Origin of the sequence: Vibrio sp. T3Y01 (assembly GCF_013114525.1) — a bacterium.
GTDB classification, from domain to species: domain Bacteria; phylum Pseudomonadota; class Gammaproteobacteria; order Enterobacterales; family Vibrionaceae; genus Vibrio; species Vibrio chagasii_B.
This window is the reverse complement of sequence record NZ_VTXJ01000016.1, coordinates 57672-115342: the sequence shown is the minus strand read 5'-3', so window position 1 is coordinate 115342 and position 57671 is coordinate 57672. Positions and strand designations below refer to the sequence as shown.

The following is a 57671-nucleotide window of genomic DNA, read 5'->3' as shown; positions in this document are numbered from 1 at the left end:
TTAAACTCCTTCTTGGGTTACTCTCCCCGACGACTGGAACCATTTACCTAGATGGTATCGATATCCAAAAGCTAGATAAAACAACCTCTCGTTCACACCTAGGAAGTGTAATGCAAAATGATCCTCTACTTTCAGGAACACTGAGTGAAAATATCACCATGTTTGATAGCCCATATGCATATGATGAGGAAAGATTAAAAGAGAGTTGCCGCCACGCTAACATTTTAGCCGAGATTCAACGACTACCTTAGGCTTTTATTCTTTAGTTAGAAAAATGGGAAGTAGCTTTTCCGGCGGGCAATTACAACGTCTTTTCCTCGCTTGAGCGCTTTATAATCAGCCCAAAGTTCTCTGCTTAGATGAATCTACGAGCCACCTTGATGCTAATATTAACCAACACGTGCAACAACTAAATATCACTCGCATCATCATTGCACACCGAGCAGAAACCATAGTTTCAGCTACGCGAACCATTCATTTAGAGAAGCCCCAATAGGTGTAAATTTTGACAATAACACCACGACACGACCACCGCTGCGCCAATAAATTACACGTGATAATGCAACTTAAGCAGATAGAACAACAGTAGCCACAAAGCTTATTAAACCAAAGGACGGGGCGCAGCATTGGCCGTACCAAATTAAACAGGGCTATTCGCCTATCAAATCAGAGCTGAAAAATACAATAATCTTAGTTCCTTTAATTCCATTATTTATAGATATTTGACAGTTTTATTATTAGATAAGGTTGAAAAAGTAATAGGAGGTAAAGGCCCTCTCCGGGCAGTTCCTCACGGGTGTGGTGGTGAATTTGGTTATCGAGGATACAAAGGCAGCTTGTCTGGCTGCCTTACAGCACGCACGTGCCGTGTGCGGTTCTATCTATTCAGACCTACACAAAATCGCATGTCTACTAGATAAATAGTGGGGGACCTTCTCCCCGTTTACATTATTTAGAAAGCCATATAACATGCCTGAAGGAGGTTTGTCCGAATTCCAGATGCTAAAGTAGTCCAGAGGTAAGCCTCCAGAAATTAATAAGTTATTGTTTTTATGGTGGACTATAAGCTCTTCCAGCTCTTCAAAGGTTGACATTTTCCAACCATCTTTATTATTAAAACTCATTTTGACGAGGTCATTACAATACCTTTCAGCTTGGCCGTATGGATTATTTTCGTTCTCGTAATTTTCCAAAGTTATTCCTTTACCATCTCTTCTAAACAGTGCATAAGGGTAACTATCATTATGAATTATCGCATAAGTTCGCCCTTCGTTTTCTTCGATATTAGAAGCGGTGTACCCTAACCTGTCCATAAATTTTTTTCGTGGAACAAATAGGTACTCTTTGCCGTCATATGTATGAGACATCACACAAGTCCCATCCAAGGACTCTACTTGGGCTAACGTCAGCGCTTTATCACATACACCTTCCATAACATTGACGATTAACTCAGCTTTTATGTCTTCAAACTCGGCTTCTATCCTTGTGTTATTATAAGAAGCACCTGATGGATCCCAAACACCGGCTTGTACCTGGTTATCCTCTGTGAATGTAATGTTTGATACATTATCTAGTATTCTCAGCTCGGCTTGTTCAGTAAGGTCTTCTTCCCCATTTTCATAGAAACCAATTATCCGCAATTTCATCTTACTATTTGCGGGAACAGATAATTGCCCTTCGGGGGGAAGTATTTTTATTTCGACTAAATTACCTAAGGCATTGGGTTCTATTGGAGTTGGCTTCGGCTCTGAGGGTGAGGTTGATACATCTTCTTTGGACACACTAAACACAGTATCGCCCGATATAGCATCTTCCTTGTCGCTACAGCCTGCTAGCACAATCCCTATTAAAACAATGAGCATGTATTGTCCGTACATTTATTTAATCTCCTTTTCAGAAAAATTACGCTCACTTCTTCCGAACATTAAATTAACGTTCGGAATCAGAAATACGTGAATCCGTAAGATTAAACTTATTTAATTTTCAAATAATATTATTAATAATAATTAATCGATAGTTTATAAATTTATGCTCGTTTGTTATTTCACTACCCAATCCTTCAATCTAGTACCTTAATAAAAAGTTGTGCGACTGCACCCTAACTCTTTACTGAGCGTATGCTTATTCATCCCTTGCTCTGCAAGCTCTTGAATGCGTTGTTGAAACCTGCTTATTAGGAAATCGTCCGAGGTGTGCGAGCTCGCTCCCTACCCTCGTTACAGCGCTGTAAGATGCGTTTTCTTTCCATCTCTGCGAACACCGAAATGGTGGTATAGATAACCTGGCCCACATCACTGTTGATGTCCAAGTCTCCTAGATCAATGAAAAACCAAACCTGCGTTCTTTTGCGCTAGCTGATGCAATTTGCAATGCATCGATAGTATTACGAGCAATACGGTCGACTTTAGTAACGTGAATGACGTCCCTTCCCTCACAAAGTCCAACAACAGACTAAGCTGTTCTCTATAGGAGGATTTACCACTCGCCTGTTCTTGGTAAATTTTTCACAGCCTATGGCTTTAAGCTGTTCAAGTTGAACGTTTGGTCTTGAGTACTAACACAGGCATAACTGATTTTCATAAAACGAACCTTAAAGTGAACATTAAGATACCTTTATGTACATTGTTTCATATTACCTCCAATCGCAGAATCATACAAATTGGTTAAATCGTTCGATTCGTTTATAATGAACGAAAAGGAGAATGTTATGCAATCACTTACAGCTAATACAGCTAAAACCAAATTTGGCGATTTGTTGATGAAAGTTCAACGTGAACCCATACAAATCAATAAGAACGGCTCACCAGTTGCGGTGATGATGTCTTGTGAAGAATATGAGCAACTTGAAGCTCTGAAATTGATGGTTGTTAAATCACGCTTCGAACAAGCAGAAGCCGACGCTCTATCAGATAACCTAGTTGACGGTAACGACTTCATGAATGCATTTGACCAAGGTAAATTTGATTAATGATGCACTATAAGCTTTCTTCTGCAGCGCAATCTGATCTCATTGAGATTCGTCGCTATACATTAGAGCGAAGGGGGCAAATACAATGGACTACTTACTTTTCAGAACTAAAGCAATCTATGGAATTACTGGCGAACAACAAGTTGCTCAGCATAGAAGTTTTTGAACTGGGCCAAAACTACTTCCGGTTTCCTTTAAAGCACCATGTAATTTATTACATCCAGAAACAAGAGCACATAGTTATTGCAGCCGTTCTGAGTAAACACATATCTCCAGCTAAGCACTTTTCACAAATCTCTTAACCCTCAAGCTAATTTAAGGGTTAACTTGCGTTGCTTAATATAGTCACGCAGCGTACTCGGCTCTTCATCGAACAATTTTTCTGTGGGACTAATCCCCAAGCCCATCTTTAAGTACTTCCTTCGCTCTCATCGAGATAAACTCACGCTCTATTTCTGCCGTAAGTCCTAGCACCGTAGCGGTTATGCAAGATTGCATTAAACCATCCAGTGGTAAGTTATGTTTAGCTATATAAACATTGATCTTCTTTTCCATACGCACTTCAAGTACCTCAAGCACTTGTAACATCGAACGAGCAATTCGAATGACTTCAATAAACACGATGTAATCTCCGTTCGTCATACCCTCGACTAACTTACGTTACCGCCATTTTTTCTTTCCTGTTGCCACATCTAGGCTGTTTGAGGAGACTCTTAAATACGCGTAGTTCGCCATGCTTTCTCCTTAAGTAAAAGCGTTCCAAACTGAACAAGCTGAGCGAAAAAATTGAACGAGTAACAGAAAGTGCGAACAGTGTCAGATAAGAAAACAGCACCGGATGTCGGTGCTGTTCAAAGTGTGATAGGTTACTTACAAGACGTCTCTAAGGTTTTTTCGCTCTTCAATTTCTTTTTGCTCTGGAATAGTTCCGGGCAGTGTGATTTTTTTTGGGTTTTGCTTAATGCTTTGCGCTGAGCGAGCAGGCTTAGACGCCTTAGATTTTAAACTGAATACCTGTGGATTAATAGTGAGGCTTTGTCTCACTTCAACCGCAAACTCTTGATTTTCATTTTCAGGTAAATAATTGCTCTTAAGATATTTAATCGACAAAGATTCTTTGTTTCTCTTTAACGTAAACAAGCACTTTGTTAGTCGCATTACCGATGTTAAACCTGCGCCTGATGCCATGGTAATTTCTTGGTTACCGCGGATCTCATCTTTATTTACATGATGGACAAGCAACAAACTGGCACCTGATTCACTGGCAAGGCTCTGAAAAACATTTTTGATTAAGCGATCGTGTTTTACCTCTTCACAACGGCCTATTGATTCCGTCACCGTATCCACTATCACTAAGTCGAATTCCGAGAAGGTTTGCTTGAGTTGTGCTAAATACTGCTTATGTTCTGCCTGTTCTTGTGCAGAGCTATCTGGCGGGATCACTATCGGTTCAATATCGGTTAGAAAGTGGAGATTATTTTTTAGCTCTGACTTAATAGTGGCAGTGCAATTAGTCAGCTTTTCTTTCATGCGAGATTGAATCACGCCAACTCCGTCTTCAGAACTCAATACCAAAGTTTTTGCGGGTTTTCCGGCCGCGCTCATCCCGAGTAAAGACATTGAAGAAGCGTGTTCCATTGCAATACACAATGCTAGATGAGACTTACCGACATTAGGCGCAGCAATCAACATGCCTACATGTCCTTTAAGTAAACCTTTCAGGCTGAAGCTTAGGTTTTGACTTGCAGATGAAGACATCAAGCTATCAAGAGATTGAGTGTTCATGATCCACCCTCCCCTATATAAAATATCTGTATACCATTACCTACATCGCGAAATTGAAGGCTAAAGTCTTTTTCGATTTGTACGGCATTAGCCAACAAATCTTTTCTGAGATCACTACGGAAGCTATGGCTGACTTTTGAAGCAATAGATTGAATGTAGCTATCGAGTGCCCACTCAAACTTCTTGTTGTGTAAGAATTCAGCTTTATGCGTAGTAATGTATTTTAAGAATGAACGAACCGACGGTTTACTGTAGTTGGTCATTTTGTGTTGTTCTAATCGATAGTAGTAACCATGGTCGCGTATTGCTTGCAGTAAACGCATATCTGGCACTAAGAACACGTGGTTAGTGAGGTTCTTACTGTTCTTACGACCTGTTTTGAATTTACTTCGATCACAATAAAATCGGTAATCTTGAACAAACTCTAACGGCTTTTTGCTGACTACATTCTGCTCTTCATCAAGTTCATTTATCACCAAGTGAGCCGTTGCTAACTGAGTAATACGACGCTCTATTTGATCATAGTTCGCGCGAGTGGTCGCCATACCCATTCGGGTTGCTAACTCATACATACCCATTGACAGAACAGTCGCATCTCGATCAATAAATGAATCGAAACCATCTTGTTGAGTATCAGAGATATCACCGTCCGTTATGGTTTGGTATACCTGAGACCAGGTTAAACGTGAGCCAGCATCATAAGAATTGTCGTCCAATTGAATAGTTTGGGCATAGGCCAGCATGGTTTCTAAGATATCTCGATGTGGTTGAAGTAGGTAATCAACATGCAGATCAACTCTGAAGTTTTTTCCATAACTGTTAATATTCACGCTTTCTAATGGATAGTTAGGATCAGTCCCCCCGCTTTGTGCAATCTCAATGAGTTTGGATTGCATTGTGGATGTTAAGCGTGAAGCTGGATGAAAGATGGTAGCTCTCGAAAATAAAATGGATGAGATAAACCGATTTTTACGGTCTTCTTCATTAATAACCGTCAAACTAGAGCTAGATGTTGAAGTCATGATCATTACCTAATAACGCGATAGTATTATTCTAACAGATAACCTTACTTACCTCACCAACTTCGGTAGATGTCTATATGATTTCGGTAAATATCTATAGTACATCACATAAATTATGTATAAATATCGGTAAATAACCACTTACTTCGGTAAATGTTTACTTGAGTGTTAAGGATCAAACTAACTATTGGATTAATAATCAAGCCTATGTTTTGATCGTTTTTTAGACAACTTTGCCTAATAACCATAAATTAAATTTAAATTATGATCTTCCCTATCTTCTAGATCGGTTAATGTTAACAGTGAAATTCTTTAATTCGGTAAATGTTTATATTTTTGATCGTTTAATATCAATATTTCTTCGGTAAATATTGATATTACTTCGGTGAATATCTATATGATTTCGGCAAATGTTCATATTTTTAGGCGGGTACTAAGAAACTAGAACCTTTAGGATCTAGTTTTATAACAATACCAACTTCACTTAGGTTCAGCCGGTGACTTAACGAGCAACGTCAAATCTCTAGGGAGCTTTGACGTTGCTCATTAAGTAAGTGTTAACACTCTAACAATCTTATTTGATCCATTAATTTTTTGTTATGTATTTGCATCTTAGGGGATTACTACTCTGATCGTTGTAGGTATTCACCAGTGATATAAAATAAATGGGGGGAACTAAGTTTTTAGCTTGGTAAAAATAGTAAGTAACAGTGTCACAGTGTCTAGATGGAAACACGTTATGTGGATCATTGATTGTTAATGATCCAAGATGCTTTCCATTAAATTGTGATCGTAAAGAAACCAGTTTGCTGTCAGACAATTACTGGAGTGTACAATTTAGGTAGGGAGATGAAATACATTGCAAAATGGTCCCAAGACAATAAAGTACATTCAGAACATTATAAGCCTTGGAGGAGGCTCAATTTGATAAAAGTGGATTTCTTGGCTGATTATCTTCTTGATACTCAAGCTTTACTTCGATGATACGCATAAACTGACTAGAAAGCACAGATAGTACGTAAATGTTTACTATCTTTCAAAGTGTGGTTAATGGCGTCAAGCAAGGACTACTTCTTCTATCTTTTTGGCCTATTATCACGTCTTTTTCACAGCTAATTAACTTAGTAAGCGATGTAAGTTAGACACAGCAAAACCTTGATTTGGTTTATGGTTGTGGGTGCTTGGTGATTTACAGATGTTAGGAATGGGAAGAAGGTCAACGCGTGTTGATTAATGTTTTCCTTATATGGATTAGTTTATTTGGGTTCAGTGCTGCTTACGCCAATGATTGGGGGATGAGGATCCCTTGAGAAGAAGCTGAGTTGCTTCCGTCAGAAATCAAGTCTTACGACCCCCCCTACTTTAAAAGTTAAAAGGTTAAGATCCCCACTATAATGTCTCAACCCATACCCTCCCGCCGGCACCAAAAGTGGATCCGGATTTAATTTTTAATACTGTACTTAAGTGCTACCCAGAGAAGAGTAAGCTTGGTGCTGGCATGAATTCAATATCGATGAATATGACCCAGAAGGATGGCTTGAAGCCACAAAGCATTACATTGGGGTTATTGGCAAGATGCCGTTTTACTCGACAACTGAACAATCTCGCGAGCGGAATGGGAGTATCAACGTCGTATCGCCACAGTTACCTCAGTAGCAAGCAAGCTATCGATCGATAGAAACTAATGGGGCTTTATCTCTTTTTGGTGGTGATGTATGAAGCTACATATACCGATTGGATTGTGTATATCGGAGCATTCTGATAATCCATTTAGGTTTAAACCGATCACTGATTCCCGCTGTTTTTCAAGCAAGTTGTCGTTTTTTTACAATTCAGTAACACTAATGGTTACGCTGCACTTTTTAGGGTCAAGTACACCTCATAGATATAACTCCAGTCTCTTGTTTGCCGATTCTGCCTGGATGAGCCAATTGAGTCTGGCCGTAGATTTATATACGCTGACGGAGAGTCTCGTTATCCTCGCTGCATTGTCTCTGTTGAGGTGTTATATACTTTATGCTCATTATTTACCAATCTACAAAGTTATCCATCCAACATTGAGCTTCTTCAATGGAAGATAACCCATCAAGTGGCCAAGAAGGGCAATACTTTATTGGTTTAAACAACGACTCTAAGTATGGGTTGTCATTGCTTACTCAAGGCCTAGAGTAAGGTAAGATCTACTACTCCAAGGGCATACATCTTTGCAAGTATAGTGTAGCTTCTCATAGGAGCACCGTTGTCAGAGTGTAGTGCTCCTATGAACGCACCTTTCTCGCCATATTGTCCTTTGGAGTAACTCTGCTTCCTATTCCCCCAATTCCAGACCTGATTTGGTTTGCAGGCTTTTTGTATCTTTGGTGCGAGTTCGTTTGCTTAGCTGATTGGTTTTAGTACTCGATAAAATTTTGACTTGGAAGAAATATAAATACCTTTGTCAGCCAACATTGGAACTATGATATTTGTTGGTAAATCTGCATACTTTGGAGCATTGCAGGTATCTAAGATCTGCTGTCTTTCTGTTTCTGATTGCTTGTTGTGAGGCTCATTTTTATGAAGGTGTTGTCGCTTGTCGTCTGAGATTTCTCCTGTATTCTGTGTCCAGCGCTGAAACGTTCGTATGGACAATCCAATGGGTAGTGCAAGCTGTTGTCTTTGTTGTCCCCTTACGTACAGCTTCGTCAACAATAGTGACAATTTTAAGCCGCTCTGGAATAGGAATCAGTCTTCCTCGCTGGTTTCCCTGAGGGCATTGAACTTTTCCCGCAGAATCAGGTAATAAAGCCGTTTCAGTGCGTGATTTCTCTTTACGTGCTAATTCTTTTGTCTAGATTTTTTATTTTTCGGCGATATTCACGTAGTTGCTTATTTTCATTGTGTGATAATGAGGAGGCCGATGTTGTACTCTGTGCCTTGATTGATAGTGTTCGCCAAGCTTTAACGTCATCGACAAATAACCCTTTAGCTTACAGTATTCAGCCAACTCTCGTTCAGACATTGTTGCAGTATCAATTACGATGAAAAATAGCTGCTCTGTTGAATAATCAGTTGTGTTATTTTCTAATGACGATTCTGTTGATAATAGACCGCTTTCAACAAGTTCATTTATCCACTTAGATACCATGGAAGGACTCACTTCTAATTCTTTAGTAATTAGGAATGAGTCCAATTATACGGTGGTAACAACCAAGTTTGACCTTTACCTTCAAAAACTCGCTTTCCTCTCCGCTCTACTTCCGATACTTATTCACAATTAAATGGCTCAATCACACATTAATTGTTGGCGCTATTTGCGCTGTAATTTCATCGCCTCATTGTGTTGAAGGTGTAACTGCCCCCAATTGGTTTGAATACGTGCTTAAGCTTGGTAATAGACACATCAAGCATCGAGGCTCTACGCATGTATTTACTCATGGTTACTCGCTGCCCTCGCCTTTATTTCGGTTTAGGATTCCTACGGGATCGGGATGGCATTTGCTTGGGGCGGCGCTAGCCATATCTTGATTGATGTGATGACAGTGTCTGGGGTCCCTTTCTAGCCTTACAGCGACAGAAGTTTTTATTTGTTTGGAGGAATATTTCGGACAGGCTACCCAATTGAATATGCTATTTCGGCCGGAGGGGTGATGGTGTGTACTACCCTCTCCCACCTTACTTGTGGGACTGGTTTTCACCTTTTCTTTTTTGATTGGGATGCATGTATCAATAAGGTGTGATTGAGGCGCTTGAATGGAAAGCTAATCGTTTTAGACTAATTTAAATACGGGGAAAAGTTGTCAATGCTCAGCCTGAGCATTGACAACTTTTCCCCGTATTTTGAAAGATAATATTAGTGGGTTGATTTGTGTTTTTTCCAATAATCAAAACTATTGAGTAGTGCTAGTTCAATACCTTGTCCGTGATATTGACACGATACATAGAACCGTTCGATATAAGCATAGAAAGATGGAGCTCGTTGTTGGATTACTGGCTTTTTTTTAGGATAATGAACACTGATTATTAGGTAGCCTACTATTTGTTTCTTTTTTGTTTCAGCGACAAAAAAATAAATGTTTTTATTCTCGATCTTTTCTTTCATCAAGGATTCGGTGAAAAGTAAGTCAATAATTCTTAGATTACTTAAGTTGTAATCATTCAAGCTGTATTCGTTTTGCTCTCTGTTGTAATGCCTAATTTTACTGTGGCTGCCTGCCAGCTGTTCATGACATAGAGCATTGATAGAGGATATGTCGTTGATAGTTGCTTTTCTTATTCGCACCTTAATCTCCTTTTCCTTCGTTACTTCTTGTGAAGCAAAACAGTAAAATGCTAAGCAAACACCTTCTATGCTTATAGTAATTAAGGATAATTTATTGGCTGATAGAAGGTGTCGCATAAACGTAGTATTCATAAGCGCGTTGTTTTAAGGCTTGGATTAATGTACTGGGTAGGTTTCTTTCTTTTACCCAAGATTCAAACACTTCTATTGATTGAAAGGTGATAGAAGAAACAAGGCTAGATTGTTGAACTAAGTGATTAAGCCAGTAAAGTGTCTGCAAATCTTCTAATGGTGCTCTAGGTAGTTGTAGTCGTCCTTGCCTAACCTTTCCCTTGAGATAAGGTTTAGCTGAAACCTCAAAAGTGTTTTTTTTTGTGTTGGATTCTGAAAAAGGGTCTGGGTCTATCAGTATTGTGCTATATCGGACATAGAGTAGGTACTCTTGCTCCATCTCACTAAGTTCATTGAAAGAATCTATTTTATTCCTTGGAATTGTAACCTCATGTATAGGGAAGTTTTCATCATTGAGCAACTGAAGCAAGTTGATTGGTTCCGCTGAGTAATGCTCTAGTAGTCGAGAAATTGATTTCCAATGATGTAGTAATTCTTTGATCAACCCCATGGTGATAGGGCCTTCGGGATAGAGCTTGTACATATATTTAATGTCTTCTTCGTTTGAAATAATATGATCTAAAGAAAACGTATTGATTAAAAAAGCAGGATGTACATAAGTTGCGATGTTTCTGCCTTCTACACTAAATGGGTTATCAAATAGGATGACTTGAACTTCAACTTTTTCTAAGGCGTTTCTTAAAGCATTAAACAATACCTCATTGGGTTCGGAGAGATAAATATACACCCTTTTTTTCACAGTTTTAGTCGTGACAGTAAGGGGGTGCTGTGTTGTTGGATTATATGAAAAATGAGACGTTGCAAAGTAGCTAGAAAAAAGAATGATATTTGGAGATGCCCCTTTCTTTTTTAACATCCCTTTTAGAATAAGACACCCACCGATCATGGATGACATAAGGATGATTTGCTTTAGATTTTTTAAGCAGAGTTCAGAAAAAGAAGCCAGCACATCACAATAAGCGTGAGCGGGAGTCGCTAGGACTAACGTATCCCAGGAAGAGGGAAGGGGAGATAAGTCTGTATAAAGCTCATCAAATTTAATAAGACCAACTAGTGGTGCTAATTGTGGATTACTTACTTCACAGTTAGCAACGTTTTCGTGCTGTCGCATTAGTCTTTTTCTATTCTCCCATTGATGAGAACTTTTGCTTATGAGAGCTATTTTTTTGCTAAAAGGAGAAAGAATCTGACTGGTTTGAATGCCGGCGGGTCCTGCGCCTACAACTAATGTATTGCCTAGAATCATAATAAAATCGCTATCTCTATTTTACCAGAAAGGTATCTTTATTTTCTTTATCAATACCATGATTTTCTATAGTAAAACTATAGAGAATATATCTTTTATTTAATTATTATTATTAATAAAAATTAATGACTTAGCTTTACTCTCCTTCTTGCCAATTGCGCGTGAATTTGAATATTTTCTTTCTTGGGAAAGCGCAATTTTTTGGCCTCTCCAGTTCCATTTTTTACTTAATATACCTTGTTTATTAATAGTTAATTTACGCTGAAATTAATATCCAAACCCATTTTTTGGGTTAATTTTAATGAGGTTGGATTGAGAAAAGCTAGAAGCGCCTTAATCCGTAATTAATCAGGGTGGAATGTACTGACTACAGAGTTTTAGTTATGCCTTCCCCAAGCACTCATTTAATAATAAAAATGTCTGGAGAAATACCTATGTCAGTAAGTAGCAATAATCAAGAACATCCGATGGATTCACACTATTTGCCGGAGCCTTATCGAATCAGGGTTATTGAACCAGTTAAAAGAACAACGGAGCGAGAACGAGAGCAGGCGCTGATGAAAGCAGGGTACAACCCTTTTTTATTAGAGAGTGACGATGTGTTTATCGATTTGCTGACTGATAGTGGTACAGGTGCAGTGACGCAAGCCATGCAGTCTGCAATGTTGAGAGGTGATGAGTCGTACAGTGGCAGTCGAAGCTACAGGACACTTAGTCAAGCGGTAAAAAATATTTTTGGTTATAATTTTACCATCCCCACACACCAAGGGCGGGGAGCTGAACAGCTATATGTCCCCGCTTTGATCAATAAATGTGAGCGAGATAAGGGGCTAGAACGAAACAAAATGGCTGCATTTTCAAATTACTTTTTTGATACCACACAAGGGCACACCCAACACAATAACTGTCGAGTGATCAATGTGCCTTTACCTGAAGCTTTTAATACTAAAATTAAAGCAGACTTTAAAGGTAACTTTGATTTGAAAGCGCTCGCAGCTGGAATCGAAGAGGTTGGAGCTAAAAACGTGCCTTATATTGTGAGCACGATTACTTGCAATTCTGCAGGTGGCCAGCCAGTCTCTATTGGAAATCTTAAGGCTGTTTATGAATTAGCGAAATCTTATGATATCCCTGTTGTTATGGATTGCGCCCGCTTTGCTGAGAATGCTTATTTTATTAAGCAGCGTGAAGTAGGCTATTCAGAGTGGAGTATTCAAGAGATCACTAGAGAAGTGTTTAAATATGCCGATATTTTTGCTATGTCAGCAAAAAAAGATGCAATGGTTCCTATTGGGGGGCTACTCGCTTTCAAAGACGATAGCTTCTTAGATGTGCAGTTGGAATGCAAAACGTTATGTGTGTTATTGGAGGGCTTTCCAACATATGGAGGCCTCGAAGGTGGGGCGATGGAACGTTTGGCTGTTGGGCTTTATGATGGAATGGAAGAAGACTGGTTAGCGTCACGCTTGCAGCAAGTCGAATATTTAGTTAATGGCTTAGAAGCGTTAGGGGTTCGTTGCCAGCAAGCGGGTGGGCATGCTGCCTTTGTTGATGCTGGTGCATTATTACCTAATATTTTACCAGAACAGTTTCCGGGACATGCTTTGTCTTGTGAGCTTTATAAGGTGGCAGGAATTCGAGGTGCAGAAATCGGTTCTTTATTACTAGGGTGTGATCCTGAAACAGGAAAGCAGCTTCCTTGCCCAGCTGAATTGTTTCGTTTAGCTATTCCCAGAGCAACCTATACACAGGCCCACCTTGATTACATTATTGCCGCTTTTAAAGAAGTAAAGAAACGTGCTTCATCGATTGCAGGTTTAAAGTTTACTTATGAGCCTAAGGTATTGAGACACTTTAACGCTACATTTGAACCTGCACTTTAAGTCGTGCCCCTTTGCATACAGCAAAGGGGCTGTTTCTCTTTTTCTGAAAAATTAAAGAGTAATGAGGGTTATGGGTTAGTGTGATAGCTTTCTAGGGGCTGATAAACTAAGTTGTTTTGAGAGGCTAAGATGATGAATTTAAGTTCATCTTTTTTAGCTAGGCAGATTTGGCTCGATTGCTTATTGACGTTGACGTTGACGATGTCAAATGTGTGCCAAAAGTAGAAATAGCTGATTATTAGTACAGAGAGGGTAGTAGAAGATAAGACCACAAGAGCCCATTGATAGAGTCTTAGGTAGTTATTGGATGTTCTTTTGAAATGGTTAGAATGAAGTGATTTTATCGGTTTGGGTGGGTCTAGAGAAGTTTCAAACTCAGGGATATGGAGCTTGTAACCTTTTCTTGGAACATTAACGATCTTTATACTATCAAGTTCTAATACTTTTCTGAGGTTGGTAATAGCGACTGGCAAAGAGTTAGGGCCGATGATATCCGGGTTACCCCATGCAGCAATGACTAACTCTTCTTTAGTCGAGATAGATTCTTCTTTTTGGATCAGAGTTTCTAATATGCAGCTTTCAGGCAGGGTGATTGAAAATGATTTTTGATTACTGAGAATGAGTTGAGCCCCCGATTCGTCTCTTTGCAATACGCAATTACCTATAGGTAGTTTTACGTTGTCCAATTGTGCTCTTAACATAGCATTTCTCCATATTCTTAGGGGGGGTTATTAGGTTATATCTAGACTTAATATAATGGTTCATATTTTGAATTGAAGTGTGAGTTTTTTAAAAAATGAAATTGTGCCACCAATTTCATATTAAGCTAAAGGTGAGATCTTTACCTCTTTTTTCTTCTAAGTAGATTTGCATCCAACGCCAGTCTTTATCCTTACAGGCTTTAAAGGTGCAATGAACATTTTTGCCCTCAACGATATCATTGTCGCAGAAGTCGATAAATGATTGGAAAGAACGGCATATAAGTGTCTCCATACCCCAAAACTCCTTTTGAGAATGTATTCATATCGTACCCTTTCAATTTATAGTTATACATTCTGAATTTTTAATAAAAAATGATTATTAATAAACGTGTTTAACCATTAGTTTTTACTGATTTATATTATTTATAGATAAACCAGTATAATAACATTAACTTATACGTTATTAGCTGGGTGAGTATATGAAATTATAAATTCTTTATTTATATAGGATAGAATCCTTCAAAAGAGCAGTCCTTATGAGGTCATGGTTTTTTTAGTGTAGTAGGAAATAAAAGGAGGGTGAGAATACTAGAAAATAATCAGTTGTTGATGTTTGTTACGGTGGTTTTTCTTTACGCCTTCCAGCTATGCTTTATAGTGTCGCTCAGACGGTTTTGCTACGGTTTTTAGTCACTTCCCTCGTAAAATCTTTTGGGATAGCGTGTTTGTCGATGTTCTCAACCCGAAAGTAGCATTATTTTGCTTTTCTTCCCCAGTTTGTAGCGCAAGAATCGGAAATATAGATTGTTTTAGGGTGGGATTAACTCAAGGTCTTTGAGTTCATTTATTAGCCATAAATTAATGGTTTTTTTGTCAGGTTTTAACCACCATTTAAACGTTGGCTCACCTCGAGTCAAGCACTCTGCACTTAGCCAATTTTTTTGGATATAGAGGATGAAGTCATGCTAAGTCTAATAATGAAGTTCCCCAAACCTATTTTGTTATTAATGGCTTAGTCGTGTTACTTGTAGTCATCCTATTTTTTTGTAGGATTCTAGTGATTATAGAGAAGGAGAAAGGCTCCGAGGAAATAGAGCCTTTTTTGAGAGGGTTACTGATGTTTACCTAGTATTGATTGGATAGCTTCATCAAGTTCAGCTTGAACATCCTTGGATAATCGCCCAAATTCATACGAGAAGTTACGGCCTTTCACTCTTTTACGTGCGAACATACCTTTGCTGTCGAATTCAGCTAACAAAGTCACGGTAGCTTTGTCTGATTGTTGTTTGGTTTCAACAATCTTTAACTCAGTTTTAATGCAAGTAATCAGCTCGTCTTTGGCGTCTTCTTGGCTCTGCTCAGGCTGAGCATTGACAGCTTTACTGGTTATTTTTTTTATGAAATTACTCAAAGCTTTATTATCATTGGTAAAGGCTTTCATCACTTTAGCTAGCAGTGAATAATCAGTATGAGACAAGTCGTTAACGACAGGGAATAGTGCAATCAATTTACTGTCAATACTGGCTGCTTTTAGCGCTCGACCTACTGCTTGGCGGCTTATATTTAAGATTTTTGCCGTATCCTCTTGAGTGAGTTCGCCGTTCTTCATGAGAGTTTGACACTGTAATCCAATTTCGCGCTGGTTGTGCTCTTTTGCGGTTTGCAACTGTTTTGCTAGTGCTTTGGCATCGGCAGTAGACAGTTCGTCTTGGGTGACGAGAATTCGAAATGTTTTTACGCGGCCTTCTTGAAATAAGAACCAAGCACGGCGGCGAGAGCCATCAAGCACATCGATACGACCATCTATTTCGCGACCAACAGCAGGGTAAAACTGTTGAAACTCTAACGAGTTTAAATCTTCCAATGACTCTTTGGTTAGCAAAGATTGGTCACGGCCATTAACATCAAAAGTCACAAAAGAGTTCTGCTTAACCTGATCGTGTGACAATGTCACTTCGTTAAAGGTCGCTGTTGAACCAGAAGCTAGTTGCCAAACCATTTTTTGGCCAACGGACTCTAATCCGAATGTCGCTCTAAGGTAATCTTCAGCGTTTTGTCCACTTTTTTCTAGCTCAGTGCTGAGTTGATTTGTGAGTGTGTCTAAATTAGCTTTGGCCGCGGACTGTTGTGCTTGCGCTGAACCAGGAGCATTGCCTAGAGGGCTACCGCCACGTTTTTTCGCCATTATTTGTTCTCCTGTTCACGCCAAACGTTGAGAAGATCGCGCAAGATCTGGCTTGTCACTTCATAGCTGTTTTGTTGCGCGCTTTGGAAGGTTGCTTTGCTTTTCGGGTATTCACTTTTGGACAGGTCAAACACGGTCGAGAGTAGGGAAGATGACTGGCGGACAGCTTCGCTGTGCTTAAACTCTTTAGAGTACAAGTAAGGAGAGAACTGATCGTACAGGTTATTCATTAATTCGGTCGTGGTTGAGCTATCACGATGGTTAGTAAGTAGTATTTTCATGAAGTCGTAGCCTTCATGGTTTGCGTTCTCTAACAGCGCCCACACTTGTGGAATGTAACTGAAGTAAGAGCAGGTAGCATCAATGTCATTCTCTGTAATCGACAAAGGGAACACTACATTCGTTGCGGCAAAATACGCGTTAAAGGTCGCATAGCCGAGCGAAGGTGGGGTATCGATAATGATGATATCGAACTCGTCTTTAACGTTATCTATGATGTCTTTTAGTAGTGAATAAGGTGAAGCTAAGGTTTGGCCGAACACTTGCTCATGAAACCAACCTTCCATCGCCCGATCACTTTGTGCTGCAGGTAAAATGCGTAAGTTTGGGATAGTCGTTTCAAGAAAGGCTTCAGAGATAACTTGTTCAACGGTTTCACCTTCATCAAGATCGAAGGTTTTCATCATCAGATCACCAACAGACAAGTTACCTTCTTGCTCGGCTTCGGGGGCGTAATACATTGAAAGTGTGGCTTGGCCATCCATATCTATTAAACCAATACGGTACTCTTGGTGAAACTCGGTCGCTAAACCTGATGCGATAGTTGCGGCAGAAACGGTTTTGCCAACCCCGCCTTTTTGGTTCTGGATAACCATCACTTGCGTTTTTTGCTGCTCACTGCGTATAAACTTATCGTCTTTACGTAGATTATTTGGCAGTAGGTTACGTACCTTGTACATTTCCGCGATATCGATCGACCATTGGGAGTCTTCATGACGACGAGGATCTATCTCAGCGGCAGTAACGTACCGATCAAGCGTTTTTGCATCAATGCCAAGGTAGGTTGATGCCTCTGCTCGGGTGAAGTTACGCAACTCTTTGCGGTGATTAGCCAGTAAACGTTGATTGCGACGTTGAATATAAGCGTCTGCACCGGTTTTAAGCGCTTGAAACGTGGTTGTAGTGTGTTGGTTTTCCATTTCTGCCTCCATATAGGAATGAGAAATAGTATATACCTCATTTTTTGATGTTGGTATCTAAAATTGAGGGATTTTTTATTTTAACAAATATTATGACAAATCAATAAAGCAGAACACTTAAATTATTTATTAATTACAAGTATTCATTTTCCAAATCCGTATTAATAATCAACTGAATAACAATAAAGTTGAGCTGAGTCGTACAACCCCATGACAACAACAGGAAGTTATTGATATGAGAGAAAAAGTCCCATTTACGGAGAAAGCCAAGCGTTTTTGGTTAACGCTTGTCGGTGCTGGCGTTTTTATCACACCAACGTGGACGAGTGCTGCTGAAGAGAAGGCTCTAAAGGGTGCGGTGGATTACTATGTGTTTGGTTTAACGTCGAGTGAAAACTTGTCGGATCAGGAGAGCAGCGCAGCGGCTGGCATAGCACGCATTACATTAAATTGGCTTGCATATCAAAAAGAGAGTGATACTGGAGCTTTGCAGCTGAGGGTCGATCATAAGCACGGTTATACAGATAGTACGCCCTCTGAGTTTGTCATGGATAATGTCGGAGGGTTTGGTTTAATCCAACCCGCTTTTAGTGATATAGGTTTAAGGTTAACGAATCTTTATTGGACACAAACCTTTAATAAACAATCTACCGATATGATGGTTGGTTTTTTAGATACGACTGATTATGTTGATACTTATCAGTTGGGTAACCCTTACTATGGTTTTTCTAACTTACAGTTTAGTACCGGTTCCGGTTCCATCCCAATCCCAGATGAATCAACATTCGGCGGCGTTCTACGCCATATGATGTCGGAAAATTATTATTTTTATGCAAGTTTCTCTGATGCAAAAGCTGATTCGACTAAGCCTTTCGATGGTGTTGAACAGTTCATTAATGATAATCAATACTTTAAGTCCCTAGAAATAGGTTGGGTGGAGTCGAAAGACGATTTTTATTTGAAGAATTCACACCTAACCGTTTGGCACAGCGATGGGCGAAAAGAGCAAGCTAGCGAAAACTATGGCGCAAATTGGTCGTCCATATATAAAACGGGCTCATGGATACCATTTTTCAGAGCCGGTGTCGCGCAAGGACCTGAGGCTCTATACAAATCTTCTGTCGTGTTGGGCTCCGGATATAGTGGGGTAGGGCCTGGTCTGCTTGGTGTTGCTGTTGGTTGGGCTAAACCGAATAGCCCTAGGGTAGTGGACGAATCTTATAACTCAGAAATTTATTACCGAATCAATTGGGGGCCGATTTCCCTAACCCCTAATGTGCAATATCTTTATTCTTTACCGAATAACTCAAAAGCTGATGACAGCTGGGTTGTTGGTTTAAGAGGTAATATTCACTTCAGTTTTTAATGTAAGCCAAGCCGTTCTTACCTAAATCACAACGGGAGAGCGGCTCTTTACGATGAGGCTTCAAATCTGTACCTAGAAATTAAATTAATTACCAATAATTAATTTATAAAAGACACGGGATTTATATATTTTTATTTGAATATTAATAAATTGGCGGACCTATGATTACCAAGGGTAGAAGAAAAGGTTCCTTCTCTCGAGACAAGATTCAGCTGGATTACAATGTGCTCGAAGGAGCGCGCCAAAGAATATTGTACCTTCTCGATAACTTTAGCCACTTTTATGTCTCGTTTTCCGGTGGGAAAGATTCTGGTGTTCTTTTGAATTTAACTATCCAAGAATCAAAAAAACGTGGTCGATTACCTGTTGATGTACTCATTGTCGATTTCGAAGCCCAATACCATGAAACTCATGCTTTTATTGAGCGTATGGTACTTCGTGGTGAAGTAAATCCATACTGGGTTTGTTTACCGCTGAGCTTAAGAAATTCAATTTCACAATTTCAGCCTAAATGGCTTTGTTGGGATCCTGATAAGGAAGCGCAATGGGTCAGAGAGATACCACAACATGAAGGCGTGATTTCCGATCTGGAGTATTTCCCGTTTTTTAAAAAAGGTATGGAGTTTGAGGATTTCGTCTTTAAATTTGCTCGTTGGTACCAACAAAAGAAAGACTCGCCAATTGCTGTGCTCATTGGTATACGAGCGGATGAGTCTTTACATCGTTTTAAAACCATTAAAAATCGCGCCAAAAAGAAATTAGATGATAAATATTGGACGACTCAAATGCAGAGCGATGTCTACATGGCTTACCCTCTTTATGATTGGAGAACTCCAGATATTTGGATCGCTAACTCGCGCTTCAATTGGGATTACAACTGTATTTACGACTTAATGCATAAGGCTGGCGTTCCTCTTTCACAGCAACGGCTTTGCCAACCTTTTGGGGATGAGCAAAGAAAAGGGCTTTGGTTATATCAAATTTTGGAGCCTCATACCTGGCAAAAATTAGTAGCCAGAGTTGAAGGCTGTAACTTTGGCGCTCGGTATTCAAAAAATCAGGGCCGTATCCTTGGTTATTATCGCTTTGAATTACCACCGGGGCTTAGCTACCGGCAATACAGTAAATACCTTCTAAAAACTATGCCGCCACATGTTGAACAACACTATCGTGATCGAATTTTTAAATTCTTACAATGGTGGCGTAAAAACGGTCCTCAAAAAGGAGTGACCTGCATCCCCGATTACGCAGAGAGTAAATTGGAATCTAGGAAGCAAGTTCCTAGTTGGAGAAGAATTTGTAAAGTACTGATTAAAAATGATTATTGGTGCCGAGGACTCTCTTTTGGGTACAACAAGTCCTTAGCAAAGCAATACCATGCCCTCTATGGAGAAGAGAGTAATACTAATGAAAAGTGAGCCTATTCTAGCTTATCAGCATCGTCCCAAGAAGCCTTTGAAATCTATCAATCACTCGAACAAACAAGTAATTGATAAGGTAGCAATTTACAATAAAGCCGCCAAAGTACTCATCGAGCTTATTCCTGATTTACCGCCGGCTTGTCATGTTGAAATGCTTCCACTTGATGAAATAGAAGCTAACCAATACAACCCGAATAAAATGGCGCCTCCAGAAAGTAACCTCCTAAAAACGTCGATGGAGAAAAATGGCGTAACTATGCCTATTTTGGTCAATCGTTTAAAGAATGCAGCGAAAAAATACGTCGTTATCGATGGCTTCCATCGTTATCAATTACTGTTAAATAACCCAGAGTTACAAGCCTTAAAAGGTTATATCCCCGCAGTGGTACTTAATTTACCTGAAGAAAAGTGTATGTCGGCATCTGTTCGTCATAACCTTGCGCGAGGCTCCCATCAAGTAGAGCTCACTGCAGACCTTATCATTCAGCTTAAAGAAATGGGTTGGACGAATAACAAAATTTGTTACGAACTAGGGATGGACCAAGATGAGGTTTTACGATTGCAGCAGGTCACAGGCCTTGCAGCAGCCTTTAAAGATCAGGATTTCTCCCGCTCATGGGAATAATCCTTTAGTAAGATGAAAACCAAGACGAAATTTATTCTGTTTAAGTCTGATTATGTGCCTAATTTAGTCTGTAATTATTATTTTTTTCTAAGATTTAAGCGCTAGAGTCCAGATTCTAGCGCTTTTTTATAGTCATCCCTCAGAAGAAGAAATTAGATAGAACGGATGGGGTGGTGATCATACATAAAAGCAATGTCGGACTAATGAAAGGTAACCACTTATGGATAGTACAAAACAGGTTATGGACAGTGCAAAACCAGCAATAACAACCAAGCCGCCCTCACTTATTGGAGGTGCTTGCATCGTCGCATGTATTTGCGTTGGTGCTGGTATGCTTGGGCTCCCAGCTGCTGGGGCTGGAGTTTGGACCATCGGGGCTTTAATGGCTTTGGTTTTCACCATGATTATCATGACAACCAGTGGTTGTTTATTGCTCGAAGTTTTAAAAGATTACCCTTACCGGTCATCTTTCTCTTCCATAACGAAAGATTTGTTAGGTAAAGAGGTTAATTTCTTTAATAACCTAATGATTTACTTTGTTGGGGGGATCTTGCTGTATGCCTATATCACCTCTTCAGGGCTAATTTTGAATGAATATTTTGGTATTGCCCCCCAACTAGCCTCCATCCTTTTCGTTTTTATCTTTTCCGGGCTAGTTTGGCATTCAACAAAAATGGTCGACCGTATTTCGATTGTGCTAATGCTTTTTATGATCTTTAGCTTTAGCTTTGGCACCGTAGGCCTTTGGTTTAATGTTAATCTCAGTACTTTGCTTGATACTGCTCATTTGAAATTTGAGTATGCGCAATACGTTTGGGTCTTTTTCCCCATTGCCTTGACTGCGTTTGGGTACCACCATTGCGTCTCAACATTAAGAGATTACTACCGTGAGGAAAGGCTCGCACAAAAAGCCATCATGGGTGGAACGTTCATCGCTCTTTTTACTTACACCGTTTGGTTAATGAGTATTTATGGGAACTTACCAAGAGTAAGTTTCGGACCTATCATTGCCGAAGGTGGCAATATAGATACCTTACTCATTAGCTTAAAAGCAGTATTAGCAGAAGAGACGTTATCAAATGTCATTAGCGCTTTTTCCGCGGCCGCTATTTTGTCGAGTTTTATAGGAGTTGGCTTGGGGGTATTCGATTTTTTAGCTGATTTATTCCAATTTGATGCCACTTCGAAAGGCAGAACCAAAACTTGGGCGGTCACATTTATTCCGCCGTTGATTTTCTCTCTTCTCTTTCCTTTCGGTTTTCTTGCTGCAATTGGTTATGCGGCATCGGCCGCTGCAATTTGGGCATGTATAGTACCGGCCTTGTTAGCAAGGAAATCGAGGCTGCAAGTAACCTCTCACAATTTTGAGGAGAATGAAGAAGGTCATAAAAAATCAAAGCCTTACCAAGTACCGGGAGGAGAGTTGGTGTTGGTTGGTGTATTTATTTACGGTGTGGGCATCATTGTGATCAATATATTAGTTATGTTCGAAGCACTGCCCGTTTTTGAGGGAGTTTAACCTTAATTACTTAAGTGGCACACCGTGTCACTTAAGTACCCGCATTAAAACTGGTTTTGTTGCGTCATTCATTGAAACTAAATTCAGAACCTACGATCTGCTCAGCTACATTCACTCTCTCTCGTAGCCTTATTCCTAAAATTCTTCAAAAAACAACTAATTGGGATCAATATAACTAATCACTCATTAACCGTGGTTCTCTGACCTTTTAGATTGATGAAGATGCAGTATGGCTGGGCGCAAAGCAAGTTGTAACATATATCCGAACGCTTTCTAGGTCATCTGTGCGACCTGCGCCATGATGTATTCCGCTCCTTAGTGTCTATTCAAAGCCACGGTTTCAATGAACTTGTTACGTAATAAGATTGTCGTAAGGGTAGTTCATCGTTTTTCATCAGCTATTGTACTCAGTTGCGTATTCAATAAGTACCTTTTCAATTACATAGGCTTGAAAGGCGATTAACGTCGTATTCACAATCAGTGACTAAAACATGCCGAAAACTGCTGACCATTCTGAAATTTTTTCACCAGAACTAATTTCACTAACAATCGAAGCAGTTAAGATCGGGTCAAAGCTGGGGATATTCTTAATCGCCTTGTCACTCGGACTCTGTTGGCTCAGGTGTAGTGATGCACTGAATTTTGCCGCTAATGTTGATAAAGTCACAGTATAAGGTTTGCAGTAAGTTTCTCATTACGTGGGATAACTCAGTTAAATCAACCACCACGAAGGTTTATCTATTTGGGCTTGTTTTATATACAAGGAGCCATTAATTATTAAAGTGAGCTATTGTTTCTTCAAAGAAAGGTATATACATGCGAATACAATAGTGATGCTGCCTAATGCCGTCATCCAGCCTGGAATCTCATGCCAAAAAATAACCCCCCAAAGTAAGTTGAAGACCAGACCGATATAGCGGGTGACTGCAACCACTCCAGCATTTTCATGACTGAATGCTTTTGTTAAAAAAACTTGCCCAATCAGTGATACAACACCAATGGCAATCAGATAAATCCAGGTAAGGCCCTGTGGTATCACAAACTCATCTTTCATTAAGTAACCTGATACCAGCATAGCAGTGAAAAGAAAGTAGAAAACAATCTCGTAAATATGGTGGGTCTTGCTTAGGTGGCGAATAGTAATAGAGGCTGCCGCTGCGAAAAAAGCACTTGCTATCCCTGCTAGTGCGTAGAGGTTAAACGTGTCAAAGTTAAAAGGATTAACAATTAAAGCGACTCCGACTAAAACGAGAGGCAAAAGGAGCGCCGCTTTTCTAGGCAGCTTTTCGCCTAGAATCAGGCTGGAAAGCAATATAACGAAGAACGGGGACAGGTAAGCCAAAATGATGGCATCCGTTAGAGGCATGTGGGCAATGGTGTATACAAAAGCCAGCAGATAAAACGCCCCAAACAGACCTCGGAGCAGAAGCAATGGAATACCCGTGGTAGAAAACCTGATATTTGTTTGCCACATTAACCACGAAATCAGAACCGTTCCTATGGCGCTTCGAAAGAAGACAATTTCAGAGCTAGGAATCGTTAAGCTGGCCGCTTTAATAAGTGCGTTCATAACACTAAAAATAAAAGCAGAAAATATAGCTAACGTTACACCGTTACTCATGAGTCTCTCTCTAAAGCTCGTTTGCTCGGCGTACCCACTCGAGGTATTTTTGCGCTTGAGTGTGACATTCTTCAATCAAGAGGTTAGGGAGTTGAGACTCTCTTAACCAAGATTCGAACATGCCTAATACACGGTTGATGCTCGGTAATGCAATCCCATGTTCTATACCCAATACTTGAAGCCAGTAAAGAGTCTGTATATCTTCTCTGGGTATTCGAGGTAAATACAATTCGCCTTCCTCTACCTTGCCTTTGGTGTAGGGCACGGCAGAGAAGTCGAAGTAGCATCCATTGGTATCCGGTTTAGAAAAAGGATCTATCAGAATCGCACTATATCGTACGTAAACTAAATATTCCTGCTCTATTGGTGTGAGCGACATGAATTGTTTAATTTGACTACGATGGATGGTTTCTGGATGCACAGGGTAGTTGTCATCATTGAGAAATTGTAACAAATTAAATGGTGTTCCGTTAAAGTGCAGCATCAATCTTGATATATCGCGCCATAGTTCAACCAAAGTGTGAATGGTTTCGGTTGTGATCGGCCCCTCAGGGAAAAGTTTGTACATGTACTTAACTTCTCTCGTCTCACTTAAGATATGATTGAGCGAGAATGGTGTAATGAAAAATGCGGGGTGAACGAAAGAGGTAATGTTTCGTCCCTCGACGCTAAATCCATTTTCCAACTCGACAACTGCGACACTGACATCTGCTAAAGTTTGAGCCAACAGATTCAGGACTGCACATTCAGCTTGACTGGAGTATGCATAAATACGTTTTTTTACTGCTTTTGTAATGACACGAACCCCAGCTTGTCCAGTTATGAATTTAGTGGCTGCAAAGTAATTGGAAAACACTAGCACATTAGGGGCTAAACTCAGCTCTGCAAAAATACCTTTTACAAGCTGGTGCCCTCCAAATAAGGATGAAATGAGAACCACTATTTTTATAGTGCTTAAACAAGATTTGGGTAAAGCTACCAGAACATCTGCATAAGCATGAGATGGTGTAACTATAACTAATGTATCCCATTCTCCACCTACTGCTCGTAAATCTTCAAAAATAGCATCAAATATCACTTGTCCAGCCAGTGGCTCCAAAGAGGGTTTTGCAGCAATAACATGTGCAATACTTTCGTTGTGTAAACTTTCGAACATGGCTTTCCAGCGCTCGGATGAGCGGTTTACTAACCCTAATTGTTCGCACTGGTTTTTAATGATTTTTGCTGTCTGAAATGCGGCTGGACCTGTGCCTACGATTAATACTTTTCCTAATGAAGCCGTCATTCTGCTCGCTCCATCAAAACGGTATCATATATAGCTGTATCGTTTGGGATCAGTTTTGTTCCCCATCCTTCAATGAGGTTAGGGTTAAAAGGGTAATTGAATGCGGATTTCAAACCGTTGCCAAACCGGACTAAGATACGGTGAGAGCGGTTAAGGTGGGGTTGAAGTTGCTTAAGTAGTTCCCATTTGTGTTCTACTAAAGATGCGATTACGACATGGGTTGGTCGAAAAGAGACGAACTCAGTAATTAGATCTTTGCAGCTAAAAGTGGTCGACAAGTGAGATAAGTCTAGTTGATTCGCCATCGTCACTGCTTGCTCATCAATATCGAGGCCATGAACTACAGCACCGGTAAACTGAGATATAGTGAATGCAGAAATCGGATACGAACCAGAGCCGATAAACAGCACTCGTGAGTTGTTTCCAATCCCTGCGTTCTTTAGTTCAATTTTGGTGTTTTCAGACAGTTGGTATAAATATTCACTGAGATTGAGCTGATGCTCTCTGGCACATTGGGATTGATGCTTCTCCAACATACACAAGGCTTTTATGGTAGTTTCACGAAGTTGTTTAATTCGACGGTCATGCTCAGGGGTAACCTCCAACTCTTTGCTAATGGCCTGAGGGTTTTCTTGCAAAATCCAAGAAGATAATTCATCCAGCTTCTCCTGCAAAAGGGCAAAACACTCACAATTTTCAAGACTGTAGTGCGTCAGAGCTTGGATCTGAGATTCAAATGTAGATATAGCGATTAATAATTGATAATGCCTGTTATTCATTGTCATAATAAATTCCAATTACGCTTTTAATCAGTGTCAAGGATCCGAATTGGGGTGACGTGAGTATGCCCATGTACGCAACAACCTACGTTCACCTGAACCTGATATATCTGGCTGAGCCTTTCAGAATCGAGCACGTCTTGTGGTTTACCACTGTGTTGTACGATGCCATCACTAAGCAAAAGAAGGTGGTCGCAGTACCGAGCTGCAAGAGAGAGATCATGCAGTACTGCAATGGTGATGATACCTCTTGCTCGTGTATATTGACGAACAAGGTCTAAAATTTGAACTTGATGCCTAAGATCTAGGGCACTTGTTGGTTCATCTAAAAGCAAGACGTCGGGCTCAGCAACCAGCGCTTGTGCCAAGGAAACTAGCTGTTGCTGACCGCCACTGAGTTGAGAAAACTGTCTTGGAGCGAGATTTATCAGACCTAAATAGATAAGGATGGATTCTGCTTTTTGTTCTTGTTCAAATGTGACATTCCAGCCCAGCTGATGCACAAAGCCAAGCAACACAAACTCAAAAACAGTTAATTGACAGGATGATTTGTTGAGCTGACACAGGTACGAGAAGGCGCTAGGTGCTAACTTTTTTCCGTCCCCTCCACTGGAATTAACCTTCCCATCAGAAGGAATAATGCCCATGATGGCCTTGAGTAAGGTCGTCTTTCCTGCACCATTTGGGCCTAAAATAGCAGAAAATTCTCCGCCCCAAAAGTGCGCTTCTACCTTCTCCAAAACGAGTTTTCTTCCTACGGTGACGGCGAGATTTTCTATTGAAAGTGACTTCATTAGATAAACCTCCTGCTTATTAGAAAATAAAGAAGTATCGGGACGCCTATCAACGATGTGACGATACCAATTGGAATGATAGTGCCTGGTACGAGCAACTTAGCAACAAGGGACGAGGTACATAAAAGCAACGCGCCCATCAATGCGGCCAAAGGTAAGTAGAAACGCTGATCTTCGCCGACTAATATTCTTGCGAGGTGAGGGGCTACTAAGCCAATGAAACCAATGGTTCCGACAAACGACACTGCGCCCGCAGTTAATAAGGAGCAAAGCAGAAACATCTGTAGCCTTAACTTGCTTGCCTTAATCCCCAAAGCCAGTGCGCGATCTTCGCCCGAAGTGAGGGCGGTAAGTGCCCACACTTTCGACAGCGCAAAGAATAAACTGAACATGAAAACGACTCCTGAAACAAAGAAGGACAACCAACTCGCTTTCAACAAACTGCCAAATAACCAAAAAACAATTTGTTGTAGCACCTCTGGTGACGCTAAATATTGGGTTAATGACTGGAGAGCTTGGAAAAAGAACAGAACGACAATACCCGATAAAATGAGTACTTTGGCGTCCATATTTCGACTCTTACCAATAAGGTAGATCGCTAGGCTCGCTAATCCAGACGTCAAAAACGCGGCAAACGGCACGCCTAACCAATGCAAACCAAACACTGAAAAACCGGTTAATAAAGCCATGGCAGCACCGAATCCAGCAGCGGCGGAGATGCCAAGGGTATAGGGGCTTGCTAGGGGGTTGGCTAGCAGGGTTTGCATCAGGCCGCCAGCGAGGCCGAGTGAGGCACCAACCATGATACAGGTGAGAGTGATGGGGAGCCGAAGTTGCCAGACGATGAGTGTTGATAAGTTGTCACCAGAGGGGCCACCAAGGAGAGCTTCAAGAATTTGCTTAACACCGAGCCACGATGATCCAGTACCAATATCAAACAAAGCGGAAAGGCTCATCGCCAGAAAGGTGACCAGCAAAATCTTACTCCGCTGCTTCTGCATTCGTTGATAAATACCGCCGCTGGAATTAAGGTTAGACGTCATTTTAATGCTTTTATTCATGGTTTACTTCCACCTGAATCATGAAAGTGCCTTTGAGCGCTTGCGGCATGTAGTTCTTAAAAAAATTTTGGTGTAATGTCTTAGGTTCAATGTCTTTAAATGCTTCTGGGTAAATCGACTTCGCTAGGTATAATAAGAAGACGTGATCGTAAATAGTACGAGTTCCTGAGTGGTACATACCGTAAACGTCACCATTTTGAACCGCAGTGAGTTGTTTCCATCCAGGACGGTTTAGGTATGGGCGGTATCTAGCCTGCACTTCTTCCATTGTGCTGTCGAAGCCAAGCAGTGCGCTGTCGCTATGCTTAGCCCAGTGGGCTCCGGATATAAAGATTACCTCTGGATCTTGACTCAAAACATATTCGGGCGTTAGCTGAGCAGAACCTTCAAACATCCCACTGGCGATATTATCGGCACCCGCCATGTTCAAAAGGTTGCCCCACATTGTCGTTGAGTAAGATTTACCGTATTCACTCGGCCCACCTGTACCCGCTTCAACATACACACTGCGTACTTTTTTGTTTTCCAGATGTTTCATAACACGTTGTTTTACCAGGTTAATGGCGCTTTCGTATTCTGTTGCGATAGTCTCTGCGCGTTCTTCTGCACCCATTACTTGACCTATAATACGTGCACTAGCAACGTGGTTTTCAAGCGTTTGAGCATTGAAGTCTACAACCACAACTTTGATGCCACTCTTTTCAAGGATTTCAACTTTTTCATCAAGAGCCTCATATTGCCATGCTGCAATAAGCGCAACATCTGGCTTAGTTAATAAGAGTTTCTCGAAATCAAAAGTACCAGTGTAAAGAGAGCCTGAATCGATAATCGTTTCTAACTCTGGAATGATTTTTTTATATGTTGCCCATTGAGATTGACGGTAATCTTTCCAAGAATTTTTTGGGAAAATAGCCACTTTTTTGTACGCATCTGGTCCCACGATGGCCAGATAGTCTTCAAAATAAAACCCTAGGAAAATATTGCTTGCTGGTTTTTCCAAATCTATCTCCCTTCCGAGTACGTCCTTGACGTGAATCGAAGCAAAAGCCTTGGTAATACAGCTCAAAGCCAAAATTGCAATGCTGAGGTATTTCAAGTAATAACTACAACTATATTTCATTGAGATTATCTCTAACTATTAACATATAGCTCACATTAATTGTTATGTTATAACGTTTAAATTAATTATTAATAATTAATCCCAATGAAGTCGGAGAGGCAAAGCTTAAGAGTGAATGGCCATTTTCTTTGTAAGAGAGTAGGACTGTGCCTTAGTATATAAGGCGTCATTAACTATAAGATTATTTTGAAAAATTGTTTTAGTAAAAACTAGCAATAATAAGAGTAGTCGAGGAAAAATTTTTTACCTTGTTGTTAGAGAGTGATAAAGAGTTGTACGATTTAATTAATTACCTTAAATAAATCGTACACTAGAGCCGATGATTATATGTTGTATCCTTTAGAATAATTATAAATGACGAGATATTATGGAACCGTCTGAGAGGCTTCGGTAAAAGCGACTTGTTTTTCAGAAGATGTTAAGATTAATTCTAGTTCATCTTTTTTAGTTAAACATACTTGACTAGATTGATTATTGACATTGACATTGACAATCTCAAATTCATGCCAGAAAGAGAAATAACTACCTATTATTATTGTAATTAAGATCGTTGAAGAAATACCCCAAAATGCGTATCTAGGGTAGTGATTTAATTTTATCTGTTTAGGGAAGTCTAGCGAAGATTCAGATTCAGGGATATTAAGTTTGTAACCTTTTCTTGGAATATTAACGATTTTGATATTATCAATTTTTAAGACTTTTCTTAGATTAGTAATCGCAACTGGTAAAGAGTTTGAACCAATGATATCCGGGCTCCCCCAAGCGGCAATGACCAACTCTTCTTTGGTTGATATGAGCTTATCATTCTTAATGAGAGTCTCAAGTATACAACTCTCAGGTGCTGTGATAGAAAATGATTTTTTATTACTAAGAATCAATTCTGCGCCTGATTCATTACGTTGTAGTAAACAGTTTCCAATAGAGGTGTTTAAGTTTTCAAGTTTTGGTCGTAGCATAACTTTACCATCTAATATTACATCATCATTGAAATTCGAAGTTAGTTCCCCGTCTTTTTATGATGATTTCAAGTTATCAATAAGGAGATAAATTTAGATTATGATTTATTTGGCATAAGTGTAGGCTAAATAACCATAGATTCTAATGCTAAATAATTATACCCCAATTAGCTATTAGAGGTTTCTGAGTTGTTTTTTATTGATGGGTCAAGGGTATACCAAGACATTCTCGGGAAGAGAAAGAAGGAAAAAGGGCTAGGTTTCATCATTTTTATCTCCTTTCTTAAAGTGACAATAACATTAAAATTAATACATATATAGAAACTAATCAAGAGACATCATTCTATTTTTAAGAAATAAATATAGAGTAATTGCTTTGTTTATAAGCACGATTTAATAAGGTTTTTATAAAAATCAGTGGAGAATGTTTGTTTTGTCACGAGGTAGGCCAAACCCCTCGGCTGTCTTGATTACGGGCCAAAAATCCACTCTCGTTATGTAGCGAGGAAGAGGTGAGACAATAATCACTTTCTTGCCAACTAGAATGAGTCATACCCTGATGACCCAAAAAATGATAAAAGCATTTCCCCATCGAATGAAACAGTGCTCGATTGGACTGATTAATCAGCCTTAGCAAGGGTTGTGCTAGTTTGAGGGGAACCATAGGAGTACCAAGCTATTGTTATCCCCCAGATAGACAAAACCCCGCCTAAAAGTGCACGGACTCATACCATGGTCATACTTTTAATGCTTTAACAGATAAGCCTAGTGATGTCTTTGGTGACGCTGCTTTAGCACCTAGTTCGGTCGATACATTTAAATTGTCGAGCAGTACATTTAGAAAGTCCTGATTATAAAAATTTCACTTCAGTTCTCTCTGCAGAAGCTATGAGGAAGTGCTGTTTTCATGGAAATCTTTATATTCTAAATCTTTTTTGCTGATTTCCCATGTTTTATAGGTTGGGTTATCGCTTACTACCTCGCTCCCTTCCGGTAAGAATTGCAGCCGCTTGACCAACAATGCGCCTTCAAATCGAAATAGTCCGTCTCTCACTGAATACCGCTCAGAATGATAGATACCGCCTTATTTGGCGATATCTGGGTCGATATTAGGAATTCAATGATTTGAAGACGCTTACGAGAAAACTAATATTTATGATAAAGAGACATAATTATGTATAAATTATGTCTCTTTATTTGTTCGATATCCTAATTTCATTATCAATAAAGTTATGTTAGTCGCCCTACGGGGAAACTGGAGGGGCATATGGTTATTGAACGCAGATTTCTCTTAGGAACAAAGACGTTTCTTGGGCTGCTGGGGATATTTTTTGGGGTATTCAGCACTATTTCTTCAGCGTTTCAGCCTACGAACGAAAGGTTCTCTCACTATGAATTTGGCAGAACTGATGCCAAATACGCTGTCAATATTGAGATGAGTAAGCTCAATGAGTTGTCAATTCGTCACGGTGCAGCGATTGACGGATTTGTTTATACCTATGACTCTGAAGAAACAATCTATCGGATCGGTGGCGAGGGCGGCATCATTTCGTCTTTAGACACCGTTGGTTTAAATAAGATGGTCATATATAGCGGCAACTTTTATTGGGGAAGTGCTGAAAAGCCATCGATAGTAAAAATCGAATTTCACTATAACAACGGAGATAACATATCCTTTGGCAGATCTGATTCTGCGTCCAACATTGTCAAAAGTGAACACGAGATTCAACCGGATTTAATTAGTATATCACTCTGGTCTGATGGCTGGCTTCTTGAAGGTATTAGATTCAATTACCCTCGGTTAGAAAGCGCTTCACCAAGTGGCGAATTTTCTGAAAATCTCCCTCAGTTAGATATCAAAAGAGCAGTCCTTCAGAATGGCAATGGTTTTCTCTATACTGTGATGCCGACCTCAAAACGGATTGGTTTATTGACCTACGACGGGACAACAACCATTGATGTGTCAACTCTCGATCTTGATTACGATCAGCTGACCATTCTTGAATGTGGGAGTCGAGACGATTTTGTTCCCCGAGCGGCGGTGCGCAACTATGAGAATGTTTTTGGTGTAACTGGCTATGAAAATATCGACTCCTCTTGCCATCTGGCCAAAAACAAGGAGGTGAAGTGGTTTGACGGTGGGTCATTCGGGTTCGATTCGTGGTATTCGGACAATCTGAAAGGGGACGCCCAATGTTATTCTCTCGATGGGCAACGTTGTTTAACCCGGCTCGATTACACCCAACAGCATGAGATTACTAATCCTTTCATCTTGCAAGACATGGGAACTAATGCCAATCAAGTTGCGGGATATCTTAGCAACACCAACCAGTTAATTCTTAAATTCGATGGAAATCCTCAAGAGACAGGAACCTTCGCGAGCCTAGTGCTGCCCGAAGCCTTGGAACAGACTATGGTCTATTCCTTATCAAACAAATCACATGCTCATATACAGGCTTTAGCATCTAACGGGGAAGCGCAGTTCATCCCACCAGGGGCAAGTGTGGGTGATACCTACACACATCGTTCACCTATCGAGCAAACTAAACGTGTCATTGTGGATGTGGTCAATACAGATTCACAAGTGACGGTCTATTTACCCAACGGGCAAGCCCATCAGCTTTCGACTGGCGAGAGAAAAACCTGGACCTACCTTGGGGGAGAGTGGTTTGAGGAAGGCCGCAATCTCAATGACTATCCGGACATTATCCGTCGTGCACGTCCTGTGACTTGCGGTCAGGCCTTAGCGCAAACCACGGGCCATAATAGCTCCGAGATGCCTGGACACTGGTGTGCCAAAGTGGCCTCAGTAGAAAAAACGTTCAGTCACCAAACCGTGCAAGCCAATATTGATGCCACAATGATTAATATGGAGACTCTTTTCTCTCAGATGAAAATCTATGAAATGAAAAAAGTTAACGACGATTTTAGACCTCGCATCTTGTCATTACAAAATCGTGTTAAAAAGAAACGAAGCAGCAAGAATAGCGATTGCAAGTTGGCGTGGATTTTGCCGATGGCGATAGTCTGCCTCGTCTCTCACGAGCAGCTTAAGGATTTACGAGAGGCGCTCGACGATCTCAAGAAGGAGTATGACGCGGAGCTGAAATCAACCAGGGACAACATTCAACTGGCCCGTGAGAGTCGTTGGCATAAACTGCATGAAACTTGGGCTGAAAATGATCCGACCCATTTTTCCGGGCTACTCAAGGAAGAAAGTCAGACCTTAGACGCCCTTAAAAATCTCAAAGCGGGTTACGAGAAAAGTGCGCAACAAGCCAAAGCTGATTACCAGACGGCGATGCAGAAGTATCTCACGGACGCTAGCCCGGAGCATATTCTCTTAGAGACGGTTGAACATCTTCCGCTGGTTGGTCCGGAAATCAAACATATCGTAGATTATGCTCGGCACCCTACCGGTAAAAATCTCAGACGGATGTTATTGGGCTTAGCTGGACCGGTGGGAGAAGCCGTCGAGGGTGTGGTCGAGCTCGTTACTGAACCAGGGGCGTTAAACCAGAAAGAAATAAAGTTTTTGACCGATGTTCTGACTGATTTGAGCAACGATTCGACGATTGGTCAAGGCTTACAAGATGTCGTCTCCGATGCAATTAATGATTTAGGCGATGAGGTGATTGAGAGCATTCGTCAAGCAGGTCTATGGCGAGATAACCCAGGAGAAAGGAATCTTATCCAGTCTGACTATCAAAATCTTGTTGATTGGCGTTCCCAAGCCGAACGTATCGACTATGACTTCTGGCAGGGCGCCAGTGAGCAGGAAATTAATGTCCAGCAAAATTTTACTCCTGAGAACCGTAACTTCACCTCGTTCTTAGCCACCCCGTCGCGCTTTGACCACGGCTCTCTGACTGAGATTAAGTATGCAAGTGGAGGCCGTCTCTTCGCCACAAAATTAGCGACTATTTTTAATCACTCCTTTGGAAAAGGATACGAAGAAGTGGCTAAATCCAATCCGCTTTATGCGTCATGGACACGCGATCAGGTTACCAATGAACTGTATAAAGTCATTGCCGACCCTGCGTACCATCAACAGCGTCAACCTTATTGGGTCGACTCTGCAGCCATTGGGAAGCGTCCTGCGGGTCTGGTATTTACCAAGCAACACGCGATGATCGTTATAAACTCAGATCTAGTGTCACGTGATAGTGAAGATTTTTATAAATTCTATTTTGAAGAATTAGGTCATCTAGTTAATTGGTGGCGATGTAAAATTTTTGATGTCAATGTCAGTCAATGCGATTCAATGGGAGATGCTGGTGCCCGTTTCAGGGATGCGGTTCTAATTGACCCAGCGCTCCATACAGTTTCGCTACCCTCTTTACTGGCCGAGTTACCTCAGCATCCGAATGTCGATAAACAGACAATGCAATTTGCTGACAATAGCTTTGCGACGCTGGAGGGCTGGCCGGACTACTACACCGTCAATGATCACATTGGTGGTGGTGGCAAATTTTCCTGGCTATTGCGCTTAGGGCTGGATGTGACGAGTAATGAGCTCAGGGGGTTGGGTGATGTGTTTGAGCTGGAAGTGGTTATCAATGCCCCAAGCCCAGCGCTGAAAGGTAATCCGTGGAAAAAATCGGCTAACGGCTACTGTCAAACCGATACAGACACGGACTGTAATATGCCGACGATGTGGATGTCGATTGCTTTCAGAGATGCAATAAAGGTGGTCAGCGGGAGTATGCCACAGTTTAAAGACGCGAAGGCATCACAAGCTGGCTTTGATCTTCTGCCAATGCTGGTGAGAAAGCATGGTGGTAAGCTGCCATTTCAGCTCACGTCGGTCAACAGTACCGACTGGCGCTACATGGGCTCACACGATATCTATTACAAAAAATTTACTGGCAGCTTGGTAGCAAGACTGAATTTGTGGAAAACGCAAAAATTGATGAGAGGTAAGACGGCGGGCACTACTTTCAAACCGGAGATATCATTAAAAGCGGCCCCCGCCTCTGGGAGTTATGTGGTTGAAATTGCGACCAAGGATAAGGACGATTTTGCGGCTTGGTTGGCCGGTGATATCGTATCTGCAGTGGCAGGATGCGCTGTAGGTTTTGCGGTGGGAGTGATAGCCGAAACAGACCCAGTGGCGCTGTGTCATGTTATGTCTGATATCACCGAAGCGGTAGAGACGGCTTTTCAGGGATTGGACAAGCGCCCGACCATGTTCTTCGAAGCCGACGGCAATATCAACTTACCGGTATCGCTCGAATATCGATACGCGACAAGCGGTGATAAGATCCGCAGGAGAACCGCGACAGAGGCTCCTTCAGGGCGAGTCCAATACAGCGAAGATGGGCGAGCCCACTACTTGGTGGGAGAGGCACCCGGTTCTATTCCAGAGGAAGACATCAGTCACAATCGGGTCAGTATTACCACCAATCCACAGGCTTCTTCTTTTCGAACCAAAGCAGGGAAAGCTTTCTCTAAACTGGGAGCCAAGTCGATTAACCCAGTTGGGGTTTTTCGATTTAGGGTTGGCTTTGATTATGCTGAAAAGGTGATACAGAAAGGAGCGTACGCTTTGCCGTCTGCCGTGATAGAAGACTGAGAGCGATAAAAGTTATTACGTCTGACGTATACCAAGGTCGTCCAACTCTAGAGGGAAATGGGGGAGAGTTTCATGAGCAACAACTCGTTTGAGCAATGTTTATGTTTGCTGTTTGGTTGATGTAAATGCAAGGCAGACTATCGATAAAATGAGTGCACTCGCACTGATTATAAATAGGACGTTATAGCTGGTGAGTTGTGGGGCGTAATGAGCCATCACAACGGCACCTACGCCTTGCGATATAGCAAAAGCCATTGTCATTGCCCCCCAAGATTTAGTATGGAGCTTTGTCCCAACAATTTCTAAGGTGTAAGTTGAGACGAGTGTTACGGTGCCAGGGGTAAACAGACCAACGAGTATAGATGAAGCAAAAAGTGCAATCTTATTTGTACTTAACAAGGGGAGTGCTACCCCTATCGCTTTACACGAAAATGCAACCAATAGTGCTTTTTTAAGTCCGAACTTATCACCTAATGTACCGGTAATTATTGGTCCAATACCAGCACCGATGCCAAAAATTGCCCAGTAAAAGCCACCACTCGTCAAACTCATTCCTAGCTCTCGAACAATATAGTCGACCCAAAAGAGAGAATGAGGTAAATAACCAATGGCGTTAAAGGCATAAGCTAAAAGTACGCAGCTAATACTGATACGCTCATACTTAGATAAGGCATTAAACGTTGAGGGGCTTTTAGCGCAGTGATTTGGTTTAACCTCGAGAGACCATGTGTTCCATGTTAAGACAGTGGCGAGGAAAGCGATCGTTCCCATACCTAACCAGGCGCTTTCGACACTTTGAGAGATAAGTAGAGGTATGAACGTTCCTGAAATCATCGCACCAAGACCAATCCCTGAAAATACTATGCCACTGATTCTTGCTTTCATCTCTTGGGGGTGAAGGCTAACAATCATTGGTGGGACTAGCACCATAAGAACGGATCCCGATACTCCAGCGATGGTTCTCAATGTCAAAAACCATTCAAAGGGAGCAGATTTCAAAGTACAACCAAGGTAGCTAAAGCTACTTAATAACAGAGAGGCACGTATGAGTGTGCCTATTGAATAATATTTCTGTAAAAAACTTGAAGCAGGAGCTCCTAAGATATAACCAATGAGTGTTGCAGCGCCAAGAATGGAGGTATCTTCGCTTGAGAACCAATTGCTCTGAATGAGCACAGGCATTAAGGCTATGTAGGCAAAGCGGCCAATGCCATTTCCGACTAATATTGCAACTAGCCCTGCGAAAGAGGTGCGGTTTAATAGTTTAACTTGTGACATCTTGTTCATCTTAAGCCTAGGCCTAAGACAACTGTTTAAAGAGAGCCCGGACCGACCTACCTGCGTCGACAATCGCCGTAGAGTTAACTCCAGGTCTAGGTATGATAAAGGTGTAAAATTTATTGCCTTCTGTCGGAATGCCTAGCGCCCAAATGTTATTTTGCTCGATTCCGTTTGCATCGAGCACATTCATGTTTGGTGTTACATCAATACCACCGGGATGATAATTTCCATTGAAGTAAAGCCTTGTATATTGTTTAGCTAAAAGGTTTTTCCAGAGCTCAGTCCCATCGTCTCCCGGGCTGTGTATAGGGATCTTTGCATGAATTTTTATGTTGGCTTGTTCTTGTAGTTCAGGCCACACCGTTGATTTGAGAGTGATCAAGTTTGTATTCGAACAATGCCTTACGTCTGGCGAAGGGCCAAGATTTAACTTGAGTACACCACTTTTAAGCAAAGCGACCATCTCTTCTATTCTTTCTTTTGGTGGACCTACGGCGAGCCGGTTCATCAAAGGAATAAACACAGAATCAACCCAACGATGTGATTCTTCCGTCAGGCCTTTAAAGTCGATAACACTTCGAATGAGATCTCTTAAGTCACGTAATACGTCGCTAGCCGATTTTATTGGGCTACTGAGGTTCCCTTTTTTAGCTTCTTTAATATCGGCTTCAAGGAAACCTATCAGCCAAGCAATATAGACGTCTGGAGAGGCAAGCGCGTAGCTTGGGATTGGTGCGGCAAGTTTCTCCCAACTAAACCTATCTTCAATCGAAATGGTTTTAGCAACGAGCACTTTCTGTTCATTCAGTCGTGAGTATAGAAACTGGTTACAGAATTTTTGGGCCGCAATAAGCCCTTTCTTTTGGCTTAGGTAGCTTTCGTAGTACGCATACTCCATGTCTTTTATAAGCAAAGGCAGTATGTCTTTTATAAAACTGACGTCCCCTCGCTCTCTAAAGTTGGCGACCTTCTCAGGAGTTAGAAACTTAGCATGGTACTGCTTAGATGTTCCTTTTTGGTTTTCCGCTCTTCCGGACAAAGGCAGACCAGAGCGTGAATAGGCGATGATTTTGGGCTCATTTCCAGAAGGTAAATATTGAAGGCAACCTTTTTGAGGGCGGATGAATTCTCCGCCACGCCCAATCGACAACTCTGCCAGAATGTCACAAGCCGTTAATCCGAGCCCTTGGAGAGCGACCGTTTGATTTGAAGTGATATTTTTTAGTTTTTCTTTTAATGGGTATGGATTAAAAATTTCTTGGGCAGTATCAGGGTTTATATATTTGGCTTTCGTGTGCCCTGTAGTTAAGTAGAGATATTCAACATTGGTGATAATGCTTCGGTCATCAAGTAAATTCCAAGAATGATCATCTAACTTAGTGATATCAATAACTTCAGAAGGTACATAGTCGATCGTGATATGTGAAAAGGACATATCAACAAGGTAGTGAAATACCCAATTCAGATACTCACCAAAAAGAGCACGAGAATAGTATTCGTTCGGCAATATTGTTTTAGGACTTAGCTCATCTTTGGGTCTTTCGCACAACCATTGATAAAAATTAGGCCCTGAAATTATATTTTTAGCTTCACTCACACTCTCATCAGCGAACATAGTGATTTGAGAGCTGACTGTATTTACGAGTAAATGATTCGGTTGTTTGACATTATGACATCCAGAGCCTGGAAGGTTTGGGTCAAATACTTTTATATCTAATGGTTGATGGGGGCGATCTATTGAGAGGGCTATTATACGCTCTAAAACGCTTAGTCCTCGAGGGCCAATACCAATGATGCCAATCGTACTATTTTTCATAAGGAGCCTTGTTGATTAAAGATGTCACGGTGAGCCTGATTTAAACCTCGGATAATTTCGAGCAAATGGCCCATTTTCATCAGCGTCGGGGTCATATTCTAACCCATCAAATCTTTAGGCTAACAGCGTAAGAATAGAAACACATCGAAGTAATAATAATTTATGCCCCTTGCTCTTGAGTTTCTCTCAAAATTATTCGGTCGGTAGTGATCAATTCAACGAAGTTGCACTTAATCTGAACAAAAATTTAGACATAAAACCTCTCGGAGGCTTCTTTCGTTATTAATACCTTCGAGGCTCCTAACTGACATATCCTAACTGACATAAATGGCATGGTACCGATGAGGAGGTTGAATGGCTTAGATATGAAGGGGATTTTTTGGAACAAAATAAGTGCACCAAACTTTATGACTAGGGTTTTGGTGAGTCACACTTGGAGTTTTGTAAATAAGTGTGAGTTACGACACCAAAGTTAAAATACCAAAGGTGGCGAGTAAACCAGGGGAAGCAACTCTTGGTTAAGGCTTCATGAACACACGAATTATGGTGTTGCTGTTGAACAGGTCGATGAGCTTTATATAAAACCAATGAGTGCAAAGGAATGGGGAAGTGGTCATATTGATTGGCTTGGCTATATGAATTGACCCCAAAGGCTCGCATGCGTTTACAGAGTTCAGGTTACTTGGGCTAACCTAGGAGAATAGCGTTAATATTAACCGAGGTTCTTTAATGAAACTAAGCCAATGTCACCTTTCATAATTGCTTCGTAAATGTTTATAAACATTGGAGCAGAGAGGAATAGAATGAAGGATTATCATGCGAATGATATGACTAAGCATAATTAGTGCAGGCTCTAGCCCAAGATAAATAGCAGCAACAGTCATAGACTCAACACTGCCTGGAACCCATGACATCAAGAGTACTAGGAACTCCTTATCAATTAGCTTACTGAATATATAGGCAAAACTAACCGTTACTGTAAGACTTAACGTTGTAGCAATGATCCCTGCTCGCGCATAAGAGAAGACATCTGCACCGGTTATATCTTTTAGACGGATCCCTATCAATGCCCCTAGAGCGGATGTCGCAATAAATACAAGTTCTGTCGGAACAAGAAAATTGTATGACGGTAACCCTGCGCTTACAAACATAGTTGCTAACATTCCAGTTACCATATACGGTGCAGGAGTCCCAATTTTATCGAAAAGTAAACCTGAAAAGTAGGCGAGGAAAAGTGGGAGAAGTATACAAAGATTGTCTAATGAAATAGCAGGTCCAGGAACTGGTGATTTGTCCGTTGAGACAAGAAGAGCGGAAGCAATGATTAAGAATATGAGTCGAACTGTGTGAGTGAAAACTACTTTACTAGAAGGCGAATTGTGCTTTTCATTAATGACAAGAACCGCGGCCATTGCTCCCGGAACCGACCCAAGTAGGCTTTCATATTTTGACCATTTCTCTCGCTTATAAAGCCAGATATAGGAGGTGAGAACTTGTGCTGACATACAAAGGACGAGTCCTAAAAAAAGTAATATCGGATAACCCTTGGAAAGAGTTTGTACAGGGACGATTGAGCCCACTGTGGTCCCAAGGATTAACTGGACACCAGTCAATGTGCTTTCGGGAAGAGTTAGAGTAAACCCTGCTTTTGACGTTAATAAAAGAGCAATTAGAGCACCGAACATTGCACCTAGTGGTATCCCGAAATATGTAAATAATAGCGAGCCAACCAAAGCTATGAATGAGGCTAGATACATGTTTTGGTTTCCCTCTTGTTCAGCTTGAAAGATGGTAATAAAGCGGAAATTTGGTTATTAATCACATCTATGTTATTGACCATTGTCTAATAGCTGAGCAAAGTTACCGGAAAGGTAAGATGCCTCCTTGCCTGGGGTAGGAACCTGATGATGGAGCCAGTTCTGCCGCTTGCAGAACTGGAGCTATGATAATAGACAGCTCTACAATCCTGAAGGCTTATTTGCTTGGAATTAATTTTGTGCTAGCAGTCTAATTGCATCTAAAAATTAGTGCGTATGTAGTCAACCAAACTTTGCGACATAACCAGTAAGCAAGAGGACGAAGATACATTAATTATGTTAGCGGTACTTATCATATACCCCAATATCTTTTTTTAAATGGTCAGAAAGGTATCTCACATCGAGAGATGCATTTTTATTTTTTCTACTTTTTAACTTAATCCGAAGATAGCGTAATAGAGTCTCTAAACCTCGTTTTTTTTGAATTGTTTTTTCTAGTTTTTTATTTATCATAGCAACGTACTCTTTTTTATAAGAAAAACCATGATTTCAACGGCTAAAGTTAATTGAATGGAAATGTATTTAAATCTAGTAAATTGTTCTCCTTAGAAAGGGGATTTTAGTTAAATTTTAAATCATTATATAATAACGAATATAAAGGCTATTTGGTAATAATTTAAATTTAATTTATTTTCATTAAGGGTTTATGATGGGATTTAGAGTTAGATACTGTCTGCGAAATGCCCCCAGTCTCTAAATGATATTTATTTTATGGGATTGCTTGATGTAATGGTGCGTTCTAGAATCTTGTCAGTACTTGGAGTATTAATGTAGATACAGCGTGTGGTCAAATTTACACCACAACCCCTTCCAATAGAGGGGTAGGTTTTATCTAATGGTTATCTGTAAGAATATAAAATGTTATTGAATCATCAGCGAAAAATAGATAAGTGCGATGTAATAGGGTGGAGGCTATTTATAGTGTAAATTTTTAATCGTTAATCTTGATGTTTGAGGTGATTTTTTAGAAAAGAATGCCCTCCAGACGACATTCTTAGTCTATTTTTTTGTTAATCAATGGATAATCAGTTAGCGGGACTGGTAAAATAATAAGTTTCCTGATGGATCGATAATCTCGAAGTCATATTGAATAGGTTGTTCCAGTTCGGCCATTAGATTATCACTGATACCAAAGCCATTTCGATAAGCTGAGCTTATCACATTGATTACATTTAATTTAGTATCTACTGGTAAAATATTCCCCCCTGATTTCGAGAAAATATTACCATACATTGTAGACATGTATTGATAAGACCTTAAAAAAGAGGTGGTTCGATTGAATTTAATTTCATAGTCTGTCCCGTCTTTTCTTTTAAATGCCAAGCGACCAGTTGAGCCTACGGGTATTGACGTATCTAAGTGTGGACCTTGAATGACACGTATTTTCATCGTGTCGACGACGTTAAAAAGGACGCTTGCAAACTCTTGCCTGTATGTATTATCTAACAAATCAAATCGATATTGACCCTCCGACCCATTACTGTTTATGTACAACCGATTACCGCTTAATATGATGGCATCATTCTCAGTGTTTCTATCGGCCTTAAGGCGAATGTGAGAAGTAATATCTGTATTTTCACCTTCTTCATTTATAGCACTTACCATTATTGGACTCCCCAATTTTAGGTAAGGTATATCTTCGAAAGATAGCTGTTGACCATTTAATTCAATATTTTTGGCAAGAGTCATTGAATGATGATTTTGATTATATATGTGAGTATCTGATGTTTTGATGTTGTTGTAATCAATCTCAAGATCATAGGTGATTAGTTCCTCTGCTTGAAATTCGAGAGTTAGGAGAGATGGTTGGAAGTTTCCTAAAAACGTTAGGTTCCCCCATGAATCTACTATTAGGTCTTCAGAACCTGAAACTGTGTACGGTCCTATAAGCCAATTTTTGCTATAATGATTGAAAATGTCGTTCAGAAATGGAGAGACATTAACCTGAACTGGTTGTTGGTTAAACTTATCATACGATATCCTATAAACACCATTTGTTTCGATGTGCTTTAATGAAGGTGCGCCATAGCGGTTTATTATCTCATTGCTCCCCATACTGCTTATCGCCACAAAATCTATAGCTTGGATTGGGTTGATATAATCTCTTTCACGGCAGTCAAACGTGAACAATGATTCATGCGTTTGGTTTCCTGGCACTCCATAAATTTTGTCATCAAAAAGAACCATTGCCCGTGGTTCAGAGAAACTCAAATTACAGGTTGACCAGGCTTTTTTTCCTTTACTTCCGGGGACTTTTTCACCGTTGGAGTTAATGAATTCAACTTCTAGGTTACGGTTAGTGACATTAACGTCATTCAATAATAAACGGACGGGCAAGCCTTTATCCCTTCTCGTGTAGAGGCTATCTGCTACATTAAGGTTTAAACGTAGATCTGTGTTATCTACCTTCACTTTGTAATAATCGGGCTGATGGGGTAGGTACGAAGAAAGCTTACTCCCGTTAATCGAGAGAGAGACTAAGGCGTTTTCAGACATAATAAGAAAACCGTCTTCAATCCTCCCAGCCCCGTCAGGGCTTACCTCGATTTCGACTAAGGATGTGACATCTACTCCGTTGCTTGTGATAAGTAGACGATATGGAACATCGATATGTGCTTGTAATACTTCTGGTAAAGATGGCAGGTTGACAGTGGTTTCGAACATTGTCACAAAATCGCCCAACGTTACAATTTCATAATTTAAACTCGCCGCCTCGACTATATTGGGGTGTTTAACTAAGATCTCATGACGTCCTATGTTCCTTGGATTTGACAGAAAATCGTGGAGTTCTGCCAGAGATAGTTTTTGTCCTTCAATTACATAAGTTAACAACTCCGCTCTAACAGGGTGAACCTTCCCGTCCGCGTTAATATACGAAACCAAAGGGGCGACTTCTGCCCCGACAGGCAAGAAACGCTTTTGAGGATCAGTAATTAGCTTGCTTCCACTTAACTGTTTTTGTTGTATTTTAAAATATTTCGCGTATTCCCGACCGTTCACTTGGATTTGTATTAAAAGTTCCTCTTCTTTGTCTTGAAGATTTTCCTCGGTAGGAGTAAGGAAGATATTACCGAGGGCATCTTGTTGGACGAGCTTCCCCATCGGAGTCTTTAATTTCACATCGTTTTGCTTTAATGGGAAGCGGCTAGACATTCCTAAGGCGTAGTGATGACCTACGGTAAGGGGTACATCTTCAGTCAGCACAAGTCCCGAGTATAAATCGATGAAAGCTATGTTTAAAAATTTTGTCCCTAAGTCATTTGAATCAATTTTTAAGTGATATAAATCACCATTCCGTTTATTTTTTAGCTGCGCTTGACCATTTTTGAGCGCTACGATCTTTTTATCCTTGGTCAGTTTTACGAACTCTTTCCCTGACATGACCTCAAACTCTGGGTTCATTGCAGCAGGTATTTGAGGTTCGCTCTCCACGATTTCTGAGAAACCAACCATTTCATTTGGTGAGAGGAGTAATTCACCGGCAAATATCTTCTGCACCTCAGATATCTTCTGCACCTCAGAGCCCGCTTTTTCTTTACAACCAAGAAGAAGCAGAAGTGAAAGACTAACAAGGGGTAATCTAATTTTCATTACGTCAACCTAAATAATAAATAAAATACTTAATTTTAATTGGTCGCCCTTTAAAAAAGTTAGCGAGATATAATAGCTAAGAAAACCCTAGCTCTCCTCGATAATAATTTTATTTGAAGGGGACTTCGTTTTTAATGTTATATAATTATATAAAAATTAAATAGAGTAGGTAAAAGGTGGGGAATGTGAAATTTATTGGTAATTAATTTTCATCTTGGTGGTTTTATATTAAATACAGTACGTTAATGGCCTTGCTTTGAGTGGTGAGTGACACTTTAATTAAATAATATAATTTTATAATTAATATATTATTTAAATATAAAATAAAATCCAGCGTAAACCGAAGAGGTTCATAAAGATGCGGATCGTCTATCTGAACCTGAACTTCCCTACCGAACAATAGCTCAGTCGGCAAAGAGTTGGGTGTCAGTGACCAAAAAATAACGAACTGGAAGCGTTAATCTAACGGTTTGTCTGTTATCAACAATGGTTTATCAATGGCAGTATTTCGTTATCAGAGTCATATTTTCGGGGTAGGGTGTTAATTATTTGGTTTCATGCTCGCTTTTTTATCAATAGCCTTACCTCTGATATGAAGAAAGCTTAATGGTTAGATTGAAGGAAGGTAAGTCCTTGTTCTTGGGTATCTAAACCTAGCGATTCCCCGTACTTTTGGTTTTTAATAATTGAGCAAAGTCGCTTGGTAGTCACGATACGACAGAATCGCTTGGATCTGCCCATTAAGTGTTTGATTATAGATATTTGCACTTGTACAAATTTTTCCCCATTTATCTTAAGGTAGAGCAACTCACGCTCTGTAAACACCGTATGTCGCAATTATAAGAACTATAGATAAAGCAGCTTTATCATGGAACTTACAATAACATCAGAAGGAAAGCGTCATGAATGGTAAGAACATAAGAATAGTTATGAGATGGGTACACATAGCGTTAGCGCTATTTGTTGGTGCGGCCTTCTATTCACCCTTAGGAAGCTATGAAGCATATATTACAGCTACGCTATGGTGTCTAATACCAGCACTTGCTTTAACAGGTATTGGTATGTGGAAACAGTCGTCAGTTATGAAAGTTTTAAAGCCGATAAGCAAGAAAGCGCACCAGTAAGGTTAAATGATTACGCGATAGCAGAGCGCGGAATCAATGTTGACCACTCAACCTTGAACCGTTGGGTCATTAAATATGCCCCCTTGTTTGAGTACCAGGCTCGTAAAATAAAGAAGCCTGTCGCTTCTTCGTGGCGAATGGACGAGACGTACATTAACGTCAAAGGTTAGTGGAAATATTACTCTCGAGCGGTTGATAAGTACGGCCATGTCATTGATTTTTTACTCTGTAATCGCCGTGATGAGAAAGCGGCTCGCGCCTTCTTTACCAAGGCTCGGCTATAATGGATTACCAGAAAAAGTGGTTATCGATAAGAGTGGTGCCAACGCGTTAGCGCTGCATAACATCAATGTTCAACTCTGGCTGACAGGGAAGATGCTTAACCTGATTGAAGTGCTTCAAGTTAAGTATCTGAACAACATTGTCGAGCAGATCCATCGGAAAGTGAAAGGTAAGATGCATCAGTGCCTGGGATGGAAATCAAATGAAGGTGCAACAGCCACACTCGCTGGTGTGGAGCTGTGGTCGATGATTAAAAATGGACAGCTCGACAACCCTGATGGTTATCGGCTCGATGGTAATGATTGGCGCGTGATGCGCACCACTTATCGTCAAGCCATACAATTGTTAAAAAAGCCCGATCATGGCGGGTATTTGTTGTCTCGTGAAGGGGGGGGGAGCGGTGGGAACCCCCTCAAGCCCGAGTCAAATTATAAATTTGGAAGGTAGGAAGTCAGTATGAAGAGAGCTTTTGTTACTACAGTGTTGTTATTTCCACTTTATGTCTTTGCAGGAAATAACCATATTGAATCATTCAGTACGGCTAAAAAGCAGTTAGAACAGAGTGTTTATTTCGATCATCGAAAAACATTGTATTGTAATGCCAGCTTTGATGGTCAAAAATTCATCACTCCCCCTCCTGGTTTTAAGTCGGATAAATACGAGAAGCGAGCAAAAAAAGTGGAGTGGGAACATGTCGTCCCAGCCGAAAACTTTGGCCGAACATTTATTGAATGGCGTGAAGGGGATGAGTTATGCGTCAATAGCAAAGGGCAGGCTTATAAAGGACGACGCTGCGCGAACAAAGCGAATCAAGAATACAGACTGATGCAATCTGATTTGTATAATTTGTTTCCTGCAATTGGTTCGGTTAATGCGATGCGCAGCAATTACAATTTTACGATGCTACCGAACGAACAGTCTGACTTCGGATTGTGCGCGATGAAAATTAGTGAGCGTAAAGTTGAGCCGCCGATGAGCGCTCGTGGTCGTATTGCTCGAACGTACTTGTATATGGAAGAGACTTACGCTCGTTACAATATGAGTAAGCAGCAACGTCAGTTAATGATGGCATGGGATAAGCAATTTCCTGTGAGTACCTGGGAATGTAAACGAGCTGATCGTATCGAACTTATTCAAGGTAATGTGAATACTATCTTAAAAAAACGCTGCCATTAATCTTCACGACATGATGCCAAGGTTTAGTTGTCGAATCGTATCTAACGTTATCAAAAAATACCGAGTGGTAAGGAAAAGGAAGTGCGAAGTATTTTCTTTTTGTTACTGCTGTGCAGGTAGGGCGTAGCTCGTAGGACGGCATAGAGTCCTCACATTTAGAGCTTGGAAGCGTTAGCGAGTAGTCTTTGGTTATTGTTAGCGTGTAGCTGGCGCATAATTTACTGTTCATTAACATCAATCACTTTGCCCTGTTTTTAACCGAAAGTGTTTTTTGAGGGTAGAGAGTTTGAGCGTCGCTAAAGCTTATGGATTTAAAGTGGCTGTACTGAATATCTTTGATTAATTTAGTGTTCAAACTTTTATACCTTTATGGACGGTCACTTTGAATGAAGCGGAAACTCAAAAATTAATCATTGCAGCAATGAATAACCAAAAGTATGAAAAGAGGCTTAACTTGGTTGAAGAACACTTTGAAAAGCAAAATGTCGCTTAGCTAAGTGTCCAGTCTGACTGGAGCGATCATTAGGGGGAATGGTTAGGATTAAACAAATGTTTATGACTCTACGAGCCTCTGCAATATCTTCTCTAGCGCAGCTCAGAGCCCAATGATCTCTTGCTAATCTGACTAAGCCAAAGCTAACTGGTCAAAATCTATAGTTTTAACGGCCTTGAGGTTAGTAGTCTGCTTTGCTTTCCATAAATCATACTGGTGTTGCATCGCTAACCAACTCTCAGGAGTTCCGCCCAGTACAACCTGTAGCTTTAGTGCCATCTCAGGGCTAATAGAGCTTTGGCCTTTCACGATGCGGTTGAAAGTAGATGGGCTTACACCCAAGTTCTTGGCTACGGCTCTAGAACTAAGGTTAAACGGTTCAAGGTACACATCGTGGATTAGTTCGCCCGGATGTGGAGGGTTGTGCATAATCATTAGTGGTAGTCCCTATAGTCGAGTATAAAAGCGTTTCCATTTCTAAACTGAAACGTAACGCGCCAGTTGCCGTTAACATCAATAGCCCAAACATCATCTTTCTTTGGGTTTAGCTGATGTAGTCTCCAGCCACGTTTATTGATATCAGCGATAACAATTGCGGTATTGATTACAGCTAACTGTAACCTTAGCTTTTTGATATGTTTGGCTTTAGCGACCTCTTGCGCCATATAAGGCCTAACTAAAAGCAGTTAGGTGTTGAAAAACCCATCCTTCGATAATTAGTCTCAAGAACATCCGAGATCGTAAAAGCAGTAACCTTCTTTATTTCACCTCCGCCTTTCTTTAAATCTCGAATTATCTCCCTACCATTTTCAACACTCGCTCTTTTAACCGCTCCCGGTCTATTAAGCCTAGTGTTAACAATGTTATCGGGGTCTGACATCACTTGAGATATGCCCCTTTCTTCTAATGAAGTCCAATCCTTAACCTCACTAATCACTACATTTTCACCTTTATATGAAGTTGAAAAGTATAATTTATTAGAATCTATTACATCTGAGCCCAAGGTATCAGAGGCACTTTTTAAAAAACCGTCATTGAACTGCAATGCCTCTGTTACGCTACTTTTAGTACTTTCATTTGGAAATGGTATTTTACCTTCCTCAATATCAGCTAAAATATTTTTGTTCTTTTCAAGCATACTTTTTACATTCTCATATAGCTTTTTCCTAGCTTCTGAATGTTCCAAGGGTTTATCTAAAACTAACTTTTCAGTAGAGAAACCGACTTTTGAAAGCCTTGCCTCCCCATTTTGAATTATTATTTTCGGCCTGATCGAGTCTAATTCACTTGGATTTATTTTAGTTACATCAATTTCAAGACTCCCAGACATCGAGCTAAATGAAATTGAAGAGAGTAGCAATATCAAAAATGTATTTATAAGATATTTAATTTTATATTTTCTTCCCATCATGATTCACCTCTTCAAGGAGTAATTGGTCTATGGTAATCCGGGGAAAGGAGAAGCCAACCCATTGTAATTCCCCTCAATAACATCAGAAACTACAAAAGCGGATATTCACCGTTCGGATTATTGGACTTCAAATCTCTCGCCACACTTCTACCTGTTTAGCACTGCACCTTTAATAACCACATTAGTATTTACAATGTTGTCTGGATAACGTTACGCAAGAGAAATACGCTTGCTCTTAACCTTGGGTCGCTCGAACGTTAGACATCAAAATGGATTATCCTTTGATTTAATTAAACTAGTGCCTCTTCCTATAGTCTTGATTTTTAGTTAATCAACTCAAAAAATCATTTTTAAAACTTTATCTAAGATACTTTTTCCCTGCTCCCATCACAATATTCGACCTAATTGGCGTGATGCAGGCGCATGAGTGGTCCTGTTTGAGACACAGGAACCCATAAATTGATAGTGTCATCAAGGTACTTAATTATTTTATTATTATCTTCATCTAAAAAAGGAGTTGAGTTAAACGCTAGCCAATCAAAGTTTCCGCTTGAATATTTATGTACTTCTTGAGAAGAGTAGTTTACGAGTTTACTGTTTTTATTTAGTGCAACCAGGTCGTCACGTAAATCGCTCAAGATTACAGCAGCGGCTTCATTTTCCCAATCACTTAACTTTTGTAGTTTCTTCACGTAATTATCGATTAATGCGCCCACAACGTTAAAGTAATTATTTTGAATAGAGCTAGTCATTTGAGCATAATCAATGAATCGTAATGATGTCTCATAGTTATCACCACCTTGTAGGCTCATTAATGAAACAGCATCATTTAATGCAACATCTACCTTTTTCTTTAGGCTTCCATCAGCCACATGTTTATCGATTTTCTTAATAAGCGAATTTAATTTTTCTTGACTGATTGGCTTTAATGAAATTTCTGATTTATCTACTAATTTAGTATTAACCAGGTCTTTAGCTGCATGATAAGAACTCATAATTTTGTTTTTAAGGGTGGAATGTTCCTCTCCAATTTTCGAATATGCATCATTAATTAATTTTGTAAACTTGGTCTCATCAGTCACATCGACGCCTTGGCTAATTAGTGACTTTGTTATGGCAAAAACAAATGGAGCAACATCAATTTTGGATTTAATATCATTCATGAAAGATCCTTGAATTATTGAGCTTTCAATTGGCATAAATATCGATATAAAAATAAGAAAACCTTCTTCGATTTTTACCTCTGAATAATCAAGGTTTTTCAAAAGATGATGCCCAAAATATAACCAAGAATAGTATTTTTTTAGAACATTATTATATGGAGCTATCATTGATTCCTGAAGACTATGGATAAATTTTGTATCTGTAAGCATATCTTTGAATTCAACAACAAGATGATCGCTATTGTCATATATTACATCTACTGTCCTCTCTAAAACTGGGAAAAATACATCATTCAACCAACGCATATTTGGTACTGCAACATTTTTTATCGATTTTGAAAATCGGATGCTGTTTGTGCCTTCATATGATGGATGGAAATTTGCATTATTTAATGGGACATATCCGAAACTGCTTATGTATTTCTTCCCTGTCAATGAGGTTGAATACCAGTATTTTAAATTTTCATTTAATCCGATTAGGTGGCTAATAGTTACTGGTAATTCATTGGAAACGAATTGAGTGGTTATTGGGGTGGATACTGTGTTATCTTTGAAATATTTATCTACTCTATTAGAGTAATTATCATTAATCAATCTATATGCTAATTTGTGGAAACTGTTTTTATATAATTCAACTGTTAATTCTCCAAAATGTTTATATTCATAATTATAAATCTCATCATTATCACCTCTGATTATTTTTTTAAGCTTTAGTAGTGATGCGTCTGTTTTATCAATTGCTTTTGAGTAAACACCCATCAAAGTGCGATCGGACTCTTCCATCTTGTTGATGACCCCAGCCATTTTTATATCACCATAAATTGCAATCCCTTCAGCGATGAGAACACCTATAACTGGGTTTATAGCTTCCGCAATTGACTCGGAGAAAATTGAGCCGATAACTTCCCCTGCAATTTCCGGGGCTATGTAGGGGCCCAAAAGAACGGCACCACCAGTGATTTCATCAGCATTTTTATTTTCTATGCCGTCAAGCAATTCTAATCCACCACTTACAACGGCAATAGCTCCACCAATTTTCTCTGCCAACTCCATTGCTCCGGTTTCAAATTCTGGTATAACCTCACCAATTTCTTCATTAGTAATCTTTTGGCCAATGGGAGTTTCTTTTTCTGATATCGGTGAGATGTCCTCTTGAAAATCATCAACCTCTTTTTCAAGAGTTGTAGTTTTACATGCTTCCCCCTCATCCAAACGAAAATTGAAAGAGTTAGCACTATTGGCAAATAATACCGCTCCGATTGATAGTCCAATAGTGCTTATTTTAAACTTCATTGTCCACTCCCCCCGTATAAAATATGAATTTTGATGGAATTAAAAAATTGGTAAAACTGACAATAGACTATTTCAATCAATCAATAAGAACATTTAAATAATTTATGTTTTATTTATATTGAAAAATTATCATCTTTACTAATTCAAGGGAAAATCATGAGCCACACCAATAGTTTTGAACTCTGAGTTAAGTGAGAAAGAGCTTGCGGGTGAAAATGCAGCTAGAACAGGGCTTTGTTGCGTAATTCAATGGAACTAAATCCAGAACCTACGCTCTGATCAGCTACGTTCACTCTTTCTCGTAGCTCTATGCTTAAACCTCGTTACAAAACAACCAACTGGAAGCAATACAACCAATCACTCATTAACCGTGGTCTCTGACCTTTTGGATTGATGAAGAGGCAATAAGCGGGTAGGCGGAAAGCAAACAAAATAAGCGCAGGAGGCCGCGTCGGTTCAGTGATTTAGCTATAACGACAGCACTTATGGTGAAACGAGTTTTTTCTATGCCACTGAGAGCGCTGCAAGGATTTATCGACTCGATATTTAGGTTAGCCCATGTACCGTTAAGTTGTCCGCATTACACCTGCATCAGTCGTAGAGCCAAGCAAGTTGAGGTCTCATTTAGGACTAAAACGAGAGGAGCGATACAGCACCTAGCCATTGATGCTACTGGTCTTAAGGTTTATGGCGAAGGTGAATGAAAAGTCAAAAAATACGGGACGGATGGCAAGCGTAGAGTCTGGCGAAAGCTGCATATTGCCGTCGATACAAGCACTCATCAGATCATTGCTGCCGAGCTAAGTTTATCAACGGTTACAGATGGAGAAGTACTCCCGAACTTACTGAACCAAACACGCCGAAGTATCCTTGAGGTGTCTGGTGATGGCGCTTACGACACGAGAGCGTGTCACGCTGCTATTAAGATTAAGGGAGCCGTTGCGCTTATTCCAAGCTTTTTTTAAACTGGCTTAATAAAAAGCAAGAGATCTCAAATATTTGTTTAATTGATTGATACTGTTGATTTTTCTTATTCTTTTTTCCATTGAACCTATCGAATCATCAATCATTTCAAGATACTTTTCCATTTTGGCTTGCGTCTTCTTCTTGCTTGGTGCTGAGAACTGTCTCCAGACTTGAGACTTAAATCCTTGTTGATTAAAGATGTTACGGTGAGCCTGATTTAAATCTCGGAGCTTCATTTCGAGCAAATGACCCATTCTCATAAGAGTTGCTTCATCAAGAAGGTAATCAGAGTCGGGGACATATTCTGTCAGCATTCGGACTAAGGTCATCACATCATTCTCTCGTTTGGCCACCGCCAGTTTCTGCATTAAACGATGTTTCTCTTCTTTCTTTAACGGGTCAGACTCTTTATCTGGATGGATAACACTCGCAATGCGTTTGTACATTTTGTTGAGTTGAGTACCTCGGAACATTTCTTTGATGTTAAGCGCGTCGTCGTCTTCACTCTCAAAATAATCGAATTCAAAATTGTCCCAATCGTCCTCATTTTGGGCCCGTGGTGAAAACGAGTCGTTATTATGTTCAACAAAAGAGGCCCATAAGGTACTGATAAAAGCTTCAATAGCGAATGGATCACCAGAAGCCAGGATTTCACGGATTTTTTTGTGGGGTAAATCAATATCAGCGCCGAACATCTCCTTCATGCCGTTTTCAAATTCTCGACAAGCTGCATTGAGCGCTTGCTGTTTCTCTTTCTGAAATACTTTATTATGATAGGTTTCATACTCTTCGCATAACGCCTCGACTTTGTCTCTATCATTGATAAAAGGGCGATCAAGCAAGTCCATTAACTCCTGTTCAATCGCTTGCATCAAGCGATTGCGGATATTGGTTTTGAGTTTTTTTGAGGTCAAAAATGACATCAAGTGCTTAACCCAGACACAGTGAAGATGGTCGAGCTTTTTATCATAGGGAGCCAGTTTATCTTTGTATTCAGAAAAAAGCTGATTGACCTTGAGCTCAGCCTTTTGATTACGCCGTTCATTTTTTTCTATCTTCCTCCAGAGCTTAGATAAATAATCCGACTGAGAATGTGGAACGTTGTTTGAGTGAAAAATAGGGAGTGTCATATCCATCCTTTTCTCTTCTAGTAACCCATAAGGTATTCAGGCTAACAGTGTAAGAATAGAAACGCATTGAACTAATAATAATTTATGTTCCCTGAGCTTGAATTACCCTCTGACGCAGATAAATCGAAACGCTAACCTTAACTTTCAGGGGCCTATTCATTTTGTAAAACAGTAAGCTTAATCTGCTGAATAAGAACCGTGACCATTTTATTAAATTAAGAAGGAAAGTCTCTCACAGCGCCATACTGCTCTTTTTATGCTGCCATATAGACAACATTAAAACCCCTAGCCCTACTAGGCCATACCATCCGGATGAAGGTGAACGTTAAGTGAGGAGATGATGAAAGGGGGCCACATGACTTAGCGTTAAATCGAAGAAGGTGCCTGTCGTATGACAAAAGAAAGTTTCCGCGTCGTTTTTAGCTTGTCCTTAATTATTTATTTTTTTATTCATTTAACTATTTATCTTCATACGTAGTGTTCATAAGCGCAGCCCCTTATTGATCACAATTTTAGCCGTTTTTTTTATCCTCCTTTTATTGCACTGCTTTTCTCATGAAAAACCGTGAATAGAAAAATTCTTTCCGAATAAGGTCAAGCGTGCAAGTTAACCCGAAACAACCCGGTGATTAAAACAAGAAAAATGAGATATAAAGCAGGGTAGGATAAGGTTCAGACGTGCTGATCCCTCCGCTTTCGCGGAGACAAAAATATCCCTTTAATTAGGGGCTAGGTCGGGTTGATACTCACTAAAGAAGGCTGAGGTTGATTGAGCGTACGTGTTTAATGTTGACGCATTGAAGATCTCTTGTATCCCTGATGCGATCTTACGGAAAGATAGCCACTGAAAGCTCAGTCCTTTCTTTGTCTGACGCTTCCGTGTCGCGAGGATCAATTCGCTGATGTTGGCGTAACGCACGACTTTTAAGTCATTAAAGAAGCGAGGGGTAAACTGTTTGTATGCAGGTGCGCTGCGTATCGTCCCTTCGTCTTGGTCGACACACACATTGATCCGCTCACTGTGAAAATAGCTGGCACGCTTTAGATACTTCACCGCTTTCGCAAAGGACTTCGGCGAAATAAACTCCCCAAAGCGCAACGCATAATCTTCTTGAAGTTGATCGTAGCTGATGGTTTTCAATCCCGCTTCAGTGGGCAAACCGATGCGCCCTCCAATGAGGTCTGTGTTCGGCAGAATGCACGCTAATACTTTCGCAATTAAGGTGCGACACTGCACATTATTCACCGCTTCACCGCCCCATGCATTGAGTGACGGGAAACGATTGGGGTTGGTAATAAATTCTTCACACCCTTTTAAGATCCGCGCGTATTCTGGCGGTAGGGTTTCTATCTTACCGCTTCGGAGCAACCGGCGAGACTTAAATCCGATCTCAAAAGGCGTCTTAGGGTTTCGTGCGTTCTCTTCTTCAACGACACGTTGATACAATTCGATCAAATCCAGTTTCCGAGCCTTACGCTTACGGCGATACTCCGCATCGTAACTCGATTTATCGAACGGGGGAGGGGAGGAGTCGTGTCCAGGCGTCTTCATAACATTCACCGTCCACGTTTAAAACACACAGCACTTCATCCCGAGGGATAAACAAGCGGTGTTATTGAGAATGTGTTGTTTGGGCTTTAGCCCACGCCAAGGCTGAGTCAAGGTCATATTTTGAGGTCCAATAGTTTTTTGGGGTGTTTGGATTGGTCGTCCAAACGGTGAAATTTCACGCTATCTCAACCGATAAAAGAAATCAAACGCTGGTTTTTTAGACACAAAAAAGCCGTCTACTATTGGGGAGACGGCTTTTTTGCGAGTGCTATATAGTCAGAGTACCACCTCTAACACACTCTAAATCCTAGAAAAAACACACAACATTGGGCACTACAGGTTAATGAGCAATGTTGTGTGTTTTAACCTTATAGACCTCAGGCAATTATAGCGTGTCGTCACCTGAGATTTCAATCTCGAAGTCTCAAAATGCTCTCTTGATGGTTAATTGTTAACATAATGTAAATAATGCGCAGGTATGAAAAATCCATAAATAACAAAAAGATAAAAATAACCTTAGAAAAATTTATAGCATATTGAGATGTGGAAATTAAAATAATTAATCTATTAATTATATAAAATTTAAACAAGCCCTACGTTAAATATCATTTAATTTCTATTAAAATCAATAGTTTGTTGTTATGCGTATTATTTACATTATGTTAAATTCAAGAAATGATAAGTCAGTCACAAACCCAACAAAATTAGACGCCAGTGAGCGATTACATGACTCATTGATGTTTCGGTCTGAACGAGAGCGTTTCGGTTTTTTCTATTTAGGAAGACTTTTGTATGAATTTTAAATCAGAATGTATGGTTGAGAACAAGGAAGTCGGTATCGCTTTTAATCTTTCATCAAAGGCGAATAAAACGTTAACGCTCTCGGCGAAAAGAGCAGAGCGGGCCAAAAAGCGCGAAGGGAAACTTCGATTAGAAGATCACCTCAAACGTTTTCCTAATTGGTCGCTGTAACGAATCAGATTGCCGTCTGGGATTATTACCTCAGATGGCCTCGAAGGTGGGCTGCCTTCACTATTGCAAAAAGCGCCGCAGAGGGGCGCAGGCCTGCGTAATATGCCTAACAAATTCAGGAGCCCTCTCTGGGGCGACGTCCAAGGCTGTTTTTCTACTCAATTAAGCACGCTGGTTGAGTGGTGAAATAGAGTTACTTGGGAATACCAGACACCACATCCTTTGGATGTGCGCCTTCTACTACAAGAATGCTCAAGCCAGTTTGTAGCACGGCTCTTGAAAGAGAGCCCATCGTTTTGTTTTTTTTAAAAGAACAAAACAATGCCCTAACAAGGAGTGTGGACGATGCAAATTATCTACGGATATTGTCGTGAAGATGAGGCCGCGAGTTTATTAGGCCACTTTGTTGAACAAGGGGATTTTGTCAGCGTCAAAGAACTGGGAACGGTTGGGCGTGAACACATGGCGTTTGCCGCTTTGTTGCCTTTTACTGGGCACCTTGCATTTCCTTTCTGTTGGAAGGGTGTTCATTTGGTCGCGGTTCAAAAACAAGCTCAGTCAGTTAATCGTCTCACTCTCCCAACTTCAAATAATGCTTGTAAAAAACGTTATCGGAAGCTTAAGAACACCATCATTAGCGCTCAAAATTGGAAGCAACATGTGAGCCGTAATCGTGGTTTGAAGTACGCGAAGTCTTCGATGTTTTCTTAAGGATGTGGGAGGGAGTCCCCTTTCCCTCCATCCTGACCATGTACTTGATAATTTTATCACTCAATAAGGATACTTATTATGAAAACACGCACCCAGCGCACCCTCCTTGTCGGGCTTGGCGTTGCTGTTTCGACACTTCTTATCACTCAGCCTGCTCTGGCTGCCGATATCTTCGCGTCAGGTAAGCAAGCCATGAAAGACACGGCGGGCAAAGGCTCTGCGGTTGAAACCGCCATGCTGGGGACTGGGCTTGCAGGGGCGGTCGTCACTGGACTGATGAGCCGTAACTGGTTTGCGGCCGTTGGCGGGTTCATTGGTGGCTCAGTCTTGTGGAATGTTGGAGCGCCACTCGTCGGCTTAGGTTAAGGAGTCACAATGGAAGACCCTCATCAGTTTTTCTCTATCCCAAAACACATGAACAAAGGTCGCCGCTGGCTCGGGTTCCCTGTTGATGAACTCGTGCCTGCCCTCTGCATTTTTGGCCTCTCATTCTGGCTTAAACACGAAATGATAGGGCTGACGTTATCGCTGGCTTGGTTTGGGGGGTTGCGTTACATCAAATCACAATACGGCGATAATATAGTTACCCTGTCACTTTATTGGTGGGGCGCTTCTTTTGTCAGCCCCGCCCTCTTTAAGCGTACCCCCTCAGCCTGTCGTCGCTATTGGATTTTCTAAGGAGACCCTTCATCATGGACCCGTTTGTTAAACGGGATAAGCTGGCCGTCAAAAGTCTCCTCAATCTTTTTTTGAGTGCAGGCTTTCTTTTCATGCTTATCACTAACCTGGTGTTGGGTTACACCAGTTATCAAGCCCTTACCCATCAGAGCCGAACCCTAATCCCACCCACCCTCTCTCAAGCCTTTACGGTTTCGGATGGCACAGTCGATGAGCCTTATCTTGAGCAAATGGCGGATTATCTTCTCTACTTGAAACTCAACATTACGCCAGCCAGCGTTGGACGTCAGTTTGGTCAGTTACTTGAATATTTAGACGAGACAAGCTGGCACATCGTTCAACCTAAGTTGCTTCGAGAAGCCACGGTAATTAAAAAAGACAACATCAGCAGCCAATTTTCTGTCGAGTCTGTCCGTATTTCTCTCAACACGCTCCAAGTGCAACTCTATGGGAAACTCCAAAAGCACGTAGGCCAACGCGCCCTAGATCCGGAGATGAAGTGGTATCAAGTCAACTTTAGCTATGACCAAGGCGTCATAGGTTTACTCTCCATTGAAGAAGTCGAGGTCGACACCGATGAATCTTTATGAGCAATCATTCACCCCATCGCCGCAATGGCACCTTTATTTTTTGTCCATCGCGCTTTGGGTGGTCTTTTTCATCCCCTCTTTTGCCCTAGCTGAAAATGCCGCTATGGTGAGCTATGAGTTTGAC

Annotated in this window: 44 protein-coding genes and 7 pseudogenes (2 of these 51 cut by a window edge); 21 read left to right on the top strand and 30 right to left on the bottom strand. The window is 40.6% G+C overall.

What is annotated here, in order from left to right; genetic code table 11:
• A protein-coding gene (locus F0232_RS25085; RefSeq protein ID WP_246859875.1) for an ATP-binding cassette domain-containing protein crosses the window boundary here: on the top strand, window positions 1-251 show its 3' portion. Its footprint begins 91 nt before the window's first position; 251 of the gene's 342 nt are visible here — the last part of the coding sequence; its start codon lies off the left edge, out of view; it ends in the stop codon at window positions 249-251.
• Window positions 252-881: 630 nt separating this feature from the next.
• Here F0232_RS25085 and F0232_RS17175 read toward each other — a convergent pair.
• Complete coding sequence (locus F0232_RS17175) at window positions 882-1877, bottom strand: hypothetical protein (RefSeq protein ID WP_171750934.1); 996 nt, start codon at window positions 1875-1877, stop codon at window positions 882-884.
• Window positions 1878-2072: 195 nt separating this feature from the next.
• A pseudogene (locus F0232_RS17170) lies at window positions 2073-2580 on the bottom strand (recombinase family protein).
• A 127-nt stretch (window positions 2581-2707) separates the two neighbouring features.
• Here F0232_RS17170 and F0232_RS17165 point away from each other — a divergent pair.
• Window positions 2708-2968 carry a type II toxin-antitoxin system Phd/YefM family antitoxin gene (locus F0232_RS17165; protein WP_171388186.1) on the top strand — a complete coding sequence of 87 codons (261 nt, stop codon included), beginning with the start codon at window positions 2708-2710 and terminating at the stop codon, window positions 2966-2968.
• Entirely contained in the window at window positions 2968-3270 is a 303-nt protein-coding gene (locus tag F0232_RS17160) for a type II toxin-antitoxin system RelE/ParE family toxin (protein WP_171388187.1), read from the top strand. Before F0232_RS17165 ends, F0232_RS17160 begins: the two co-directional genes overlap by 1 nt.
• 3 nt (window positions 3271-3273) lie before the next feature.
• On the opposite strand, the pseudogene F0232_RS17155 reads toward F0232_RS17160, so the two are convergent.
• The 3 genes and pseudogenes from F0232_RS17155 to F0232_RS17145 all read right to left on the bottom strand — a co-directional run bounded on the left by F0232_RS17155 (window position 3274) and on the right by F0232_RS17145 (window position 5775).
• Window positions 3274-3703, bottom strand: a pseudogene (locus tag F0232_RS17155) (recombinase family protein).
• Between the two features lie 135 nt (window positions 3704-3838).
• Window positions 3839-4753 (bottom strand): AAA family ATPase, encoded by a 915-nt coding sequence (locus F0232_RS17150; protein ID WP_171388188.1) that lies wholly within the window; start codon window positions 4751-4753, stop codon window positions 3839-3841.
• Complete coding sequence (locus F0232_RS17145) at window positions 4750-5775, bottom strand: DNA mismatch repair protein (protein WP_105058895.1); 1026 nt, start codon at window positions 5773-5775, stop codon at window positions 4750-4752. Before F0232_RS17145 ends, F0232_RS17150 begins: the two co-directional genes overlap by 4 nt.
• 1322 nt (window positions 5776-7097) lie before the next feature.
• Between F0232_RS17145 and F0232_RS25080 the strand changes: the two are divergent.
• Window positions 7098-7436: pseudogene (locus F0232_RS25080) on the top strand (hypothetical protein); the annotation flags it as partial.
• Window positions 7437-8611: 1175 nt separating this feature from the next.
• On the opposite strand, the gene F0232_RS17140 reads toward F0232_RS25080, so the two are convergent.
• The gene (locus F0232_RS17140; protein WP_171750933.1) at window positions 8612-8911 is read right to left on the bottom strand and encodes a hypothetical protein; all 300 of its coding nucleotides are present in this window, start codon (window positions 8909-8911) and stop codon (window positions 8612-8614) included.
• Window positions 8912-9027: 116 nt separating this feature from the next.
• Between F0232_RS17140 and F0232_RS25245 the strand changes: the two are divergent.
• A pseudogene (locus F0232_RS25245) lies at window positions 9028-9484 on the top strand (metal-dependent hydrolase).
• Window positions 9485-9604: 120 nt separating this feature from the next.
• Here the strand turns inward: F0232_RS25245 and F0232_RS17135 are convergent.
• Both F0232_RS17135 and F0232_RS17130 read right to left on the bottom strand, forming a co-directional pair.
• Window positions 9605-10033, bottom strand: a complete 429-nt coding sequence (locus tag F0232_RS17135; RefSeq protein WP_171388189.1) for a GNAT family N-acetyltransferase — start codon at window positions 10031-10033, stop codon at window positions 9605-9607.
• Window positions 10034-10124: 91 nt separating this feature from the next.
• The gene (locus F0232_RS17130; protein WP_171388190.1) at window positions 10125-11411 is read right to left on the bottom strand and encodes an opine metallophore biosynthesis dehydrogenase; all 1287 of its coding nucleotides are present in this window, start codon (window positions 11409-11411) and stop codon (window positions 10125-10127) included.
• A gap of 467 nt (window positions 11412-11878) precedes the next feature.
• Here F0232_RS17130 and tnaA point away from each other — a divergent pair, with 467 nt between their 5' ends.
• The gene (gene tnaA, locus F0232_RS17125) at window positions 11879-13294 is read left to right on the top strand and encodes a tryptophanase (protein ID WP_171750945.1); all 1416 of its coding nucleotides are present in this window, start codon (window positions 11879-11881) and stop codon (window positions 13292-13294) included.
• A gap of 68 nt (window positions 13295-13362) precedes the next feature.
• Here the strand turns inward: tnaA and F0232_RS17120 are convergent, their stop codons facing one another.
• The 4 genes from F0232_RS17120 to F0232_RS17105 all read right to left on the bottom strand — a co-directional run bounded on the left by F0232_RS17120 (window position 13363) and on the right by F0232_RS17105 (window position 17379).
• Window positions 13363-13995 (bottom strand): winged helix-turn-helix domain-containing protein, encoded by a 633-nt coding sequence (locus F0232_RS17120; RefSeq protein WP_171388191.1) that lies wholly within the window; start codon window positions 13993-13995, stop codon window positions 13363-13365.
• Window positions 13996-14110: 115 nt separating this feature from the next.
• Complete coding sequence (locus tag F0232_RS17115) at window positions 14111-14287, bottom strand: hypothetical protein (protein ID WP_171750932.1); 177 nt, start codon at window positions 14285-14287, stop codon at window positions 14111-14113.
• 819 nt (window positions 14288-15106) lie between these two features.
• Window positions 15107-16180 (bottom strand): ParB family protein, encoded by a 1074-nt coding sequence (locus tag F0232_RS17110; protein WP_105058899.1) that lies wholly within the window; start codon window positions 16178-16180, stop codon window positions 15107-15109.
• Entirely contained in the window at window positions 16180-17379 is a 1200-nt protein-coding gene (locus F0232_RS17105) for a ParA family protein (RefSeq protein ID WP_108167740.1), read from the bottom strand. The genes F0232_RS17110 and F0232_RS17105 overlap by 1 nt, the downstream gene beginning before the upstream one ends.
• A gap of 235 nt (window positions 17380-17614) precedes the next feature.
• On the opposite strand from F0232_RS17105, the gene F0232_RS17100 reads away from it, so the two are divergent.
• The 4 genes from F0232_RS17100 (at window position 17615) to F0232_RS17085 (ending at window position 22310) form a co-directional block, all read left to right on the top strand.
• Window positions 17615-18745 carry a carbohydrate porin gene (locus F0232_RS17100; RefSeq protein ID WP_171750931.1) on the top strand — a complete coding sequence of 377 codons (1131 nt, stop codon included), beginning with the start codon at window positions 17615-17617 and terminating at the stop codon, window positions 18743-18745.
• 161 nt (window positions 18746-18906) lie between these two features.
• A complete protein-coding gene (locus F0232_RS17095) occupies window positions 18907-20163 on the top strand; it encodes a phosphoadenosine phosphosulfate reductase (protein WP_171388193.1) in 1257 nt (418 codons plus the stop codon).
• Window positions 20153-20791, top strand: coding sequence for a ParB/RepB/Spo0J family partition protein (locus F0232_RS17090; RefSeq protein WP_171388194.1), 639 nt, complete (start codon window positions 20153-20155; stop codon window positions 20789-20791). Before F0232_RS17095 ends, F0232_RS17090 begins: the two co-directional genes overlap by 11 nt.
• A gap of 220 nt (window positions 20792-21011) precedes the next feature.
• The gene (locus F0232_RS17085; protein WP_171750930.1) at window positions 21012-22310 is read left to right on the top strand and encodes an aromatic amino acid transporter; all 1299 of its coding nucleotides are present in this window, start codon (window positions 21012-21014) and stop codon (window positions 22308-22310) included.
• A gap of 787 nt (window positions 22311-23097) precedes the next feature.
• On the opposite strand, the gene F0232_RS17080 is transcribed toward F0232_RS17085, so the two are convergent.
• The 7 genes from F0232_RS17080 to F0232_RS17050 form a co-directional block, all read right to left on the bottom strand.
• The gene (locus tag F0232_RS17080; RefSeq protein ID WP_171750929.1) at window positions 23098-23931 is read right to left on the bottom strand and encodes a DMT family transporter; all 834 of its coding nucleotides are present in this window, start codon (window positions 23929-23931) and stop codon (window positions 23098-23100) included.
• Between the two features lie 10 nt (window positions 23932-23941).
• Window positions 23942-25216 (bottom strand): opine metallophore biosynthesis dehydrogenase, encoded by a 1275-nt coding sequence (locus tag F0232_RS17075; protein WP_171750928.1) that lies wholly within the window; start codon window positions 25214-25216, stop codon window positions 23942-23944.
• Window positions 25213-26001 carry a nicotianamine synthase family protein gene (locus F0232_RS17070; RefSeq protein ID WP_171750927.1) on the bottom strand — a complete coding sequence of 263 codons (789 nt, stop codon included), beginning with the start codon at window positions 25999-26001 and terminating at the stop codon, window positions 25213-25215. Before F0232_RS17070 ends, F0232_RS17075 begins: the two co-directional genes overlap by 4 nt.
• 20 nt (window positions 26002-26021) lie before the next feature.
• A complete protein-coding gene (locus F0232_RS17065) occupies window positions 26022-26789 on the bottom strand; it encodes an ABC transporter ATP-binding protein (RefSeq protein ID WP_171750926.1) in 768 nt (255 codons plus the stop codon).
• Window positions 26789-27850 (bottom strand): iron ABC transporter permease, encoded by a 1062-nt coding sequence (locus F0232_RS17060; protein WP_171750925.1) that lies wholly within the window; start codon window positions 27848-27850, stop codon window positions 26789-26791. Before F0232_RS17060 ends, F0232_RS17065 begins: the two co-directional genes overlap by 1 nt.
• Window positions 27843-28850 carry an ABC transporter substrate-binding protein gene (locus F0232_RS17055; RefSeq protein ID WP_237300749.1) on the bottom strand — a complete coding sequence of 336 codons (1008 nt, stop codon included), beginning with the start codon at window positions 28848-28850 and terminating at the stop codon, window positions 27843-27845. The genes F0232_RS17060 and F0232_RS17055 overlap by 8 nt, the downstream gene beginning before the upstream one ends.
• A 485-nt stretch (window positions 28851-29335) precedes the next feature.
• The gene (locus F0232_RS17050; RefSeq protein ID WP_171750923.1) at window positions 29336-29926 is read right to left on the bottom strand and encodes a helix-turn-helix domain-containing protein; all 591 of its coding nucleotides are present in this window, start codon (window positions 29924-29926) and stop codon (window positions 29336-29338) included.
• Between the two features lie 1267 nt (window positions 29927-31193).
• On the opposite strand from F0232_RS17050, the gene F0232_RS17045 reads away from it, so the two are divergent.
• On the top strand, window positions 31194-35501 hold the full coding sequence (locus F0232_RS17045) for a beta-prism lectin domain-containing protein (protein WP_171750922.1): 4308 nt from the start codon (window positions 31194-31196) through the stop codon (window positions 35499-35501).
• A 99-nt stretch (window positions 35502-35600) separates the two neighbouring features.
• On the opposite strand, the gene F0232_RS17040 is transcribed toward F0232_RS17045, so the two are convergent.
• Together F0232_RS17040 and F0232_RS17035 are read right to left on the bottom strand one after the other, a co-directional pair.
• Window positions 35601-36779, bottom strand: coding sequence for a YbfB/YjiJ family MFS transporter (locus F0232_RS17040; RefSeq protein WP_171750921.1), 1179 nt, complete (start codon window positions 36777-36779; stop codon window positions 35601-35603).
• Window positions 36780-36801: 22 nt separating this feature from the next.
• On the bottom strand, window positions 36802-38598 hold the full coding sequence (locus tag F0232_RS17035) for an FAD/NAD(P)-binding protein (protein WP_171750920.1): 1797 nt from the start codon (window positions 38596-38598) through the stop codon (window positions 36802-36804).
• Between the two features lie 512 nt (window positions 38599-39110).
• Between F0232_RS17035 and F0232_RS25075 the strand changes: the two are divergent.
• A pseudogene (locus tag F0232_RS25075) lies at window positions 39111-39242 on the top strand (GNAT family N-acetyltransferase); the annotation flags it as partial.
• Window positions 39243-39344: 102 nt separating this feature from the next.
• Here F0232_RS25075 and F0232_RS17030 read toward each other — a convergent pair.
• From F0232_RS17030 to F0232_RS17020, 3 genes are all read right to left on the bottom strand, one after another.
• Window positions 39345-40355, bottom strand: a complete 1011-nt coding sequence (locus tag F0232_RS17030) for an AbrB family transcriptional regulator (RefSeq protein ID WP_171750919.1) — start codon at window positions 40353-40355, stop codon at window positions 39345-39347.
• Between the two features lie 339 nt (window positions 40356-40694).
• Entirely contained in the window at window positions 40695-40868 is a 174-nt protein-coding gene (locus F0232_RS17025; protein ID WP_171750918.1) for a hypothetical protein, read from the bottom strand.
• Between the two features lie 576 nt (window positions 40869-41444).
• Window positions 41445-44006: a hypothetical protein gene (locus F0232_RS17020; protein ID WP_171750917.1), complete on the bottom strand. Its 2562-nt coding sequence runs from the start codon at window positions 44004-44006 to the stop codon at window positions 41445-41447.
• Between the two features lie 1144 nt (window positions 44007-45150).
• Here F0232_RS17020 and F0232_RS17015 point away from each other — a divergent pair.
• A pseudogene (locus F0232_RS17015) lies at window positions 45151-45679 on the top strand (IS6 family transposase); the annotation flags it as partial.
• A 189-nt stretch (window positions 45680-45868) separates the two neighbouring features.
• Window positions 45869-46588 carry an endonuclease gene (locus tag F0232_RS17005; RefSeq protein WP_171750916.1) on the top strand — a complete coding sequence of 240 codons (720 nt, stop codon included), beginning with the start codon at window positions 45869-45871 and terminating at the stop codon, window positions 46586-46588.
• 625 nt (window positions 46589-47213) lie between these two features.
• Here the strand turns inward: F0232_RS17005 and F0232_RS17000 are convergent.
• From F0232_RS17000 to F0232_RS16985, 4 genes are all read right to left on the bottom strand, one after another.
• Complete coding sequence (locus tag F0232_RS17000) at window positions 47214-47516, bottom strand: HigA family addiction module antitoxin (RefSeq protein WP_048659320.1); 303 nt, start codon at window positions 47514-47516, stop codon at window positions 47214-47216.
• Entirely contained in the window at window positions 47516-47746 is a 231-nt protein-coding gene (locus F0232_RS16995; RefSeq protein WP_246859878.1) for a type II toxin-antitoxin system RelE/ParE family toxin, read from the bottom strand. The genes F0232_RS17000 and F0232_RS16995 overlap by 1 nt, the downstream gene beginning before the upstream one ends.
• An 11-nt stretch (window positions 47747-47757) precedes the next feature.
• Window positions 47758-48492, bottom strand: a complete 735-nt coding sequence (locus F0232_RS16990) for a hypothetical protein (RefSeq protein WP_171750915.1) — start codon at window positions 48490-48492, stop codon at window positions 47758-47760.
• A 401-nt stretch (window positions 48493-48893) separates the two neighbouring features.
• A complete protein-coding gene (locus F0232_RS16985) occupies window positions 48894-50948 on the bottom strand; it encodes a hypothetical protein (protein ID WP_171750914.1) in 2055 nt (684 codons plus the stop codon).
• A gap of 309 nt (window positions 50949-51257) precedes the next feature.
• Between F0232_RS16985 and F0232_RS16980 the strand changes: the two are divergent.
• Window positions 51258-51901: pseudogene (locus tag F0232_RS16980) on the top strand (IS5 family transposase); the annotation flags it as partial.
• 18 nt (window positions 51902-51919) lie between these two features.
• Here F0232_RS16980 and F0232_RS16975 read toward each other — a convergent pair.
• The gene (locus F0232_RS16975) at window positions 51920-53050 is read right to left on the bottom strand and encodes a hypothetical protein (protein WP_253820317.1); all 1131 of its coding nucleotides are present in this window, start codon (window positions 53048-53050) and stop codon (window positions 51920-51922) included.
• 712 nt (window positions 53051-53762) lie between these two features.
• Window positions 53763-54596: a hypothetical protein gene (locus F0232_RS16970; protein ID WP_171750913.1), complete on the bottom strand. Its 834-nt coding sequence runs from the start codon at window positions 54594-54596 to the stop codon at window positions 53763-53765.
• Window positions 54597-55388: 792 nt separating this feature from the next.
• Here F0232_RS16970 and F0232_RS16965 point away from each other — a divergent pair.
• From F0232_RS16965 to traK, 6 genes are all read left to right on the top strand, one after another.
• Window positions 55389-55568 carry a TraY domain-containing protein gene (locus F0232_RS16965; protein WP_048661537.1) on the top strand — a complete coding sequence of 60 codons (180 nt, stop codon included), beginning with the start codon at window positions 55389-55391 and terminating at the stop codon, window positions 55566-55568.
• A 345-nt stretch (window positions 55569-55913) separates the two neighbouring features.
• A complete protein-coding gene (locus tag F0232_RS16960; RefSeq protein WP_048661538.1) occupies window positions 55914-56279 on the top strand; it encodes a hypothetical protein in 366 nt (121 codons plus the stop codon).
• A 78-nt stretch (window positions 56280-56357) separates the two neighbouring features.
• The gene (gene traA / locus F0232_RS16955; protein WP_048661539.1) at window positions 56358-56645 is read left to right on the top strand and encodes a type IV conjugative transfer system pilin TraA; all 288 of its coding nucleotides are present in this window, start codon (window positions 56358-56360) and stop codon (window positions 56643-56645) included.
• 9 nt (window positions 56646-56654) lie between these two features.
• Window positions 56655-56957 carry a type IV conjugative transfer system protein TraL gene (traL, locus tag F0232_RS16950; RefSeq protein ID WP_048661540.1) on the top strand — a complete coding sequence of 101 codons (303 nt, stop codon included), beginning with the start codon at window positions 56655-56657 and terminating at the stop codon, window positions 56955-56957.
• A gap of 14 nt (window positions 56958-56971) precedes the next feature.
• A complete protein-coding gene (gene traE / locus F0232_RS16945) occupies window positions 56972-57547 on the top strand; it encodes a type IV conjugative transfer system protein TraE (RefSeq protein ID WP_048662546.1) in 576 nt (191 codons plus the stop codon).
• Window positions 57534-57671: the start of a type-F conjugative transfer system secretin TraK gene (gene traK, locus F0232_RS16940; protein ID WP_080967332.1), read on the top strand. 648 nt of this gene lie beyond the right edge of the window; the window shows 138 of its 786 coding nt (coding positions 1-138); its start codon is at window positions 57534-57536; the stop codon falls past the right edge of the window. The genes traE and traK overlap by 14 nt, the downstream gene beginning before the upstream one ends.

Bases quoted from the DNA above. Each gene is read 5' to 3' on its own strand.
- F0232_RS17130 (WP_171388190.1), bottom strand. From the start codon at position 11,411: ATGATTCTAGGCAATACATTAGTTGTAGGCGCAGGACCCGCCGGCATT.
- F0232_RS17040 (WP_171750921.1), bottom strand. From the start codon at position 36,779: ATGTCACAAGTTAAACTATTAAACCGCACCTCTTTCGCAGGGCTAGTT.
- F0232_RS17025 (WP_171750918.1), bottom strand. From the start codon at position 40,868: ATGATAAATAAAAAACTAGAAAAAACAATTCAAAAAAAACGAGGTTTA.
- F0232_RS17005 (WP_171750916.1), top strand. From the start codon at position 45,869: ATGAAGAGAGCTTTTGTTACTACAGTGTTGTTATTTCCACTTTATGTC.
- F0232_RS17085 (WP_171750930.1), top strand. From the start codon at position 21,012: ATGGATAGTACAAAACAGGTTATGGACAGTGCAAAACCAGCAATAACA.
- F0232_RS17030 (WP_171750919.1), bottom strand. From the start codon at position 40,355: ATGTATCTAGCCTCATTCATAGCTTTGGTTGGCTCGCTATTATTTACA.
- F0232_RS16965 (WP_048661537.1), top strand. From the start codon at position 55,389: ATGAATTTTAAATCAGAATGTATGGTTGAGAACAAGGAAGTCGGTATC.
- F0232_RS17035 (WP_171750920.1), bottom strand. From the start codon at position 38,598: ATGAAAAATAGTACGATTGGCATCATTGGTATTGGCCCTCGAGGACTA.
- F0232_RS17150 (WP_171388188.1), bottom strand. From the start codon at position 4,753: ATGAACACTCAATCTCTTGATAGCTTGATGTCTTCATCTGCAAGTCAA.
- F0232_RS16995 (WP_246859878.1), bottom strand. From the start codon at position 47,746: ATGGCGCAAGAGGTCGCTAAAGCCAAACATATCAAAAAGCTAAGGTTA.
- F0232_RS17020 (WP_171750917.1), bottom strand. From the start codon at position 44,006: ATGAAAATTAGATTACCCCTTGTTAGTCTTTCACTTCTGCTTCTTCTT.
- F0232_RS17095 (WP_171388193.1), top strand. From the start codon at position 18,907: ATGATTACCAAGGGTAGAAGAAAAGGTTCCTTCTCTCGAGACAAGATT.
- traE (WP_048662546.1), top strand. From the start codon at position 56,972: ATGGACCCGTTTGTTAAACGGGATAAGCTGGCCGTCAAAAGTCTCCTC.
- F0232_RS17090 (WP_171388194.1), top strand. From the start codon at position 20,153: ATGAAAAGTGAGCCTATTCTAGCTTATCAGCATCGTCCCAAGAAGCCT.
- F0232_RS17000 (WP_048659320.1), bottom strand. From the start codon at position 47,516: ATGATTATGCACAACCCTCCACATCCGGGCGAACTAATCCACGATGTG.
- F0232_RS17065 (WP_171750926.1), bottom strand. From the start codon at position 26,789: ATGAAGTCACTTTCAATAGAAAATCTCGCCGTCACCGTAGGAAGAAAA.
- F0232_RS16975 (WP_253820317.1), bottom strand. From the start codon at position 53,050: ATGGATATGACACTCCCTATTTTTCACTCAAACAACGTTCCACATTCT.
- F0232_RS17145 (WP_105058895.1), bottom strand. From the start codon at position 5,775: ATGACTTCAACATCTAGCTCTAGTTTGACGGTTATTAATGAAGAAGAC.
- F0232_RS17060 (WP_171750925.1), bottom strand. From the start codon at position 27,850: ATGAATAAAAGCATTAAAATGACGTCTAACCTTAATTCCAGCGGCGGT.
- traL (WP_048661540.1), top strand. From the start codon at position 56,655: ATGGAAGACCCTCATCAGTTTTTCTCTATCCCAAAACACATGAACAAA.
- F0232_RS17075 (WP_171750928.1), bottom strand. From the start codon at position 25,216: ATGACGGCTTCATTAGGAAAAGTATTAATCGTAGGCACAGGTCCAGCC.
- F0232_RS17080 (WP_171750929.1), bottom strand. From the start codon at position 23,931: ATGAGTAACGGTGTAACGTTAGCTATATTTTCTGCTTTTATTTTTAGT.
- traA (WP_048661539.1), top strand. From the start codon at position 56,358: ATGAAAACACGCACCCAGCGCACCCTCCTTGTCGGGCTTGGCGTTGCT.
- F0232_RS17105 (WP_108167740.1), bottom strand. From the start codon at position 17,379: ATGGAAAACCAACACACTACAACCACGTTTCAAGCGCTTAAAACCGGT.
- F0232_RS17175 (WP_171750934.1), bottom strand. From the start codon at position 1,877: ATGTACGGACAATACATGCTCATTGTTTTAATAGGGATTGTGCTAGCA.
- tnaA (WP_171750945.1), top strand. From the start codon at position 11,879: ATGGATTCACACTATTTGCCGGAGCCTTATCGAATCAGGGTTATTGAA.
- F0232_RS17110 (WP_105058899.1), bottom strand. From the start codon at position 16,180: ATGGCGAAAAAACGTGGCGGTAGCCCTCTAGGCAATGCTCCTGGTTCA.
- F0232_RS17045 (WP_171750922.1), top strand. From the start codon at position 31,194: ATGGTTATTGAACGCAGATTTCTCTTAGGAACAAAGACGTTTCTTGGG.
- F0232_RS17120 (WP_171388191.1), bottom strand. From the start codon at position 13,995: ATGTTAAGAGCACAATTGGACAACGTAAAACTACCTATAGGTAATTGC.
- F0232_RS17115 (WP_171750932.1), bottom strand. From the start codon at position 14,287: ATGGAGACACTTATATGCCGTTCTTTCCAATCATTTATCGACTTCTGC.
- F0232_RS17070 (WP_171750927.1), bottom strand. From the start codon at position 26,001: ATGACAATGAATAACAGGCATTATCAATTATTAATCGCTATATCTACA.
- F0232_RS16990 (WP_171750915.1), bottom strand. From the start codon at position 48,492: ATGATGGGAAGAAAATATAAAATTAAATATCTTATAAATACATTTTTG.
- F0232_RS16985 (WP_171750914.1), bottom strand. From the start codon at position 50,948: ATGAAGTTTAAAATAAGCACTATTGGACTATCAATCGGAGCGGTATTA.
- F0232_RS16960 (WP_048661538.1), top strand. From the start codon at position 55,914: ATGCAAATTATCTACGGATATTGTCGTGAAGATGAGGCCGCGAGTTTA.
- F0232_RS16970 (WP_171750913.1), bottom strand. From the start codon at position 54,596: ATGAAGACGCCTGGACACGACTCCTCCCCTCCCCCGTTCGATAAATCG.
- F0232_RS17160 (WP_171388187.1), top strand. From the start codon at position 2,968: ATGATGCACTATAAGCTTTCTTCTGCAGCGCAATCTGATCTCATTGAG.
- F0232_RS17165 (WP_171388186.1), top strand. From the start codon at position 2,708: ATGCAATCACTTACAGCTAATACAGCTAAAACCAAATTTGGCGATTTG.
- F0232_RS17100 (WP_171750931.1), top strand. From the start codon at position 17,615: ATGAGAGAAAAAGTCCCATTTACGGAGAAAGCCAAGCGTTTTTGGTTA.
- F0232_RS17050 (WP_171750923.1), bottom strand. From the start codon at position 29,926: ATGCTACGACCAAAACTTGAAAACTTAAACACCTCTATTGGAAACTGT.